The sequence below is a fragment of the Pseudomonas paraveronii genome (assembly GCF_963681955.1).
In the GTDB taxonomy this organism is placed as follows: Bacteria; Pseudomonadota; Gammaproteobacteria; order Pseudomonadales; family Pseudomonadaceae; genus Aquipseudomonas; species Aquipseudomonas paraveronii.
The window spans coordinates 3,648,462-3,706,132 of the sequence record NZ_OY817130.1 but is presented as its reverse complement, the minus strand read 5'-3'; the positions used below and the strand labels follow the sequence as shown (position 1 = coordinate 3,706,132).

General features: G+C 60.2%; 49 protein-coding genes and 4 pseudogenes (2 of these 53 cut by a window edge). 40 read left to right on the top strand and 13 right to left on the bottom strand.

Annotated elements, in window-relative coordinates; genetic code table 11:
- A protein-coding gene (locus U5A08_RS16980; protein WP_253396564.1) for a monovalent cation:proton antiporter-2 (CPA2) family protein crosses the window boundary here: on the bottom strand, positions 1-1,128 show its 5' portion. 681 nt of this gene lie to the left of the window's left edge; only the first 1,128 of its 1,809 coding nucleotides appear in the window; the start codon lies at positions 1,126-1,128; its stop codon lies off the left edge, out of view.
- A 143-nt stretch (positions 1,129-1,271) separates the two neighbouring features.
- Entirely contained in the window at positions 1,272-2,156 is an 885-nt protein-coding gene (locus U5A08_RS16975) for an EamA family transporter (RefSeq protein ID WP_321847578.1), read from the bottom strand.
- Between the two features lie 102 nt (positions 2,157-2,258).
- Between U5A08_RS16975 and U5A08_RS16970 the strand changes: the two genes are divergently transcribed.
- The 3 genes from U5A08_RS16970 to U5A08_RS16960 all read left to right on the top strand — a co-directional run bounded on the left by U5A08_RS16970 (position 2,259) and on the right by U5A08_RS16960 (position 6,051).
- Entirely contained in the window at positions 2,259-3,041 is a 783-nt protein-coding gene (locus U5A08_RS16970; protein WP_321847577.1) for an AraC family transcriptional regulator, read from the top strand.
- A 95-nt stretch (positions 3,042-3,136) separates the two neighbouring features.
- On the top strand, positions 3,137-4,690 hold the full coding sequence (locus tag U5A08_RS16965; protein ID WP_321847576.1) for a DUF726 domain-containing protein: 1,554 nt from the start codon (positions 3,137-3,139) through the stop codon (positions 4,688-4,690).
- Positions 4,691-4,731: 41 nt separating this feature from the next.
- Positions 4,732-6,051, top strand: coding sequence for an Nramp family divalent metal transporter (locus U5A08_RS16960; RefSeq protein ID WP_321847574.1), 1,320 nt, complete (start codon positions 4,732-4,734; stop codon positions 6,049-6,051).
- A gap of 26 nt (positions 6,052-6,077) precedes the next feature.
- On the opposite strand, the gene U5A08_RS16955 is transcribed toward U5A08_RS16960, so the two are convergent.
- From U5A08_RS16955 to U5A08_RS16945, 3 genes are all read right to left on the bottom strand, one after another.
- Positions 6,078-6,455, bottom strand: a complete 378-nt coding sequence (locus tag U5A08_RS16955; RefSeq protein ID WP_253396557.1) for a type II toxin-antitoxin system VapC family toxin — start codon at positions 6,453-6,455, stop codon at positions 6,078-6,080.
- Positions 6,452-6,811 (bottom strand): type II toxin-antitoxin system Phd/YefM family antitoxin, encoded by a 360-nt coding sequence (locus U5A08_RS16950; RefSeq protein WP_253396556.1) that lies wholly within the window; start codon positions 6,809-6,811, stop codon positions 6,452-6,454. The genes U5A08_RS16955 and U5A08_RS16950 overlap by 4 nt, the downstream gene beginning before the upstream one ends.
- A 142-nt stretch (positions 6,812-6,953) precedes the next feature.
- A complete protein-coding gene (locus tag U5A08_RS16945; RefSeq protein ID WP_253396555.1) occupies positions 6,954-7,886 on the bottom strand; it encodes a LysR family transcriptional regulator in 933 nt (310 codons plus the stop codon).
- A gap of 117 nt (positions 7,887-8,003) precedes the next feature.
- Between U5A08_RS16945 and U5A08_RS16940 the strand changes: the two genes are divergently transcribed.
- The 6 genes from U5A08_RS16940 (at position 8,004) to U5A08_RS16915 (ending at position 11,303) form a co-directional block, all read left to right on the top strand.
- Positions 8,004-8,492 carry a DMT family transporter gene (locus tag U5A08_RS16940; protein ID WP_321847571.1) on the top strand — a complete coding sequence of 163 codons (489 nt, stop codon included), beginning with the start codon at positions 8,004-8,006 and terminating at the stop codon, positions 8,490-8,492.
- Positions 8,493-8,496: 4 nt separating this feature from the next.
- A complete protein-coding gene (locus tag U5A08_RS16935) occupies positions 8,497-8,949 on the top strand; it encodes a DMT family transporter (protein ID WP_253396553.1) in 453 nt (150 codons plus the stop codon).
- 88 nt (positions 8,950-9,037) lie between these two features.
- Positions 9,038-9,208, top strand: a complete 171-nt coding sequence (locus U5A08_RS16930; RefSeq protein WP_247401727.1) for a metallothionein — start codon at positions 9,038-9,040, stop codon at positions 9,206-9,208.
- A 75-nt stretch (positions 9,209-9,283) separates the two neighbouring features.
- Entirely contained in the window at positions 9,284-10,048 is a 765-nt protein-coding gene (locus tag U5A08_RS16925; protein ID WP_321847568.1) for an AraC family transcriptional regulator, read from the top strand.
- Between the two features lie 91 nt (positions 10,049-10,139).
- Positions 10,140-10,313: a DUF1427 family protein gene (locus tag U5A08_RS16920; protein WP_010564275.1), complete on the top strand. Its 174-nt coding sequence runs from the start codon at positions 10,140-10,142 to the stop codon at positions 10,311-10,313.
- A 30-nt stretch (positions 10,314-10,343) separates the two neighbouring features.
- A complete protein-coding gene (locus U5A08_RS16915; RefSeq protein WP_321847565.1) occupies positions 10,344-11,303 on the top strand; it encodes a quinone oxidoreductase family protein in 960 nt (319 codons plus the stop codon).
- A gap of 48 nt (positions 11,304-11,351) precedes the next feature.
- On the opposite strand, the gene U5A08_RS16910 is transcribed toward U5A08_RS16915, so the two are convergent.
- The 3 genes and pseudogenes from U5A08_RS16910 to U5A08_RS16900 form a co-directional block, all read right to left on the bottom strand.
- Positions 11,352-12,380, bottom strand: coding sequence for a purine-nucleoside phosphorylase (locus U5A08_RS16910; protein ID WP_247408038.1), 1,029 nt, complete (start codon positions 12,378-12,380; stop codon positions 11,352-11,354).
- A gap of 14 nt (positions 12,381-12,394) precedes the next feature.
- Positions 12,395-13,342, bottom strand: a complete 948-nt coding sequence (locus U5A08_RS16905) for a nucleoside-specific channel-forming protein Tsx (RefSeq protein WP_247408040.1) — start codon at positions 13,340-13,342, stop codon at positions 12,395-12,397.
- A 172-nt stretch (positions 13,343-13,514) separates the two neighbouring features.
- Positions 13,515-14,436 (bottom strand): annotated as a pseudogene (locus U5A08_RS16900) (AraC family transcriptional regulator).
- Between the two features lie 278 nt (positions 14,437-14,714).
- Here U5A08_RS16900 and U5A08_RS16895 point away from each other — a divergent pair.
- Complete coding sequence (locus tag U5A08_RS16895; protein ID WP_321847561.1) at positions 14,715-15,488, top strand: L-iditol 2-dehydrogenase; 774 nt, start codon at positions 14,715-14,717, stop codon at positions 15,486-15,488.
- Positions 15,489-15,553: 65 nt separating this feature from the next.
- Here U5A08_RS16895 and U5A08_RS16890 read toward each other — a convergent pair whose 3' ends face one another.
- A complete protein-coding gene (locus U5A08_RS16890; protein WP_321847560.1) occupies positions 15,554-16,246 on the bottom strand; it encodes an NUDIX hydrolase in 693 nt (230 codons plus the stop codon).
- A 146-nt stretch (positions 16,247-16,392) separates the two neighbouring features.
- On the opposite strand from U5A08_RS16890, the gene U5A08_RS16885 reads away from it, so the two are divergent.
- From U5A08_RS16885 to nadE, 3 genes are read left to right on the top strand one after another with little or no spacing between them, the layout of a single operon-like run.
- A complete protein-coding gene (locus tag U5A08_RS16885; RefSeq protein ID WP_046488398.1) occupies positions 16,393-17,040 on the top strand; it encodes a nicotinamidase in 648 nt (215 codons plus the stop codon).
- An 11-nt stretch (positions 17,041-17,051) separates the two neighbouring features.
- Positions 17,052-18,269, top strand: a complete 1,218-nt coding sequence (pncB, locus tag U5A08_RS16880) for a nicotinate phosphoribosyltransferase (RefSeq protein ID WP_253396537.1) — start codon at positions 17,052-17,054, stop codon at positions 18,267-18,269.
- Position 18,270: 1 nt separating this feature from the next.
- The gene (gene nadE, locus U5A08_RS16875; protein ID WP_321847559.1) at positions 18,271-19,089 is read left to right on the top strand and encodes an NAD(+) synthase; all 819 of its coding nucleotides are present in this window, start codon (positions 18,271-18,273) and stop codon (positions 19,087-19,089) included.
- 233 nt (positions 19,090-19,322) lie between these two features.
- On the opposite strand, the pseudogene U5A08_RS16870 reads toward nadE, so the two are convergent.
- Positions 19,323-19,529, bottom strand: a pseudogene (locus U5A08_RS16870) (DUF393 domain-containing protein); the annotation flags it as partial.
- On the opposite strand from U5A08_RS16870, the pseudogene U5A08_RS16865 reads away from it, so the two are divergent.
- Positions 19,522-19,641: pseudogene (locus tag U5A08_RS16865) on the top strand (transposase domain-containing protein); the annotation flags it as partial. The pseudogenes U5A08_RS16870 and U5A08_RS16865 overlap by 8 nt on opposite strands.
- A 112-nt stretch (positions 19,642-19,753) precedes the next feature.
- Positions 19,754-20,665 carry a DMT family transporter gene (locus tag U5A08_RS16860; protein ID WP_321847558.1) on the top strand — a complete coding sequence of 304 codons (912 nt, stop codon included), beginning with the start codon at positions 19,754-19,756 and terminating at the stop codon, positions 20,663-20,665.
- 66 nt (positions 20,666-20,731) lie between these two features.
- Here U5A08_RS16860 and U5A08_RS16855 read toward each other — a convergent pair whose 3' ends face one another.
- Positions 20,732-21,610, bottom strand: a complete 879-nt coding sequence (locus U5A08_RS16855) for a diguanylate cyclase domain-containing protein (RefSeq protein ID WP_321847556.1) — start codon at positions 21,608-21,610, stop codon at positions 20,732-20,734.
- Between the two features lie 445 nt (positions 21,611-22,055).
- Between U5A08_RS16855 and U5A08_RS16850 the strand changes: the two genes are divergently transcribed.
- Both U5A08_RS16850 and U5A08_RS16845 read left to right on the top strand, forming a co-directional pair.
- Positions 22,056-24,914: an ATP-binding protein gene (locus tag U5A08_RS16850; RefSeq protein WP_321847555.1), complete on the top strand. Its 2,859-nt coding sequence runs from the start codon at positions 22,056-22,058 to the stop codon at positions 24,912-24,914.
- The gene (locus U5A08_RS16845; protein WP_321847554.1) at positions 24,907-26,019 is read left to right on the top strand and encodes an HD domain-containing phosphohydrolase; all 1,113 of its coding nucleotides are present in this window, start codon (positions 24,907-24,909) and stop codon (positions 26,017-26,019) included. The genes U5A08_RS16850 and U5A08_RS16845 overlap by 8 nt, the downstream gene beginning before the upstream one ends.
- On the opposite strand, the gene U5A08_RS16840 is transcribed toward U5A08_RS16845, so the two are convergent.
- Both U5A08_RS16840 and U5A08_RS16835 read right to left on the bottom strand, forming a co-directional pair.
- Complete coding sequence (locus U5A08_RS16840) at positions 26,016-26,714, bottom strand: response regulator (protein ID WP_321847553.1); 699 nt, start codon at positions 26,712-26,714, stop codon at positions 26,016-26,018. The two genes, U5A08_RS16845 and U5A08_RS16840, sit on opposite strands and share 4 nt — an antisense overlap.
- Positions 26,695-30,072, bottom strand: coding sequence for an ATP-binding protein (locus tag U5A08_RS16835; RefSeq protein WP_321847550.1), 3,378 nt, complete (start codon positions 30,070-30,072; stop codon positions 26,695-26,697). Before U5A08_RS16835 ends, U5A08_RS16840 begins: the two co-directional genes overlap by 20 nt.
- Before the next feature lie 312 nt (positions 30,073-30,384).
- Here U5A08_RS16835 and urtA point away from each other — a divergent pair, with 312 nt between their 5' ends.
- The 23 genes and pseudogenes from urtA to U5A08_RS16720 form a co-directional block, all read left to right on the top strand.
- Positions 30,385-31,593 carry an urea ABC transporter substrate-binding protein gene (gene urtA / locus U5A08_RS16830; RefSeq protein ID WP_253396523.1) on the top strand — a complete coding sequence of 403 codons (1,209 nt, stop codon included), beginning with the start codon at positions 30,385-30,387 and terminating at the stop codon, positions 31,591-31,593.
- Between the two features lie 186 nt (positions 31,594-31,779).
- Positions 31,780-32,697 carry an urea ABC transporter permease subunit UrtB gene (gene urtB / locus U5A08_RS16825; RefSeq protein WP_010564283.1) on the top strand — a complete coding sequence of 306 codons (918 nt, stop codon included), beginning with the start codon at positions 31,780-31,782 and terminating at the stop codon, positions 32,695-32,697.
- 10 nt (positions 32,698-32,707) lie between these two features.
- Positions 32,708-33,868 (top strand): urea ABC transporter permease subunit UrtC, encoded by a 1,161-nt coding sequence (urtC, locus tag U5A08_RS16820; RefSeq protein ID WP_321847544.1) that lies wholly within the window; start codon positions 32,708-32,710, stop codon positions 33,866-33,868.
- Entirely contained in the window at positions 33,865-34,623 is a 759-nt protein-coding gene (gene urtD, locus U5A08_RS16815; protein WP_247399797.1) for an urea ABC transporter ATP-binding protein UrtD, read from the top strand. Before urtC ends, urtD begins: the two co-directional genes overlap by 4 nt.
- Before the next feature lie 10 nt (positions 34,624-34,633).
- A complete protein-coding gene (urtE, locus tag U5A08_RS16810) occupies positions 34,634-35,323 on the top strand; it encodes an urea ABC transporter ATP-binding subunit UrtE (RefSeq protein ID WP_046383753.1) in 690 nt (229 codons plus the stop codon).
- Between the two features lie 601 nt (positions 35,324-35,924).
- The gene (fmdA, locus tag U5A08_RS16805) at positions 35,925-37,154 is read left to right on the top strand and encodes a formamidase (protein WP_253396521.1); all 1,230 of its coding nucleotides are present in this window, start codon (positions 35,925-35,927) and stop codon (positions 37,152-37,154) included.
- 2 nt (positions 37,155-37,156) lie between these two features.
- Complete coding sequence (locus U5A08_RS16800) at positions 37,157-37,504, top strand: FmdB family zinc ribbon protein (protein WP_253396519.1); 348 nt, start codon at positions 37,157-37,159, stop codon at positions 37,502-37,504.
- A 15-nt stretch (positions 37,505-37,519) separates the two neighbouring features.
- Positions 37,520-38,563: an aliphatic amidase gene (locus U5A08_RS16795; RefSeq protein ID WP_253396516.1), complete on the top strand. Its 1,044-nt coding sequence runs from the start codon at positions 37,520-37,522 to the stop codon at positions 38,561-38,563.
- A gap of 199 nt (positions 38,564-38,762) precedes the next feature.
- Positions 38,763-39,335, top strand: coding sequence for a DUF2239 family protein (locus tag U5A08_RS16790; RefSeq protein ID WP_253396514.1), 573 nt, complete (start codon positions 38,763-38,765; stop codon positions 39,333-39,335).
- Positions 39,336-39,360: 25 nt separating this feature from the next.
- Entirely contained in the window at positions 39,361-40,716 is a 1,356-nt protein-coding gene (locus U5A08_RS16785) for an MATE family efflux transporter (protein WP_253396513.1), read from the top strand.
- A gap of 40 nt (positions 40,717-40,756) precedes the next feature.
- Positions 40,757-41,929 (top strand): MFS transporter, encoded by a 1,173-nt coding sequence (locus tag U5A08_RS16780; protein WP_253396512.1) that lies wholly within the window; start codon positions 40,757-40,759, stop codon positions 41,927-41,929.
- A gap of 101 nt (positions 41,930-42,030) precedes the next feature.
- Positions 42,031-42,219: pseudogene (locus tag U5A08_RS29940) on the top strand (hypothetical protein); the annotation flags it as partial.
- Positions 42,220-42,859: 640 nt separating this feature from the next.
- A complete protein-coding gene (gene tssB, locus U5A08_RS16770; RefSeq protein WP_253396511.1) occupies positions 42,860-43,363 on the top strand; it encodes a type VI secretion system contractile sheath small subunit in 504 nt (167 codons plus the stop codon).
- Between the two features lie 32 nt (positions 43,364-43,395).
- Positions 43,396-44,934, top strand: a complete 1,539-nt coding sequence (gene tssC / locus U5A08_RS16765) for a type VI secretion system contractile sheath large subunit (RefSeq protein ID WP_321847534.1) — start codon at positions 43,396-43,398, stop codon at positions 44,932-44,934.
- Positions 44,935-44,957: 23 nt separating this feature from the next.
- A complete protein-coding gene (tssK, locus tag U5A08_RS16760) occupies positions 44,958-46,313 on the top strand; it encodes a type VI secretion system baseplate subunit TssK (RefSeq protein ID WP_321847533.1) in 1,356 nt (451 codons plus the stop codon).
- Positions 46,310-46,993 carry a type VI secretion system protein TssL, short form gene (tssL, locus tag U5A08_RS16755; RefSeq protein WP_321847532.1) on the top strand — a complete coding sequence of 228 codons (684 nt, stop codon included), beginning with the start codon at positions 46,310-46,312 and terminating at the stop codon, positions 46,991-46,993. Before tssK ends, tssL begins: the two co-directional genes overlap by 4 nt.
- Positions 46,994-47,000: 7 nt before the next feature.
- Entirely contained in the window at positions 47,001-48,719 is a 1,719-nt protein-coding gene (locus tag U5A08_RS16750) for an OmpA family protein (protein WP_321847530.1), read from the top strand.
- Positions 48,720-48,743: 24 nt separating this feature from the next.
- Positions 48,744-49,235, top strand: a complete 492-nt coding sequence (locus U5A08_RS16745) for an Hcp family type VI secretion system effector (RefSeq protein WP_253396507.1) — start codon at positions 48,744-48,746, stop codon at positions 49,233-49,235.
- Positions 49,236-49,390: 155 nt separating this feature from the next.
- Positions 49,391-52,033: a type VI secretion system ATPase TssH gene (gene tssH / locus U5A08_RS16740; RefSeq protein WP_321847526.1), complete on the top strand. Its 2,643-nt coding sequence runs from the start codon at positions 49,391-49,393 to the stop codon at positions 52,031-52,033.
- A gap of 2 nt (positions 52,034-52,035) precedes the next feature.
- Complete coding sequence (locus tag U5A08_RS16735) at positions 52,036-54,768, top strand: type VI secretion system Vgr family protein (RefSeq protein ID WP_321847524.1); 2,733 nt, start codon at positions 52,036-52,038, stop codon at positions 54,766-54,768.
- Positions 54,769-54,773: 5 nt separating this feature from the next.
- Positions 54,774-55,547 carry a hypothetical protein gene (locus tag U5A08_RS16730; RefSeq protein ID WP_253396504.1) on the top strand — a complete coding sequence of 258 codons (774 nt, stop codon included), beginning with the start codon at positions 54,774-54,776 and terminating at the stop codon, positions 55,545-55,547.
- Complete coding sequence (locus tag U5A08_RS16725) at positions 55,532-55,903, top strand: DUF7079 family protein (protein ID WP_253396502.1); 372 nt, start codon at positions 55,532-55,534, stop codon at positions 55,901-55,903. Before U5A08_RS16730 ends, U5A08_RS16725 begins: the two co-directional genes overlap by 16 nt.
- Positions 55,904-56,124: 221 nt before the next feature.
- Positions 56,125-57,671: the 5' portion of a lipase family protein gene (locus U5A08_RS16720; protein ID WP_321847521.1), read on the top strand. Its footprint extends 490 nt past the window's final position; only the first 1,547 of its 2,037 coding nucleotides appear in the window; its start codon is at positions 56,125-56,127; its stop codon lies off the right edge, out of view.

Here is a 57,671-nt window from a genome sequence, read left to right as displayed (position 1 = left end):
TGGCGTCACGGCCATCGACAGGGTGATGGTCAGCACCAGGATGTCGTACAGGTGCGGTTCGAACAGGCCCTGGTCGCGGCCGATCTTGAACACCACGAAGGCGAATTCACCGCCTGCCGCCAGCACCACGCCCAGGCGCAAGGCGCTTTCGCGGTTGAGATCGCCCACCAGTCGGCCGACGGCATACAGCAGCGGCAGTTTCAAGCCGATCAACAGCAGGGTCAGGCCGATCACCACCAGCGGCGAGCTGAGCAGCAGGCTGAGGTTGGCGCCCATGCCCACGCTGATAAAAAACAGGCCGAGCAGCAGGCCCTTGAACGGTTCGATCTGGGATTCCAGCTCGTGGCGGTATTCCGAATCGGCCAGCAGCAGGCCGGCGAGGAAGGCGCCCAGGGCCATGGACACGCCCACCAGCTCCATCAGCCAAGCGGTGCCGATCACCACCAGCAACGCGGTGGCCGTGGACACTTCGCGCAGGCCGGTCTTGGCGACGACGCGAAACACCGGGCGCAACATATAGCGCCCGCCGATGATCACCACGGCGATGCTGCCGAGGATCTGCAACACGTGCTGCAGGCCCTGGGCCTGCGAGCTCGGGTGATCACCCCCGGCCAGTAACGGCACCATGGCAATCAGCGGGATCGCCGCAATGTCCTGGAACAGCAAAATCGCAAAGGCCAGGCGCCCGTGGGGCTGGTTCAATTCCTTGCGCTCGGCCAGGCTTTGCAGGCCAAAGGCGGTGGACGACAGCGCCAGGCCCAGGCCGAGCACGATCGCGCTGTTCCACGACTGACCAAACAGCCACAGCGCCACTCCGCCCATCACCAGGCCGGTGAGCAGCACCTGGGCCAGGCCGACGCCGAACACCGCCTTGCGCATCACCCATAAACGTTTTGGCGACAATTCCAGGCCGATGATGAACAGCAGCAACACCACACCCAGCTCAGAGAACTGCGCGACGCTTTGCGGGTTACCGATCAACCCCAGCACCGACGGGCCGATGATGACACCGGCGAACAGATAGCCCAGCACCGCGCCCAATTGCAGGCGCTTGGCCAGGGGCACGGTCAGCACGGCGGCGAGCAGGAACACCACGGCTGCTTGTAACAGGTTGCCTTCATGGGGCATTGCGAACTCCAAAATCTTTAAAACCAGTCAACAGGCGGCTATTAGAGCGCTTTTTACCTGTCGATAATTGTGTTTTTGCAGTGCGTGATCGTGCAGGGCGCGGGATTTTCTGCTGGGCGACCGCGTTCTCGTGGGCGTGTCTTTCACTGGCTGAGTGTTTTGCCACGCGCACTTGCGGGCGTGCGGTACAACCCTACGGCCAGTCCCGTGATGATGAGCGCAATCGAGAGCAGGTTGGACATGGAAATACGCTCGCCGATGATCAACATCGAACTGGTCATGCCGAACACGGGAATCAGCAAGGACAGCGGCGCTACGGTGGATACGGGGTATGCCTTGAGCAGTGAGTTCCAGCCCCAGTAGGCAAAGTGCGTGGCCAGGTAGACCTGGAACAGGATGGAGCCCGCCGCCGTCAGGTCGAGGTTGGTGCTGACGTTGTCGAACGCTGCGCCGCCGCGCATCCACCAGGCCATGAGCCACAGTGGGATCGGTGGAAACAAACTGGCCCACACCATGAACGAGAAGATCTCTTTCACGCCCGATTGCTTGATGATGACGTTGCCGACACTCCAGGCCAGCGCGCTGAAGACGATCAACAGGATGCCCAGCAGCGCGTGCTCGCCGTGTTGGGTCGCGATAATCCCCGCCAGGCCGATCACGGCGAGTACGGCGCCGAGCACTTGGGCCTCGCGGATTTTTTCGTTGAAGAGTACATAGCCCCAGCCCATGGTGAAAAACACGCTGAGTTGGATGATCAGCGAGGCGATTCCCGGGCTGACACCGACCTGAATGCCATAGTTGATCACGCCCCACATCCCCAGCCCGAAGATGAGCCCATAAGCCGCCACATAGTGGAAGCGCACGGCGGGGCGCTTGATGAAAAACACCAGCGGCAGGGCGGCGAGGGCAAAGCGTATGCCAGTGAGGACAAAGGGGTCGATCGCGCGCAGGCCTAATTTTGTGAGGGGGAAGTTCACGCCCCAGACCAACGTAACCAGTACGGCAAGCGCCAGGTGTTTTTTCAGCATGGGTTTTCCTTTGGGCAGAGAGCAGCTTCAAAGGTGTCGATGTTAGGGGGTAGGGCGGTGGCCCACTTGCTATGTCAGGTCAATATTTGACAAGATCGGGCCATGATGCCGACTTTTGATTCCGACAGCCCCGACGCGCTGGTAACGCTGCGCGAATACCCTTGCGGCACTGTGTTTGCGCGGCACACGCACCCGAGAGGTCAGTTCGCCTACGCCTCCACCGGTGCGCTGAAAATGTTTACCGACCTGGGCAATTGGGTGGTGCCGCCGCAGCGGGCGATCTGGGTTCCCGGCGGTGTGCCCCATGAAATGCAGATGCGCGGCGATGTGGTGATGCTCAATACCTACCTGGACGCTGGCGCCGCCGCACGGGCCGGGTTGCAGGCGCGCTGCCAGGTGTTTGAAGTGTCGCCTCTGCTCAGGCATTTGTTGCAGGCGGCGCTGGCCATCGAGCCATCGACGTTGCCCAGCGCCAGGCAGGCCTGCGTGCTGACGCTGCTGGTCGATGAGATCGGGGCTATGCCCGAGCTGCCCCTCAGCGCGCCGTTGCCCCACGAGCCACGGTTGGCACACGCCTGCCAACGTTTTCTGGAGGCGCCTACGCAAAGCGTCTCCATTGACGAAATGGCCGCTTGGTCGAGCATGAGTCGACGCACCTTTACCCGGCATTTCCTTGAGAGCACGGGCATGACGTTCGTCTCCTGGCGCCAGCAAGTCTGCCTGCTGGAAGCCACCGCCCGGCTCAGCCACGGCGTGTCCATCACCGACGTGGCGTTTGAGTTGGGCTTCAGCAGTGCCAGCGCGTTCACTGCGCTGTTTCGGCGCAACCTGGGCGATGCCCCGGCGCGTTATCTGGCTAAATCAAAGGCGGCGGCGTTGTTCTGAGGCTGTTGTGCCGTCCACGCCCGTCAGGATTCATCTTCCTGTGGCACCACCCTTTGTTACTATCGCCGTCTCTCGTCACCAGGAGTCACCGGCCCATGCAGCACCAGTGGGATGAAATGCACCGTACCCGCAAGCCCACGTTCGTGCTGTGCGGCGAGCCTCAGGGGGACGTGCTCAATCTCTATGTGCACGGTTACTCGGCGTTCTTTGACCGGCAGCAACTGGGCAACTTCACGGCGCAACTGGCACGTATCGAAGGTTCGACCAACCTGATGCTGTTCTGGCCTGCCGGGCATTTTCTGGAAAACCTGTTTGCACCGTTCAAGGACGTGATCACCGCGATGCTCGGCGGTGGTGGCCTGGGCGCTGCGACGGTGGGGGTGGGCAAGGCGATTGCGTATTTTCTCGACCATTACAAAAGTGTCGAGGCCCGGGTGGATGAAGTGGCCCGCAGCCTGTTGCCGGAATTGGCCGAGTTCCTCCACGGCGAGTCGCTGCAGGTGCGGCGCATCAACTTGATCGGCCATTCCCTCGGCGCGCGCATCCTGGTCAAGAGCGTGTTGGCCAACCCCGACACCGCCCGCGAACTGCCGTTGAACAATTTGCTGTTGATGGGTGGGGCGATCTGTACGTCGAGCCCTTGGGATGAAGTGTGCGCACCGCTCTCGGGGCGGGTGATCAACTGTCATTCCAGCAAGGACTGGGCCCTGGCGATGAAACCGGATACCGAGCGTTGCATCGGCCGCTATGCCATCCCGATCACGCCCGCGCTCAAGGCCAAGGTGACCAACGTTCACCTGGCCAGCTTCGATCACGCGGCCTATTGGCCACAGTTGCAGACGGTGGTGCAGTACACCGACCTGCTGCAGGAGCGACGCGGCATGATCCGCGCCGACCAGCGCAGTCCCGAAGTGCGTTTTGCCGAAGAAGATGGCGAGCTGTTCCCGGCGTTGGTGCAGGCGCGCCCGGACGAGCTGAAATTCCTCGCCGAATTGATCGCGCAAAAGCGCAGCGCCTCGATTGATGCGGCGGTGCGTGAGCCACTGAAGTTGGCCATCGAGTTACAGCGCATGGGTGGTGACAGCTTCATGAACCTCGCCCGGGGGCACGGCGTGGGGTATCGCCAGATCGCCGAGGATGTGGCGCAGCGGCTGGGGATCAAGTTCGATGAGCCGATGGAGACCGTCGCGCTGGCGGACATCGAAGCGCAGGTCGCGGAAACACTGATCGAGCAATACAAGGACAAACTCAGCCACGCCGACCGCCAGGCGTTCGATGCCGAGCTTCAGGCGGCGGCGCAAAAGGAGCAGGGCTTGTTCCATCGCATCGATGTCGGCCGTTCGGCCGCCACGGCGTTGAGCGGTACGGCGTTGGCGGGGCTGACCGGGTTCATCCTGCGGCGCGGCGCGGCCACGGCGATTCCGCTGGTGGGCCAGGCGCTGGCGGCGGCGATGTTGCTGGTAAGCGGGGTGCGCGCGTTTTCCGGCCCGGCGTATTCGATCACAACCTTGGCGGTGCTGGTGATTGGGGTAATCCGCCAGCGCATGGAGCGCGAAGCGTTGAACCAGGAGATGGACCTGGTGGTGCAAGTGGTCGAAACGTTTGACCTGCCGCGGGACACGGTGATGCGCACGGTTACGTCCGACTGATAAGCTGCGGGCTTGCCTAACGTGTTTGCCTGGAATACTGCGTGAAATTCAGCCTGCCGAAAATCGCTACCGCTCCGTTCTGCCCGCCGGAAGTGGCCGGCTCTGTCATCGTCGATCCCAAGGCGTCGTTTTTCAAACGGATGCTAATGTTTGCCGGCCCCGGCTTGCTGATTTCCATCGGCTACATGGACCCGGGCAACTGGGCCACGGCCATCGAGGCCGGTTCGCGCTACGGTTACAATCTGCTGTTTGTGGTGCTGCTGGCCAGCCTGGCGGGCATGGTGGTGCAGTGCCTGTGCTCGCGCCTGGGCATCGCCACCGGCAAGGACCTGGCACAACTGTGCCGCGAACGCTACAGCCAGCGCTCGGCCCGCACCCAGTGGGTGTTGGCGGAAATTTCCATCATCGCCACCGACCTCGCCGAAGTGCTTGGCTGCGCTCTGGCGTTTCACTTGCTGCTGGGTGTTTCGTTGACCACCGGTATTGTCATCACCGCGTTTGACACGCTCTTGGTCCTGGCCCTGCAAAATCGTGGTTTCCGCCGCCTGGAAGCGATCATGCTGGCGCTGGTCGCGACCATCGGCGTGTGCTTCTTCATCGAACTGATGCTGATCAAACCTTACTGGCCGGACGTGTTCAGCGGCTTCGCGCCGTCGCTGTCGGCCATCAGTGATGCCGCGCCGTTGTACCTGGCGATTGGTATCCTCGGCGCCACGGTAATGCCGCATAACCTCTACCTGCACAGCTCGATCGTGCAAACCCGGCTGATCGGCAAAGACCTCGCCAGCAAGCAGGACGCGGTCAAGCTGGCGCGTATCGACACCATCGGCTCCCTGGCCCTGGCGTTGCTGGTCAACGCCGCGATCCTGGTACTGGCCGCCGCCGCGTTCCATAAAACCGGGCATACCGATGTGGTCGAGATCCAGGACGCCTATCATTTGCTCGATCCCCTGGTCGGCGGCGCCTTCGCCAGCATCCTGTTCGGCGTCGCCTTGCTGGCCTCCGGGCAGAGTTCCACCTTCACCGGCACCATCGCCGGGCAAGTGATCATGGAGGGCTACCTCAACCTGCGTATTCCCTGCTGGCAGCGCCGCCTGATCACCCGTGGGCTGGCGCTGATCCCGGCGTTTGTGGGGGTGTGGCTGATGGGCGACGATGCCATTGGCAAGCTGCTGATTCTCAGCCAGGTGGTGCTCAGCCTGCAGTTGCCGTTTGCGCTGTATCCGCTGATCCGCATGACCGGCGACGCGCAACTGATGGGCCCGTTCGTCAATCGCCTGCCGACGCGGTTGCTGGCGTGGTTTCTGTTTGCGCTGATCAGTGGGGCGAACGCGTGGTTGATCGGGAAGTGGTTGTTTTGATCCAAGGCTCGCGGCGCTGGGGCGATCTACACCAGGATCACCAGCGATGTGTATTGGGCAATCTGCGGATCGGCCGTCAATAGCTTCATTGGTTCGCTCATGGCGGTTGCAACGATGAGCCGATCGAAAGGGTCTTTGTGATGAGGCTCAAGATCCTTTACGGCAATGGCGTGTTCTGACGTGATGGGGAGTTCGACGAAACCGCTTTGCAGGCAGTACTCACGGATGTCATCCAGATCGACAGTGAGTTTCCCCAAGCCTACCTTGATCGCCAGTTCCCAGAATGTGGCGGCACTGATGTAGATCTCTGCCGCATGTTCAATCAGCTTTCGGGCTTTGCTGGATAGCTTGGGGTCATCATTCAACGCCCACAGCAGGATGTGGGTATCCAGCAGCACTCTCATGAATGAGTGCCCTGGAACGCATCGAGGAGGTCGTCAGACAAAGGCGCGTCAAAGTCATCCGGGATCACCAGCTTGCCTTTCATGGCACCAATCCGCCGGCCTTTGGATTTTCCGACAGGGACAAGCTGTGCCATCGCCCGTCCATGCTTGGAGATGGTGATGATGTTGCCAGCCGCGGCCTCATCAACCAGTTTTGACAACGTGTTTTTTGCTTCACCCAGCGGGACGGTCATCATGTGGTTCTCCGCATATTTTGGCCAAATATAGCCAAAACTGCTGGCGCTATCAAAGACGGCCTGACCGCTGGTTGACGCCAACCGTTTTGAGTGCGACGGGTAGCGGTACATGACATCCATGGCATTTCTCCGAACAAGGAATTCGCCAAAGTCTGTCGCAGCGTGGGGGGCTTAGGAATAGTGGCCCGAAAAAACGGAACGGACCTACATTTAGCCGCGAGGCGTTTTCCTTATGAGCGTGGTTGTGGTGGATCTCGCTCGCTCATCGGTCCCAGTACGGCACCGCCCCAAAACACTCCACAAAATAATCAATCACCGTGCGCACCTTCAACGACAACCGCCGGCTCCCGGGCCACAACGCTGCAATCTGCTGCGGCTCCAGGGTGGTTGCCACGTCGTATTCCGTCAGCACCGCCTGCAAGGTGCCGGCGCGCAGGCTTTCACCGATCAGCCACGAGGGAAACACCACCAGCCCCAGGCCCTGTTCGGCGGCGTGGGTCAGGGTGTCGGCGTGGTTGCCGGTGATGGGGCCTTTGACGCTGTAGGGCGTCCAGTCGCCCTGGTCGCGGCGAAAGAACCAGCGCTGCTGGCCGGTGATGCCTTTGTAGGCCAGGCACTGGTGGTTGACCAGTTCGTCGGGGTGGCTGGGGCTGCCATGTTCTGCCAGGTACGCCGGGCTGGCGGCGATGCGAAAGCGCTGGGGAGCGAAGATGCGTGCCTGCATGCCCGAGTCGTTGAGTACGCCGATGCGAAACAGCAGATCGGTGCCGTCCTGCAGTGGGTCGACGTAGGTGTCGGTCTGCTGGATATCCAACTGCAGCTTCGGATAGCGCCGGCACAATTCCCCCAGCCACGGTGCAAGGTGGCGTTGACCGAACACCATCGGTGCGTTGATCCGCACCAGGCCGCTGGGTTCGCTTTCCTGTTCCTGCAGGGCCTGGCCGGCGGCTTCCAGTTGTTCCAGCATCAAGCGTGCATGCCGCCCGAGCAGGCGCCCGGCTTCGGTGGGGCTGACCGCGCGGGTGTGGCGATAGAGCAACTGTTGCCCGAGCGCCTGTTCCATCAGTTGGATCTGCCGGGAAATGGAAGAGGGCGCCAGGCCCTCACGGCGCGCGACTTCGGAAAAACTGCCATGGTCCAGCACCGCGACGAACAGGCGGAGTGCCTTGAAACTCAATTCATTCAAGCCCTGCATCATGCCTCCAGGCTGTGCGTATTACGCAAAGGTGTTGTAGGCATGCTCCCATTTATCGCACAGCGCGGCCACTGGATAATGCGCGCCAGGTTTCCTTTTTTGACACGCAGGTGATGTATGCAAGCCAGTTCTATCGAGGGTGCGGCGCAGGCCCGGCCGAAAAAAAACCTTCTGCGGTTGCTGTTGTTGCCCCTGGTGATCTTCGCCGGCATGGGCTTGTCGGTGGAGGCCGGTTTGCTCGGCCCGCTGGGCGTGCAGGTGGGCCATTTGTGGGCGACCTTGAGCATTTTTGGCGTCGGCTCGGCGATTTTGTATCTGCTGTTGTTGTTCAGCGGCCCGCAAAAGGGCCCGGCGTTGACCGATCTGCCGCGCTGGCAGTTGATCGGCGGGTTCCTGGGGCCGATGTACGTGGTGGTGCTGACCCTGGCCACGCCGCATATCGGCATCGCGATGACGATGATCGCGATTCTCTCGGGGCAGGTTGGCAAGAGCGTGCTGATCGACCATTTCGGCTGGTTCGGCACCGCGCGCAAGCGGGTCAACGGCGAGCGCTGGATTGCGTTGGCGTTGATTGTGGCGGCGCTTGTTTTGATTGCACGAGGCTAAGGCGATGAATCTGACTTTGTTGTTGGTACTGGTGATCGCCGCGGGCGCGGTGTTGAGTGTGCAGGCGGCGATCAATGGCCGTTTAGGCCAGACGGTGGGCGTGTTGCGCAGCAGCTTGCTGACCTTTGCGGTGGGCGCGCTGACGACCGCGCTGTTGATTTTCTTCTTCGAACCGGCCCAGGCCGTGAGCCTGCTGGACGTGCCGAAGTGGCAACTGACCGGCGCCCTGTTCGGGGTGGTGTACATGATGGTGATGGTCGGCGCGGTGCCGGTGGTCGGTGCGGCAGTCGCCACCGTGGCGGTGATCGTCGGGCAATTGGGCATGGGCATGCTGATCGATAACTTCGGCTGGCTGGGCAACCCGGCCATCGAGCTGTCGGCCAGCCGGATCGTGGCGATGGCCTGCCTGGCACTGGCGCTGGTGTTCATGTACCGCAGCAATACCCGCACCGACTGATGGTTGGAACCCCTGCGTCGGCCCGCAGTCACTGCTAAAGGTGTCGGCGTTCGCCACACCGGGACGACCATGAAGAAGGAGTCTGACCATGCCAGATACAACCTGTGCCTGCCCACACTGCAAATGTGTGCTGGGAGTGGATGCGGTGATGAAAGACGGTAAGGGCTATTGCTGCCAGGGCTGCGCCGAACACCATGCGCATGGTGAGCCGTGTGCGGCGGCGACAGGCTGCGAATGCGCCAAGTCGGCTGAAGGCTGAACGCGGTAAAAATTCACTCGGTTTGTCGGGCGGTGGTCATTACCATGACCGCTCACCTTTGCCGGATGTGTACCCATGGTCCTGGCCGCGCCCCCCGACCTCAGTGATCACGCCGTTCCCGTGCAGCCGCTGGCGCGTACCTACCCGCGTGGTTTGTATGTGGAACCCCATCGCCATGATTGGGGCCAGTTGCTCTACGCCATGAGCGGCGTGATGTGGGTCGAGACGCCACGCGAAGCGCTGGTGGTGCCGCCCCAACGTGCCGTCTGGCTGCCGCCGGGTGTGGAACATGGGATACGTGTGGTTTCGGATTTGCAGATGCGCAATATCTACCTGCGCCCGGCATTGGCGGCGACGCTGGACAGCCAGGTGCAGGTGATTGAAGTCGGCGGGCTGCTGCGCGAGTTGATCGTCACGCTGGTGGAGCAGGGCGACAGTGGTGATGCCGTCTATTACGACGCAGTGGTCGGCCTGGCCTTGCTGGAACTGCAGCGCGCACGCCGCGCCTCAATCCGCATCGCCATGCCGCTGGAGGCCGACCGCCGCCTGATCAGCGCCTGCCAGGCGGTGATGGCTGCGCCGTCCCTGGCGATTCCCTTCGAACATCATGCCGAGGCCGCCGGTGCCAGCGTGCGTACTTTGGCGCGGTTGTTCCAGAACCACCTGGGGATGGGCTTCGCGCAATGGCGCCGCCAGGTGCAACTGGCCACGGCGGTGGCCGAGTTGATCCAAGGCCAGTCAGTCAGCGCTATTGCGCGATCTCTGGGTTACTCGCCCAGCAGTTTCAGCGACATGTTCCGTCGGGAACTCGGCGTGGCACCGTCGCAGTACGGCGGTTGAGGGTTTGGCCGAAATCCTGAAGCACTTGGCCGACGAGGTGGGCGGCGGCTTCCTAGACTAAGCGCCATCCAACCACCAGGCGCTGCTCCCCATGAATTACCTGATCTCCCTTGCCATTGGCCTCTTCGTCGGCGTGATCTACGGTGCGCTGGACTTCCGCTCGCCCGCGCCGCCGGCCATCGCGCTGGTCGGCCTGATGGGCATGTTGCTCGGCGAAAAACTGTGGCCCATGGGGCGCCAGTTGGTCAGTGGTTGGTTGTCCTGAGTTTCCTTTCCCTTTTGATGGATGCCGCTCATGAAAGCGCTGCAATTTACCGCCACCGGCGACCTCTCCACCCTGAGTTTCGTCGACGTTGCCACCCCGGTACCTGCCGCCGGTGAAGTGCTGGTACAGATCAAGGCCGCCGGTCTTAACCCCAGCGACGCGAAGAATGTGCTCGGGCGCTTTCCCTACACCACGCTGCCGCGCATTCCCGGTCGCGACTTTGCCGGCGTGGTGGTCGAAGGCCCGCAGGAGTGGCTGGGACAGGCGGTCTGGGGCACTGGGCGTGACCTTGGTTTCTTCGCCGACGGTTCTCACGCCCGGTACCTCAGCGTGTCCGCCAAGGGCGTGGCCCACAAACCCACGCACTTGAGTTTTGCCCAGGCCGCCAGCCTCGGCGTGCCGTACACCACCGCCTGGGACGCCCTGGAGCGCAGCGGTGTCGGCGAGGGTACGCGGGTGCTGGTCATCGGTGCGAACGGTGCTGTCGGCAGTGCGGCGTTGGCCTTGGCGAAAATTCGCGGGGCACAGGTCCTCGCGGCGGTGCGGCGCCCTGAGCAGGTCGGGGTGTTGCTGGCGCAGGGTTTCGAGGCGATTGCCCTGAGCCAGCCGGAGGACTTGGGCGCGCAGGTCAATGCCCTCTTCAAGGGCGGCGCGGATGTGATCTTCGACACCACCGGTTTCTGGTTACCCGCTGCCGTGGCCGGGCTGGCACCGTTCGGGCGCATCGCAATCATCGCAGCGCCAGTCGACGGCCATGTGCAACTGCCGGCCCTGGCCCTGTACCGCAAGGGCGGTTCGGTGGTGGGGATCAATTCGTTGCTCTACACCTGCGAACAGTGTGCGGTGATGCTGGAGCAGTTCGGGCGCTTCTTTGATGAAGGGCTGCTGCCGCTGCCGACCGGCCTGCGCGAAGTAGCGTTGGCTGATGGGGTGAAATGCTACGAAGAAGTGAATGCGGGCAGTGCCGATAAGATCGTCTTCCTGCCCTGACGCGGTTAAAAATGTGGGAGCAAAGCCGCTCCCACATCGGGGTTTTTATTAGGCTTCGGGCACGCCTTTTTCCCACGCCGACCAGTTCTTCAGGATCGCCTGGACCAACGGGTTACCCGTGCGGTACAGGTTCTCCAGTGCCGGGACGAACCCGCCCTGGTCGGCATATTTCAGCAGGTTATCGACCTCGCTGTAGCCCGGATAAGGCCGGTCGAAATCCGACCCGGCGCGTACCACCGCCAGGCGCTGGATGTCCACCAGCCCCTCGCGACTGGCGCGCAGCAGGGCTTCATAAGTGGAGTTGTCTTCCTGCTGGGTGGTGCAGTATTCGCCTTTGTTGTCCGTGAGCAAGCGCGTCCAGACTTCGGCGCGCTCGCTCAGGCGCGTGCCGGAGAACCAGGTGTTGCCCGCCAGTGTGTCGCATCGGGTGACTTGCGGCGGCTGATTGGCCGGTGCGGCAGGGTAATGCTTACGCCAGGCGGCGGATTCCTGGCTTTCCGTCAGCTCCACCTTCTGCGACAGGGCAAACGCCTTGGCCTGCAGTTTCGGGTTCAGTTCGAACACTTCGGTCTTGTAGTCCAGCGGCGGTTTTTCGTTGGGACCCTTGGTGTTGATACCGATGTAGCCGGTCGGCCAATCCTTGGGCGCATCCCGTGAATCCAGCTCCCATTGGGTGCCGAACTCCACCAGGTAATGAGCCCAGGCCGCCGTGCCGATGGTGCCGTGTTTGGGGCTGATGCCGGCGATCCCGGCGATCAGAAAGTAGCTCTGGCGCAGGTCGAACTTGGGCGATAACGCCAGGGCCAGGGTGGACGCGGCGGCGTTGGTCTGGCCCATGCCGGTCACCAGCAGGCACACCTCTTCGGTATTGCAACGAATCACCGGGTATTCGGCGGACAAGCCCGGCACGCGGACTTCCTGCTTGAGCGCCAGGCGATCGATCCAGGTTTGCGCCTCGGGGGCGAACATGGTGATCAGCATCACTTTCGGTTTGATCGGCGCAGGCGCTTGCGCCAGCACCACGAGGGGCAGCAGGGCCAGGCCGACGGCCAGCGAGAGACGGTTAAACGCTTTCATCTAAGACTCCTTGATCAGAATTGGTAGCCCACGCCGGCGTAATAACCCCAGCCGTTGGAGCGGGCGCGGAAGTTGCCGTCGCCGAAATTCAACTCGCTGCCATCTTCCCAGTTACCGCCGTTATGAAAGTAACGACCGACCAGGGTGAAGCGCAGGTGGGTGAACGAATACAGCAGCACATTGGTTGCTACCAGCGCGTTGGCGGTGCGTGCCGGGTTGTCCTTGTGCAGGTCCGAGCCGAAATCGTAGTTGGTGAAGCCGATGTAGGTCAGCGAGGCGCCGTTGTCGAACGTGTCGATGGGCACGATGTACTTCATCTGCGCACGGTAACCGTCCCACGAGTATTCATTGCTGGCGCCATAGTTTTCCCACTGGTAACGCCCATAGAAGTTCGCGGACAGGTTGACCCGCGAGTGCGTATCGATGTCGGTGCCGAGGCCGCTGTACAAGGTGTTGGCGCGGTTGGCGGTGTTGCTGCCGTGGTCGTAGATCCAGTCAAAGGCCACATACCATTCCTTGAACGGGCCGATCGCCAGGCTGCGCCCGGCCAGGTAGTCGATGGAGATCCGCGGTTCGTGCTCCATGAACAGCGGCGAGCCATGATCCCACGCACCTTTGTCATTACTGTTACCGATGCCGAGGATCTTCGGCACGTCGATGTAGCCATACAGTTCGAACGGGCCCTTGCGGCCGAAGTACTCGTATTCCAGGTAAACGTCATCGGCCGGCTTGGGGCCGAAGCTGATGTCTTTGCTGCCGATCAATGTCAGGTCCTGGTTGAACCAGTCCGACAGGTACGCGCCTTTTTTCGTCGGGCTGGCTTCAGGGCTCAGGGTTTCGCCCTGTGCTGAGTCATCGACGGGTTGTTCCTGCGCCAGAATGGACGGGCTGAGTACTCCCGTAACGGCGCTCAGTAGCAGGGAGACACCAAAGGAAGCGGAACGCCTTGAGGTGGAGTGCATTGAAAATCCCTATTCATTCGCGGTTTAGACCCGATTCTTCGGGTTGGGGTGAACTTGGCGGTCAAGTTCGTTCCGCAAACGTTTGCACAGGCTGTACCAACTTTACTCAATGGCTTGAATCGCTTTGAAAAAACTGGAATTAATCGACCTTTTGGTCAGCATTGACGCGGTGTCATTTTTCGCTGCGGTTGAACAGGTGCATGGCGCGTTTCGCGCCGATACTCGCTGGGCGTCTGGTGCATCTCGATGCGAAAGTGCCGGTTGAAATTGGACAGGTTGGCGTAGCCCACTTCAAAGCAGATAGCCGCCACTGACAGCTCGCTTTGCAGCAACAGCCGGCACGCGCGCTGTATGCGGAACTTGCGCATCAGGTCGATAAAGCCATGGCCGGTGTTGCGCTTGAAGAAGCGTGAGAAGCCCGGCTCGCTCATTTCCAGTTGCCGGGCGATCACCGACAGGCGCAAATCCCCGGTCAGTTCACGCATCAGGTAGTCGAACGCCTTGTTGATACGCTCGGCGCTGCGTGCGTCCAGGGTCGGCGCATAGCACGCGCTGGCCAGGGCCTGGACCTGCCGCGGCGGGGCGTTGTTGAGGGTGTCGAGCAGTTGCAGGAACAGGATCAGGCGTTGCAGGCCGTGGGCGCGGCCGATGTCTTCCATCAGTTGGGCCGCCTGCACAGCAGTCTCGCCGCTGAACGCCAGGCCGCGCCGGGCCTGTTCGAACAACGCCTGCAAATCGCCGAGTTCCGGCAGGGTCTTGCGCAGGGCGAGGAGGGCGGCGCCGTCGAATTGCAGCACCACATCGCGGCCGGTCAGGTACTCACCGGGGGCCAGGTCGCCGATCCAGTCGTGGGGCAGGTCCGGGCCGATCAGCACGACATGCCCGGCACTGAATGCGCCGATGTAGTCGCCCGCCACCAACTTGCCGCTGCCTTGGCGAATCAGGTGGATCTCGAATTCGGGGTGGTGATTCCAGCGCGCCAACGCGTAGGGATAGTCATGTTCTAACCAGCGAAAGCCGTGCTCCGGTTCGGGCAGGATCACTTCGAGTTCGGCGGGGCGGTGCTCGAACAGCTCGGCGCGACTGACGGGCATGGTGATGCCTCTTGTATTTGGGGAATTCCCTCAAAATACGCGGGTTGGCGACAGTGGCGCTACCCAAGGTTTTGCCCGGTACTGATACTTTTTTGCGCTCGGGCCTAGGGTCAAAAAAGTATCAGCCGAGCATTCGCCATGGGTTTGTGAGGGCCTGGCCAAGCTGCTGTAATCGGCCCTCACCCATAACAACAACCGGTTCCAGGCTCAGTCCACCATCGAGCGCGAGATGAACCGCGCCGGTTATCCCAAATAAATGCCCAAGGGACACGCACCCCATGAAACGACTGGAAGGTAAGAGCGCGCTGATCACCGGATCGGCGCGTGGCATCGGCCGCGCCTTTGCCCAGGCCTATATCGGTGAAGGCGCCACGGTTGCCATCGCCGATATCGACCTGCAACGGGCCCAGGCCACGGCGGCCGAACTGGGCCCGCAGGCCTATGCGGTGGCGATGGACGTCACCGACCAGGCCTCCATCGACGCCGCGATTGCCGCCGTGGTGGCCCATGCGGGCCGGCTGGATATCCTGATCAACAACGCCGCGCTGTTCGACCTGGCGCCGATTGTCGAGATCACCCGCGAGCGCTTCGAGCGGCTGTTCTCGATCAACGTCGCCGGCGCGCTGTTCACCCTGCAGGCCGCAGCCCGGCAGATGATCCGCCAGGGCCACGGCGGCAAGATCATCAACATGGCCAGCCAGGCCGGGCGGCGTGGCGAGCCGCTGGTCGCGGTGTACTGCGCGAGCAAGGCGGCGGTGATCAGCCTCACGCAATCGGCGGGGCTGAACCTGATCAAGCAGGGTATCAACGTCAACGCCATCTCCCCGGGCGTGGTCGACGGCGAGCATTGGGACGGGGTGGACGCGCTGTTCGCCAAGCATGAAGGCCTGGCGCCGGGCGAAAAAAAGAAGCGGGTAGGCGACGAGGTGCCGTTCGGGCGCATGGGCACGGCTGAAGACCTCACCGGTATGGCGATCTTCCTCGCGTCGAAGGACGCCGACTATGTCGTCGCCCAGACTTACAACGTCGATGGCGGTAACTGGATGAGTTAGGCCATACACCGGGGAGCGAGCAAGCCCCGGCCCACATTGGATCGTGGTTGTTCTTGAATACCGGGCTAGTCGGCAAAACTGCGATCGAAGAAATAAATCTTCCCCGGCTTCAAGTTCTCCATCGTCGCCTGGGGCCTGCCGCCTTCGCCTGGTTTCTTGCGCCCCGTTTCCCGCAAATACCCCACCTCGGTCAGCTTCAGCAAGCGCTGGCGAATACTGCTCTTCAACACCGGCCGCGCGAGCACCAGCGAGAAGATCGCCGTCGCTTGCGGTGCGCTGAATTCCTCGCCCAGGAACATCAGCGGCAAGCTGCTGTACAGCGACTTGGACAGTAACCGCTCCTGCACGGCGGCCACGATGGTGTTGTGATCGAACGGCAACTTGATGCGGCCGTCGGCTACCGCATCCAGCGAAAACCAGGCTTGATGCTCGCTCAGCGTCACCTCATCCGCGATGATCGCCAGGTAGAACGTGGACGACGACCAGCAACGCGGGTCGCGGAACGCGTCGCCCACCGTACCCACTTGCTCGCTCCACACCAGGTCGAGGCCGACTTTGTCACTCGCGCGCAGGCGCTCCACGGCATCCGTGAGGCTCAGGTCCTGCACGTCGCCATTCACCACCACACCCGGCAGTGCCCAATGCCCGGCGAAGGGTTCGGCGTCGCGCTTGTTCAGCAGCAGCTTCAGTTCTCCTGCCGCGCGGCAGTAGAACAGCACGCACAGGTCGACGGTGTGGAGGTAGGCGCTAAGTGGCATGTGCAGTCCTTCTAAACAGCGGTGGCGCACAGTCTAACGGATCGAACAAATATGTCATGTACTGACTAAAGCCTCGATAAATAAATCTTTCTTGCAATGAAAGTACATGACGTGTACTTTTGTTTTCAGGCCACAGGAGACCCGCCATGACCCTCTCGAAACATGCCATCGCTTCATTCGACGTCGACGCCCAGAAGAGCTTTACGCCGCTGTGCCCCAACGAATTGCCAGTGGCCGAAGGGGACCTCATCGGTGCCGAACTCAACTACATGGCCAGCCTCGCGGGCTACCGTGTCGGCAGCAAGGATGCGCACACTCCGCATGCGCCGTGGGTGGTCAAGCAACACAGCGAGATGCTGCAACCCACCGGCCTGGCCCACGCCGATGTCACCTGGGTCAGCCACTGCGTGCCGGGCACCGAGGGCTTCACTCTGCTCGACGAACTGCCCACCCCGTATGACTACGATTACTTCATCTGGAAAGGCGTCGAACCCGACCTGCACCCCTACGGCGCCTGCTATCACGACCTGCACGACAAGCTGTCCACGGGCGTGATCGAGTACCTCAAAGCCCAGGGCGTAAGCCGCGTGATCGTCGGCGGCCTGGCCCTCGACTACTGCGTCAAGACCACCGCGTTGCAACTGCTCAAGGCCGGCCTGGAAGTGGTCCTGCACCTGCCGGCGTGCCGGGGAATTACGCAGGAGGGCGGCGTACAGGCCGTCAATGAGTTGCTCAAGGCCGGTGCCGGCATCAGCCGCACCCGCGAAGAACTGGCCGCGATGGCCACGCGTTAAGGAGACACACCATGGAAAGTGCCTACGACTACGAAGCCCCGGTGATCCAGGGTCTGCTCGATACCGACTACTACACCTTCACCATGATGCAGGCCGTGTTGCACCAGTATCCGAATGTCGACGTCGAGTACAACTTCATCGTCCGGTCCAAGGAAAAACTGGGCCACTTGATCCCACAACTGCGCGAAGAACTGGAAAAACTCGCCGGCCTGCAGATGCGCGAAGGTGAGCTGCGCTTTCTGTTCAACCCACGTTTTCGCGAATACCTCACGCCGGATTACGAGCGCTTCCTCGGCCTGTTCCGCTTCAACCTGCGCTATATCCACGTCAGCGAAGTCGACGGCCAACTGAACATCCGCGTCGTCGGCCCGATGCTGCACTGCATCATGTTCGAACAGCCGGTATTGGCGCTGGTCAGCGAGTTGCGCAACCGTGACAAGTATCCCGACGTGACCCTGGAAGACGTCACTCGCAAGCTCTACCAGAAATTCGACTGGCTGAAGAAAAACCTCAGCCGCGAGGAACTGGCCGACCTGCGCGTCTCCGACTTTTCCACACGCCGGCGCCTGTCGTTCAAGGCCCAGCGCGAAGTGGTCGACATCATGCGCCGCGACTTCCCCGGCCAGTTCGTCGGCACCAGCAACGCGCACCTGGCCTACGAATTCGACCTGCCGCTGATCGGCACCATGGCCCACCAATGGTTGATGGTGCACCAGCAATTGGGCCGCCTGCGCGAAAGCCAGAACGCCGCCCTGGAACACTGGGTGCGTGAATACCGCGGCCGCCTGGGCATCGCGCTGACCGACTGCATCAGCACTGACTTCTTCCTGAAGGACTTCGATCTGTACTTCGCCAAGCTCTACGACGGCCTGCGCCAGGACTCCGGCGACCCCATCGTCTGGGCCGACAAAGTCCTGGCGCGCTACAAGCAACTGGGCATCGACCCGATGACCAAGGACCTGATGTTCTCTGACGGCCTGAACTTCGAGAAATGCCTGCCGATCCTGCGCCACGTGCGCGGCAAGGCCAAGTTCGGCTTCGGCATGGGCACCAGCCTGGCCTGCGATGTGGAAGGCGTCGAGCCGCTGAGCATCGTGATGAAACTGGTGCGGGTGCACGGTGAGCCGGTGGTGAAATTCTCGGATGACCCGATCAAGAATGTCTGCGAAGACCCCTCGTTTTTGCAGTACGCAGCACACGTGTTCAATGTCGGCAGCGTGGAGGTGTGACATGCAAACCCAGGACCGTATTGCCCTGGAACTGAATATCAACCGCGCGTTGGTCAAGGGGGGAGAGCCCCGGGAGATCCAGCGGCGTATCGATTTCATCAAAACCACCCTGCGCCATTCCGGTTGCAAGGCCCTGGTGCTGGGCATCAGCGGCGGCGTCGATTCGCTGACGGCCGGGCGCCTCTGCCAACTGGCGGTAGAGCAACTGCGCAGCGAAGACTACGCCGCGCGCTTTATCGCGATGCGCCTGCCCTACAAAAAACAAGCCGACGAAAGCGACGCCCAGGCTTCCCTGGACTTCATCAGCCCGGACCACATCGACACCCTCAACATCGCCGCCAGCGTCGACGGCCTGATGGTCAGCCTGACCGCCACCGAAGCCAGCGCCGCACAGGTCGACTTCATCAAAGGCAACGTCAAGGCGCGCACCCGCATGATTGCGCAATACGCCGTGGCCAACCTGCACAATGGCCTGGTGGTCGGCACCGATCATGGCGCCGAAGCATTGATGGGGTTTTTCACCAAGTTCGGTGACGGCGCCTGCGACCTGGCCCCGCTGTCGGGCCTGACCAAGACCCAGGTGCGCCTGCTGGCCACCGCCCTTGGCGCACCAACGAACCTGGTACACAAACACCCCACCGCCGACCTTGAAGAGCTGGCGCCGGGCAAATTGGATGAACATGCCTATGGCTGTTCTTATGCAGAGATCGACGCGTACCTGATGGGCGAGCGGGTGAGTGAGCGGGTGAGGGCGATTGTGGAAGGGGCGTACAACACGACAGCGCACAAGCGTGCGCTGCCCATCGTTCCTCTAGCTTGATGTTTTCGCGAATGCCTCGGTCGAACAGGTTGGGTTCTACTCGACACTTAGCGCCATCGAGAGGTGCGAGAGAAACGCGACGAGATTCGCGCCCACGCTAACGCCTGGGCGCGAGCCGTCAGTGCGTTCTACCGCTCAATCGACCGACTCCACCGCGCATTCCACTCCGGTCGCGCCTGGGCTTCAGCCTGCTCTGTCCACCTGCGTCATCGAGTAGCTGAACGCCGAGGGCGTCAGCCGTTCGATCGTCGCTTGCCTGGAGCAGGGTTGGTTTGCGACGTTGTACAGCTGTCATCACGGCAGCGGCGGCTGCCATCAGGATGGGGCAGCCATGCCAGATATGGGCGCCAGCGGCAAAAAAGCCGATAGCCAATGATGAGCAGCGGCCTGGTTAACCGCCAGGATAGCGGTGCGGCCCAGATACCAAGACCCGCTGCACGCCTCAATGGTCATGATCCGTATGCTTATTTGAAGGACGTTCTCACACGGCTGCCGACGCAGCGTGCGAGTGAAATCGATCAGTTGCTGCCGCATAAGTGGCAACCGGTCTGATCACGCAAGGCGTGATGCCCAAACGCACATCCGTTTTCGGCAGCAAGAATCGGAGTGCGGGCACATGTCGAACAGCTTTACGGTGAGACTCCAAACTTAGAGGCGTCCACCATTGAAATTATCCGATTATGTTCGACTATTTGTTCTGGCGGCGATCTGGGGCGCGAGTTTTCTCTTCATGCGCATCTCGGCTCCTGTTCTGGGCGCATTGCCGACTGCATTTTTCCGCGTGTTGTTGGGCACCATTGGCTTGGCCGTTATTCTTGCCATTTTAAAAATCAAAGTCGACTTCAACGGCAAGTTGCAGCAGATCATGGTGTTGGGTGTTATCAATTCGGGCATCCCATTTTTGATGTATAGCGTGGCGGCACTGCTGTTACCTGCCGGCTATTCAGCAATTTTCAATGCGACCACACCGATGATGGGCGTCTTGATCGGTTGGATGTGTTTCAACGATTCGTTGACACTGAAAAAAGGTGCCGGCGTGTTGATCGGGCTTATGGGCATTACGTTGCTGACCAGCACCGGCCCCGTCACGCTTTCAATGAGCGTGGTCATGGGCGCGCTGGCGTGTTTAGTCGCCACCAGTTGCTACGGTGCAGCAGGATTTCTGACTAAACGATGGGTCGCCGGCAAGGGTGGGCTGGACGCGAAACTCGTAGCTTTTGGCAGTCAGATTGGCGCGACGCTGTTTCTCGTGCCGTTCTTTGGCATCTCAACCGCAATAAACCCACCGGCGACCTGGGGTAACCCGCAGGTGTGGATAGCACTGGTTGCGCTGGGTTTCATCTGCACCGCGTGTGCGTACATTCTGTATTTCCGCTTGATCGCGGATATCGGGCCGGTGCGTTCGCTGACCGTGACCTTCCTTATCCCTCCCTTCGGCGTGCTGTGGGGTGTGATGTTCCTGGATGAACGTCTTTCGGCCGCACATTTGTACGGCGGTGGGCTTATTTGTTTAGCGGTGTGGTTCGTTCTCAGCAAGAGCAAGCCGAAGCAAGAACGCTCATCAGCCTCGGATTGATCCAACAACTTAACGGCCCTCAACGATTTATGACTTGGCCGGACCGATACACTTCTTAAGTTTCACTTATGCGCCGGGCTTTTTATTGTCCAAAATACGCTGCTTTTTCATCCGGTACATTTCATCATCCGAGTAGGTGAGTAGTGTGTCGGCGTCCTTTCCGTCCTTGGGATAATAGGCCGCGCCGATACTGCACGACGGCATCTTGAGTGTGCCGAATTCAGGCGGTAGTGGCTCGGCCATGACGGTGTGAATCTGTTCTAACTTCTTGGCAACGGCGTCTCGCGACTGGATATCTGTCAACAGCACCGTAAATTCATCGCCGCCCATTCGGGCCACGGTGTCCGTCTCACGCGTGCAGCTTTCTAAACGTCGGGCAATCATGCAGAGAATACGATCCCCTACTGCGTGGCCATGAATATCATTGATACTCTTGAAGTCATTGATATCCAGAAATAGCAAAGCCAACTGACTATTTTGACGGTGCGCCACGTGCAGGGCAGATTTCAGTCGGTCACTGAAAATCGACCGGTTGGTTAATTTTGTCAGCGGATCATGATGGGCGAGGAAACGTAATTCCTCCTCGGCTTGAGCTAAAGCCGTCACGTTGCGCGCGACTCCAATCCTTGCCCCAACTTCTTCCGACCAGAATGCAGCCCACAGGATGTATACGACTCCTCCATCCTTACGGATGTAACGGTTGCGGAAGTCGACGTGAGAATGACCATTCATGACGCGGGTAATCGAAGCCCGTGTGGCAGTCAGGTCTTCAGGATGCATATAGTTACTGATAGGGGTGCCGTTCAGCTCGTCAGGACGGTAACCCAGCAGTGCCTCACAGGCATCGCTCACAAAAACAATCTGGTCGTTTCTATCAACCACAAACACCGTATCCAGCATCAGATGGATCAGTTTGGGGTAGAGCGCTTGGAGGTCAACGGCCATAAGTCGTGGGGATCTGATTCATTGGGCTCGATCATATATCGATCGAGGGGGCGGGCGGCGAGTAATCGTGCAGGCATTATGTAGGCACGGGCAAGCGTATGCCAGGCGATGACGCCCCGCCGACCAACCTGCTGGCGCTCAGCGTCCATTGAAGCGGAACGTGCGGAAAGCAAGGCCTGGCACCGCTTCCAGGCCTGACCAAAACCCAGGTGAGCCTGCCGGCTCGCATATTTTGGCAAGTTATTTTCCACAAACTTTAGTCGGATATGCCCGTCGGGCAGTCTTTCAGCGCTCTACAACAAGGGTTTGCGCTACGGCAAACGTCATCTTAAAAATTTCCCACATAAAAAGCATGGAAACGCTTCACCGGATGAGCTATCGTTTTTTAACATCGTATTGCCACCATTCAAATAACAGGCTGATGCCATTTGCAGGAGTGCTCGTAGTGAATGAAGGCTCTTCTCAAATAGGCTTGCGTCAGTGGATTTGGCGGGCATTTATGCACAGTGCATTAATCCCGTTGGTCTTGGTGGAGACGATTCTGATTGCTTGTTACTTGCTGACCAATCAGGCGATCCGTGAATCCCAAATTGATTACTTGGAACACAGTGCAATTGAAAGCCTCGGCGCAACTGCCGACCAGCACGCTAGAATCATTCAGGATCAATTAACCCATATCGCCGATGTTACTCAGATATTTGCGGATATGACGGCTAACGCACTTCGTGCCGCTTCAACACCCTTGAGTGAAACATTAAGTACCTCGGTTGATGGGGCTCTGTTCAGTGGACAAGACCTGGGAGGAGCGGCGTCTTTCTATTCGGCGGTCACACCTGTCGCGCAACAAAACCTGAGTAAAGTGCAGAAGTTATCCAGTCTCGACCCATTGATGCGTGCGATAAACGATCATGAGTCGATGGTGGCCAGTATTTATTTCAATGCATGGGATAGTTACAACCGGATTTATCCGTGGATTCGTGCGGATGAACAATATCCGCATGATATGCAGATACCCAGTTATAACTTTTATTATCTGGCCGATGCCGAACATAACCCGCAGCGCGGGGTTCGCTGGACTGATGTGTACCTCGATCCGGCGGGTCATGGCTTGATGATGTCTGCGATCGCGCCGGTTTATGAGCGCAACTTTCTCGAAGGCGTGGTCGGGCTGGATATCACCGTGGGCGACCTGCTCAAAGAAATTTCCACGCTTAAGGTGCCGTGGGGCGGGTACTTGATGCTCGTCGGCGCGGATATGAAGATCATGGTGTTACCGCCCGAAGCCGAACATGATTTTGATAAAGGCGACTGGGGTCGTTCGCGATCGAATGCCGCGAATGAAGGTGCGGTCAACCCTACGGGTCAAGATTTAACCGACGCAGTGACCCCCCGGGAGTTGCTCGCCGCTGTCGCCCTGCATAGCCGTGGCAACGCCGAAGTCGTACTCAACGGGCGCACACACTTTGTCGCGTGGGCCGAAGTACAACCCGCGGGTTGGCGATTGCTGGCGGTCGCTGATGAAGAGGACGTCATGGCGGCCACGAACAGCCTGGCACTTCATTACCGCAACATCGGCTATTTGATGATTGCCGGCCTGGTGATGTTTTACCTCGCGTTCTTCAGTTACATGTGGATTCGTGCGCGTAAATTGAGCCATAGCCTGCGGCGGCCGATCCACGATATCAGAGAGATGCTGCAGCAAATTGGTAACGGCCAGTGGCTCCCGCAGCGCGCACGATCGACCATTTGTGAGCTGGATGAGATGGCAGGCAACGTGCTTTCAATGGGCGCTCAACTGTCATCCAGTGAAGCACGGCGCAACGCCGCTCAGAATCGCCTCAATCTGGTCGTTGAAAGCGTCACCGCCGGGCTCTGGGAATACCGCCTGGATACTGACTGCCTGTCGTTGAGCGAAGCGTTCTGCAAGCGTTTCGGCGTACCGGCGTCTCAACTGGAACGTGTCCGGTTTTACGATTACGTCGACGCCGAGGATGTGCAGGCCCTTGATCAGGCACTTAGCGCGTTGCGGTCAGGCACGGCGTCGGTGATCGACCTGGAGTTACGTTTATTGCGGCCCGATGGCTCGCCGATCTGGTTTTTGTGTCGTGGCCGCCTGATCGAGTCCGCCGACACGCGCATGCCTTTGTCCGCAGGTACGTTCGTCGATATCGATACGCTTAAACAGGTTGAAGAGGATCTGCGCCGACGCACCCTTGAAGCGCAAGGGGCGAGCAAGGCGAAGTCGCGTTTTATCTCCAGCATGAGCCACGAATTACGCACACCGCTGAATTCGATTCATGGATTTGCCCAGCTATTGCGCCTGAACGTGGCCGATGGGCAGGAGGAGGCCAAATCCCTTGATGAGATCCTGGGCGCCAGCCAGCACCTGGCCCACCTGGTCGACGATTTGCTCGATTGGTCGAGCCTGCAGGCGGAGGCGCCTCGCTTGCAGATGCGTGTCTTGGAGGTCAACGGACTGATGCGCGAATGTGCCGAAATGGTCCGTTCCCAGGCCAAGGCTGCGGGTCTTGATCTTGAGTTGCAGTCGACGATCCCGGCGCTGAGTGTTCTGGCCGATGCGAGGCGTCTGCGCCAGATCCTGCTGAATCTGCTGTCCAATGCCATCAAGTACAACCGCCCTCACGGTCGTTTGTTCATGGGGGCTGAACTCCATGGCAATGGACGCGTGAGGGTGTTTGTCGAAGATGGCGGCGCCGGCATTTCCCCGGCCTTGCAGGGCGCGCTGTTCGAGCCCTTCCAGCGTTTGGGCCAGGAAAACACCGCGATCCAAGGCACCGGTATCGGCCTTGCGTTGTGCCGAGAGCTCGCCACGTTGATGCACGGCAGCATGGGGCTCATCAGCGAAACCGGCGTCGGCAGTCGCTTTTGGGTCGATCTGCCCCAAGGCACTGCGGCACCCAAGGTGCGCAAGCGTTTGCTGTCGTTGTGCTTCGTGGGGCAGGACGGCGAGACGCTGCGCTGTCTTGAAGACACGTTGAAGGGCATGGTGCAGTTGAGCCACGGAACGCTTTCGGAATGTCTGGAGCATGTCCGGCGCGACACGGCGCCGGACGTTATGCTGATTGACTGCGACTTACTCGGAAATGACGTGATCGACGCGTTGTCTCGGTTACGACGTTTGCCCGGTGGAGACCAAATCCCCTTTATTCTGCTGAGTACATCGCCACGCATGCTCGCGACGCTGGGGTGCGAATTTCAAGCAGTGCTAAAACAACCGCTGGAGCCCAATGAACTACGCGAACTCATACGCGCGATGATGCAAGTGGAGAGACCGAATGTTTAGTGATATTCCCGCAGATGTCCGAATCGTGATTATCGATGATGTTGCTGCGAACCTGCGCTTGCTGGAGTCAAGCTTGAAAGCCTTCGGTTTGCACCAAGTTGTAAGTTTTACCGATTCGGCCAGCGGTCTGGTTTGGCTCAAGGAGCAACCCTGGGATTTGCTGCTATTGGATCTGGATATGCCCGCGCCCGATGGGTTCGAGATTCTGCGCCAACTCAGCGGGCGCGATCGCTCAAGGTCTCCCGTGATTATCTTGACGGCATTGAGCGAGCCGCAAAACCGCCGTCTTGGCCTTGAACTGGGGGCCAACGATTATCTGACCAAGCCGTTGGATTTGCCCGAGCTGCTATTGCGCATACGCAACGCCCTGCGCTTGTCCCATGCCACCCGCCAACTGCAAGACCTGAACGGTGAGCTGGAGCAAAGAGTGCTTGAGCGCACCGTTCAGCTGCAGGACAGTTATTGCGCAATGATCAGGGCATTGAGTCGCGCTGCCTGCTACCGCGATGATGAAACGGGCGCCCATGTATTACGTATTGGCGAAACCTCAGCCGTGATGGCCGAGGCAATCGGTATGCCGCAGCCGTGGTGTGACCTTATTCGATTGGCGGCGCCGATGCATGACTTGGGGAAAATCGGCATTCCTGATCGGATCTTGCATAAGGAAGGCCCATTAACTGCGCAGGAACGCCAGCAGATGATGGATCATCCGAGCATAGGGCATGCAATCCTGCAGGATGCTCACTCCACGGCGCTGACCGAGATGGCTGCGGACATTGCCTATGGTCACCATGAAAAATGGGACGGCAGCGGCTATCCGCAAGGGCTTGCCGGTAAGGACATTCCGCTTTCGGCACGGATTGTTGCGCTGTGTGATGTCTATGATGCGTTACGTATGGAGCGGCCCTATAAGCGTGCCTGGAGCCCTGAACGGGCACAGGCCTATATTCTTGAACAGTCGGGCGTGCATTTTGATCCGGAGCTGGTGACGGTGATGTGCCGTTGTTTTGGTCAGGTGGAAAAACTCATTGAGGATGATGCCAAACCGGCTGACGCGCATACGCAACGACAATCCAATGGGGACGCTGGCCAGCCCCCACATTAAGGCGTCGCCAGCACGGGCGCCCGGCTTGGGCTCATTGCGGCCAATGCCACCGACGTTGCCGCCGTGCGCGTCTCCACCCCCAACTTCACGTACACATGTTCCAGGTGCTTGTTCACCGTCCGCGGGCTCAACCCCAAGATATCGCCGATGTCCCGATTGGTCTTGCCGCACGCGACCCAGCGCAGCACCTCGACCTCACGCTCGGTCAACTGAAACCGCGCCGACAACAGCTTGTGCGCCGGTTCGTCCTCCAGGGTCAACACACTCGGCTGCGTCGCCGCCCGCGCTGACAGCAGGATGCGCGAGGTGCGCAAATGTGCCGCCACCCGCGCCAAGACTTCATCGGTCTGGATCGGTTTGGTCACATAGTCGCTGCCGCCCACCTCGAAGCCCTGCACCACATGCTTGCTGTCGGTCAGCCCGGTCATGAACACCACCGGGATGTCCGCGCTGGCCGGTAGCGCCTTGAGCCGGCGGCAGGTTTCGAAACCGTCCAGGCCCGGCATCATCGCGTCCAGCAGGATCAGGTCCGGGCGCCGGCGTTGCACGCGGTTCAGCGCGCTGAGCCCGTCGAGCGCCACCAGCACCATGTAGCCGGCATCGTCGAGGGCGTCGGAGAGCATGGCCAGGTTGTCCGGGGTATCGTCGACGATCAGTACCACGCCGGGTTCGGTGCTACGAGTGAGTACATTCATCTTCGGCCTCCTTGAGGGTTCGGTTGAGTTCATCCAGGCGGAAACCCTTGAGCAACCCGCGCACTTTGCTGATGAACGGTGCGGCGTCCGGGCGGTGTTCGAGGATCGTGTCGAGTTTTTCGTGCAGGCCCCGCACATAGCCGATCGCGCTGAGTTCGGCGAGCGCGGCGAGGTCATCGGCGCTCGGCAGCACGCTGAGCGGTGGTGGCGCGACGAAGGTTTTGGTACGCCGCAGCCATTGCAGGCCGAGGTGTTGTTGCAGGCGCCCGAGCAGTTCCGGGGTACGCACCGGCTTGGCCAGGTAGTCGTTGCAGGCGGCGGCGATGCTGCGTTCGCGGTCGTCGGTAAAGGCGTTGGCCGAGATCACGATGATCGGCGCGGTGGACAGCGCATTGCGCCGGATCAACCGGCTGGTTTCCAGGCCATCCAGGGTCGGCATCGACAGGTCCATCAGGATCAGGTCCGGCGCCAGCAGCGCGACCTGGCGAATCGCATCCTGGCCATTACTCGCCTGGATCACCTCAAAGCCCAACGGCGTGAGCATGCCGCTGAGCACCTTGCGGTGGTCCACATGGTCGTCCACCACCAGAATGCGTCGGCGTGCGCCCTGGTAGCCGATGATGTCGTGTTCCACATGCACCACCGCCTGCGGTGCGCGCACCTGGGACAGGAACAAGCGCACCTGGAAGCAGGTGCCCTTGTCCAGCTCGCTGGTGACGCGCAACTCGCCGCCCATCAGCGCGGTGAGCATGCGCGTGATGGTCAGCCCCAGGCCGACGCCCTTGTCCTGGCGCATCAGGTCACCGCGTTCGAACGGCTGGAAGATTCGCTCGATCTGCCCGGGGTCGATGCCGATGCCAGTGTCGATGATTTCAAAGTTGGCGGTCTCGCGCATGTAGCTGACCCGCAGGCACACCTCGCCGCTGTCGGTGAAGTTCACCGCATTGCCGAGCAGGTTGATCAGGATCTGGCGCACGCGTTTTTCATCACCGCGCACCACCGCGGGGATCTTGCCGACACAGTCCAGGCGAAAGCGCAGGCCCTTGTCCTGGGCCTGGGGCGTGAACATCTGCTCCAGGTCGTGGATCAGTTCGGGGAAGGGGATTTCGGTGAGTTCCAGGCGCAACTTGCCGGCCTCGATCTTGGCCACGTCGAGCAGGCCGTCGATCAGTGACAGCAGGTGCGAGCCGCTGCGCAGGATGGTCGCCAGCGCGTCCTGGTGCTGCTCGGGCATGGCGCTGTCGCGCTGCAGAATCTGGGTGAAACCGAGGATGCTGTTCAGCGGTGTGCGCAGTTCATGGGACAGCCCAGTGACGTAGCGGCTCTTGGCGGCGTTGGCGGCTTCGGAGGCTTCCTTGGCCTGTTGCAGGGCCTGGTCGGTGAGACTGTGGGCGTCGATTTCCTGCATCAACAGCAGGGTCTGGCGGTCGGATTCTTGCTGGGCCACGCGGCGGCTTTCACGCGTCAGCACCACCCACCAAGCGAGCACGGCGGCCAGCACCGACAGGGTAAGGAAGGCTTTGAAGAATGCTTGGTACAGGGTTTGCGAATGCGGCAAACCCTGGGCCGCTTGCACGTAGATCAAGGCCAGCGCGCCGGCGAGCAGCAGCACCAGGACCAGTAACAGCCCCAGGTAATGGGCCAGCCGCGTATGCAGGCGCGGCATCAGGCTGTTGGGGAGCAACCGGCGCAGTACGCCTTCGAACTGGCTGACCAGTCGCGCATGGGGTTTGCAGCGGTCGCCGCAGCGCGCATCCAACGAACAACACAACGAGCAAATGGGCGTGCTGTAGGCCGGGCAGAACGCCATGTCCGCCGTCTCGAACGGGTTGCTGCACAGCCCGCAGACCGCATGGGTGGCCGGTGCCACCGGGTGAATCAGTTGTGCGTCGCTGGTGCGCGCGATGTAGTACTTGCCCTGGGTCAGCCAGGCCAACAGCGGCGCCATCACCAGCGCTGTGCCGAGTGCGACAAAGGGCGGCGCGGCCTGGGCTAGGGCGCCAAACAGGCCGAAGTGGGCGAGGATCGACAGCAACGACGCAATCAGCATCGAGCCGACGCCCACCGGATTGATGTCGTAGAGGTGCGCGCGTTTGAACTCGATGTGTTTGGGCGACAGGCCCAGGGGCTTGTTGATCACCAGGTCGGCGACCAACGTGCCAATCCAGGCAATCGCAATATTGGCGTACAGCCCCAGCACCTGGTCGATCACATCGAACACGCCCAGTTCCATCAGCATCAACGCAATGGCCACGTTGAATACCAGCCACACCACGCGCCCGGGGTGGCTGTGGGTGACGCGGGCAAAGAAGTTCGACCAGGCCAGGGAACCGGCATAGGCGTTGGTCAGGTTGATTTTCATCTGTGAGATGAACACAAACAGCACCATGGCGCCGAGGGCCCATTCCGGCGAGCTGAACACATAACGGAAGGCGACCAGGTACATCTGGGTCGGCTCGGCGGCGCGCTCCATGGGGATTTCATGTTGCAGGGCAAGGAACGCCAGGAACGCGCCGCCAAACATCTTCAACGCGCCGGGGATAATCCAGCCCGGGCCGGAGCAGAGCAGGGCGGCCCACCAGCGCTTGCGGTTGGCGGCGGTCTTTTCCGGGAGAAAGCGCAGGTAGTCCACTTGCTCGCCGATCTGTGTCACCAGCGACAGCGCCACGGTACAGGCGGCGCAGAACGCCAGCAGGTTGAAGCCGCCGCCGTCGCCGCTGCGTCCGACAAAGCTGGTCCAGTCGCTGAAGGCGTCAGGGTTTTTCCACCACACGAAGGCGTAGGGCAGCACCAGCAACAGCAGCCACAGCGGTTGGGTCCACAGTTGCAGGCGACTGATCAGCGTGACGCCGTAGGCCACCAGCGGAATCACCAGCAGCGAGCAGATCACATAGGCAAAGGCCAGCGGGATATGGAAATACAACTCCAGCGCCAACGCCATGATCGCCGCTTCCAGGGCGAAGAACAGGAAGGTGAAGCTGGCGTAGATCAGCGAAGTGATGGTCGAGCCGATATAGCCAAAACCGGCGCCACGGGTCAGCAAGTCCATGTCCACGCCATAGCGGGCGGCGTAATAGCTGATGGGCAGACCGGTAAGGAAGATCACCAGGCTGATGGCCAGGATCGCCCAAAAGGTATTGGTGAAGCCGTAACTCAGCGCCAACACGCCGCCAATCGCCTCCAGCGCCAGGAACGACACCGCGCCCAGGGCCGTGTTGGCGATGCGCAGCTCCGACCATTTGCGAAAGGATTTTGGGGTGTAGCGCAGGGCGTAGTCCTCCATGGTCTCGTCGGCGACCCAGGAGTTGTAGTCGCGGCGGATCTTGACGATGCGCTGGGTGCCGGGTGGGGATTGCACGGTGGTGAGGCTCCGCAGGGTGGACGAAGGGAGTGAGCAAGTTCCATGCCCTCGACTGCGCTGAGATCCAAATGTGGGAGGGCGCTTGCTCCCGATGGCGGTGTGTCAGTCAACGGATGAGCAACTGACCCACCGCCATCGGGAGCAAGCGCCCTCCCACAGGGGATCGCAGTGGCGAGGGGAGCGCGATCCTGCCCTGCATTGGTGCGCAACGGCATACGTCAAATGACGTACTGCGTTACGTCAGGCTGCGTATACCCGCGCTGGCCTGCCGCCGCCATGCTGGAGCCCTCATTGCACAGGAGTCGCCCCATGGAACCACGATTGATCCGCTCCACACCGCTGTTGGCTCTGTCGCTGCTGGCGGCCAGCCTGTTCAGCCAGGGCGTGCTGGCCGATAACGAAGGCTTGGCCGTGACGCCCACCGAAGTCACCGTCGGCCAGTTGCACTCGGCCACCGGCACCATGGCGATTTCCGAGACCGGCTCGATCCAGGCCGAACGCCTGGCTATCGAGCAAATCAACGCTTCGGGCGGGATTCTGGGACGCCAGATCAAAGTGATCCAGGAGGACGGCGCCTCTGACTGGCCAACCTTCGCCGAAAAGGCCAAGAAGCTGCTGGTCAACGACAAAGTCGCCGCCGTGTTCGGGTGCTGGACCTCGGCCTCGCGTAAAGCCGTGCTGCCGATCTTCGAGAAAGAAAACGGCCTGCTCTACTACCCGACCTTCTACGAAGGCCTGGAACAGTCGAAAAACGTGATCTACACCGGGCAGGAAGCCACCCAGCAGATCCTCGCCAGCCTGGACTGGATCGCCAAGACCAAAGGCGCCAAGACCTTCTACCTGGTCGGCTCCGATTACATCTGGCCGCGCACGTCGATGAAGATCGCGCGCAAGCACATTGAAAACGTACTGCACGGCACCGTGGTCGGCGAAGACTACTACCCACTGGGCAACACCCAGTTCGGCTCGCTGATCAACAAGGTCAAGCTGAAAAAGCCTGACGTGGTGTTCGCCGCGGTGGTGGGCGGTTCTAACGTGGCGTTCTACAAACAACTCAACGCGGCGGGCGTGAACGCGTCCAAGCAAACCCTGCTGACCCTGTCGGTCACCGAAGACGAGTTGCTCGGCATCGGCGGCGAAAACATGGCCGGCTTCTATGCCTCGATGAAGTACTTCCAGAGCCTGGACAACCCGAACAACAAAGCCTTCGTCGAAGCCTTCAAGGCCAAGTACGGCAAGGACGCAGTGATCGGCGACGTGACCCAGGCGGCCTACCTCGGCCCGTGGCTGTGGAAAGCGGCGGTGGAGAAGGCTGGCAGTTTCGACGTGGATAAAGTCGTCGCCGCCTCCCCGGGCATCGAGCTGAAAACCGCGCCGGAAGGCTACGTGAAGATTCACGAGAACCACCACCTGTGGAGCAAGTCGCGCATCGGTGAAGTGCAGCCCAACGGCCAGTTCAAGGTGATCTACGAGTCGGATCTGATCGAACCGAATCCGTTTCCAAAGGGTTACCAATAACCCTCAGGCATAAAGAGATCTAAATGTGGGAGGGGCGGTGCGACGATTCGACTTGCCCCCGATGGCGGAGTGTCAGTCGACATTTCTATAACTGAACCACCGCTATCGGGGGCAAGCCCCCTCCCACATAGAGCAAAAGCACATCGCATTCCAACTATCACCTCCCGCTCTCAGGAGACCATCATCATGGAATGGCTATCGGAATTTGGAGCCATCGCGGCGATGCAGGGGTTCAACGGCTTGTCCGTGTTCTGCGTGCTGTTGCTGATGGCGTTGGGACTGGCAATCATCTTCGGCCAGATGGGCGTGATCAACATGGCCCACGGAGAATTCCTGACCATCGGCGCCTACACCACTTATGTGTGTTCCAGCCTCACCGCGCACTTTGCGCCGAGCTTTCAACCCTATTACTTCTTCTTCGCCATCGCCTTGTCGTTCCTCGTTGCCGGCGCCGTCGGCTGGTTGGTCGAGTGGGCGATGATCAGTCGCTTGTACAAGCGGCCGCTGGACACGTTGCTGGCGACCTGGGGCCTGTCTTTGGTCATGCAGCAAACCTTCCGTTCGGTGTTCGGCGCCCGCGAAGTCAGCGCCGAGCCACCGGCCTGGTTGATGGGCTCGGTGAACTTCACCGATGCGATTGAAATCCCGCGCAACGGCCTGTTCATGATGGCGCTGACCGTGCTGCTGACGGCGGCGATCTTTCTGATGCTGTACCGCTCGCGTTGGGGCCTGCAGGTGCGCGCCACGGTGCAGAACCGCCTGATGAGCCGCGCGGTCGGGATCAATACGCGCAAGGTCGACCGCATGACCTTCGCCCTCGGTTGCGGCGTCGCCGGGGTGGCCGGTGCGGCGTTCACCACCATCGGTTCCACCGGGCCGACGGCGGGCTCGCAGTACATCGTCGACACCTTTCTGGTCGTGGTGTTCGGCGGCGCGCAAAGCCTGTTCGGCACCATCGCCTCGGCGTTCGTGATCGCCCAGACGCAATCGCTGTCGGAGTTTTTCCTCAGTGGCTCGATGGCCAAGGTACTCACCTTGTCTTCGGTGATTCTGATCCTGATGCTGCGCCCGCAAGGGTTGTTCTCCATCAAAGTGCGCAAGTAGAGGCGAGCAGATGAAGGCTTTAGACAAGCTGCTGGGCGGCCAGCAAAACCTGATCGGCATCGTGCTGCTGGCGCTGCTGATTCTTGTGGTGTTCCCCCTGACGTTGGATGCGTTCCGGCTGAACATGGTCGGCAAGTACCTGACCTACGCGTTTGTCGCGGTGGGGCTGGTGTTGTGCTGGGGCTATGGCGGCATTCTCAGCCTGGGGCAGGGTGTGTTCTTTGGGGTGGGCGGCTACTGCATGGCGATGTTCCTCAAGCTGGAGGCGTCCGACCCGCAAAGCACCAAGATCCAGTCCACGCCGGGCATCCCGGACTTCATGGATTGGAACCAGATCACCGAGTTGCCCTGGCTGTGGCAGCCGTTTCACAGTTTCAGCTTTACCCTGGTGGCGGTGATTGCGGTGCCGGTGCTGCTCGCGTTCATTATCGGCATGGCCTTGTTCAAGCGGCGCGTGGGCGATGTGTATTTCTCCATCGTGACCCAGGCGATTGCGCTGATCCTCACAGTGCTGATTGTCGGCCAGCAAGGGCTGACCGGCGGCGTCAACGGCATCACCGACCTCAAGACCTTGCTCGGTTGGGACCTGCGCACCGACAGCGCGAAGCTGATCCTGTACTTCATCAACGCCGGCTTGCTGTTTGGCTGCATTTTTATCGGCCGCTTCATTCTCGCGTCCAAACTCGGCCGCCTGCTGATGGCCATGCGCGACAAGGAAGAGCGCGTGCGCTTTTCCGGGTATGACGTGGCCAGCTTCAAGATCTTCGTGTTCTGCGTGGCTGCGGCGTTTTCGGCGATTGGCGGGGCGATGTTCGCCTTGCAGGTGGGCTTTATGTCGCCGTCGTTCGTCGGCATCGTGCCGTCGATCGAGATGGTGATCTTTGCCGCCGTGGGCGGGCGCATGTCGCTGCTCGGCGCGGTGTATGGCGCGCTGTTGGTGAACTACGGCAAGACCTACTTTTCCGAGTCCTTTCCCGAGCTGTGGCTGTACTTGATGGGCGGGTTGTTTATCGCGGTGGTGATGTACTTCCCCAATGGCCTGGCCGGGTTGTGGGACAGCCATGGTCGGCAGGCATTGGCCCGGCTGCTGCGTCGTCAACCGCCGGTGAAAGCCGTGGCGCCGGTGGTCAAGCCCAAGACTGAAAGCAAAATCCTGGAGACCCAACCATGACCGCCGTCGGCTTTGAAATGAACAAACCGGTCTTGGCCATCGAGGGCCTGACCGTGTCATTCGACGGCTTCAAGGCGGTCGACAACCTCAACCTGTATATCGACCGCAACGAAGTGCGCGTGGTCATCGGCCCCAACGGTGCCGGCAAGACCACAGTGCTCGACCTGATCTGCGGCAAGACCCGCGCCACCAGCGGCAGCATCCAGTTCGACGGCCAGGAGCTGACCAAAATGCGCGAGTACAACATCGTGCGCGCGGGCGTCGGGCGCAAGTTCCAGAACCCGTCGATCTACGAAAACCTCACGGTGTTCGAGAACCTCGAAATGTCCTATCCGGCGGGTCGCAAGGTCTGGGGTGCGCTGTTTTTCAAGCGCAATGCCCAGGTGATCGCACGGGTGGAAGAGGTGGCGCGGGAGATCTTCCTTGGCGAGTTGCTGCAACAACAGGCGGACTTGCTGTCCCATGGGCAAAAGCAATGGCTGGAGATTGGCATGCTGCTGATGCAGGACCCCGAGCTGTTGATGCTCGACGAGCCCGTGGCCGGTATGAGCGTCAACGAGCGCGCGCAAACGGCGGAACTGCTCAAGCGCATCAGCCAGGGCCGCTCGGTGCTGGTGATCGAGCACGACATGGAGTTCGTCAAAAGCATCGCGCACAAAGTCACGGTGCTGCACCAGGGCAAGGTGCTCGCTGAGGGCAGCATGGAGTCGGTGCAAAGCAATCCGAAAGTCATCGAAGTGTATTTGGGCCACTGAGGAGTCCGGCATGTTCAAGATCGACCAGCTGTCATGCGGCTACGGGCAGAGCCAGATCCTCCACGACCTGGACCTGAACGTGGCCAAGCGCGAGATCGTCGCGGTGATGGGCCGCAATGGCATGGGCAAGACCACGTTGTTCAAGAGCTTGATGGGCATCCTGCCGCAGTGGAAAGGCCAGGTCAGCGTGGACGGGCACGACGTGTCGGCGCTGGAAACCCATGAACGGGTCGAACGCGGGATTGCCTACGTCCCCCAGGGCCGCATGATTTTTCCGAGCATGACGGTGCTGGAAAACATCCAGACCGGCCTGCCGGCGTCGGCGCGGGGCAAGGTGCCGGAGGATTTGTACGCGCTGTTTCCGGTGTTGTACGACATGCAATCGCGCAAAGGCGGCAACCTGTCCGGCGGGCAACAGCAACAGTTGGCGATTGCGCGGGCGCTGGCGACCAACCCCAAGGTGCTGCTGCTGGATGAACCGACGGAGGGCATTCAGCCGTCGATCATCAAGGACATCGCACGCACGCTGAAGGAAATTCGCAACCTGCGCGATCTGACTATCGTGGTCTCGGAGCAGGTGCTGTCGTTCACCCTGGAAATCGCCGACCGCTTTTTGGTGATCGAAAAGGGCCGCTTCGTGATCGAAGAGACGCGGGATCGGGTGGACGAGGCAACCATCAGCCGCTACCTGTCCGTCTAGCCGCGACCGATTGTAGGAGCCGGCTTGCCGGCGAAAAACGTCCAGGCGCCGCGTTCATCCTGGCACCGCGCGTCATCGTTAACGACCTTCGCTGGCAAGCCAGCTCCTACAGAAACGCAGGGCTGCGAACCCACTTGTAGGAGCCGGCTTGCCGGCGAAAAACGTCCAGGCACCGCGTTCATCCTGGCGCCGCGCGTCATCGTTAGCGACCTTCGCTGGCAAGCCAGCTCCTACAGAAACGCAGGGCTGCGAACCCACTTGTAGGAGCCGGCTTGCCGGCGAAAAAACGTCCAGGCGCCGCGTTCATCCTGGCGCCGCGCGTCATCGTTAACGACCTTCGCTGGCAAGCCAGCTCCTACAGAAACGCAGGGCTGCGAACCCACTTGTAGGAGCCGGCTTGCCGGCGAAAAACGTCCAGGCGCCGCGTTCATCCTGGCACCGCGCGTCATCGTTAACGACCTTCGCTGGCAAGCCAGCTCCTACATTCTTGTTTGGGTTTCACTCTCTGGCAGAGCCATACGTCATCCAACGTATTCCCCGTTTTACCCCGCTCCCCGAGACTGGTTTCAACGCCACAAGCCATCCGTCCAGGAGCCAGTCCATGACCGAAACGCTGATCAAAGTCGACCTCAACCAACCCGTCACCGAAAACGAGCAGATCCACAACCGTTGGCACCCGGACATCCCGATGGCCTGCTGGGTCAAGCCGGGCGATGACTTCATCCTCGAAACCTACGACTGGACCGCCGGCGCGATCAAGAACAACGACGACGCCAGCGACGTGCGCGATGTGGACCTGTCCACCGTGCATTACCTGTCCGGCCCGGTGGGTGTGCACGGCGCCGAGCCTGGCGACTTGCTGGTGGTGGACTTGCTCGACATCGGCGCCAAGGCCGACTCCCAGTGGGGCTTCAACGGCTTCTTCTCGCGGCAGAACGGCGGTGGCTTTCTCACCGATCACTTCCCCAGTGCGCAAAAGGCGATCTGGGATTTCAAGGGTATGTTCACCAGCTCGCGGCACATTCCGGGAGTGAACTTCGCCGGGCTGATCCACCCTGGCCTGATCGGCTGCCTGCCGGACCCGGTGATGCTCGCCGACTGGAACCGCCGCGAACAGGAACTGATCGACACCAACCCGACCCGTGTACCGCCGCTGGCCAACGCACCGCTGGCCGCCACCGCGCACATGGGCAAGCTCAAGGGCCAGGCCCGCGACGATGCCGCCGCCACGGGCGCGCGCACCGTGCCGCCGCGTGAGCATGGCGGTAACTGCGATATCAAAGACTTGTCGCGCGGCTCGAAGATCTTCTTCCCGGTCTACGTCAACGGCGCCGGGCTGTCGGTGGGCGACTTGCACTTCAGCCAGGGCGACGGCGAAATCACCTTTTGCGGCGCCATCGAAATGGCCGGCTGGGTGCACATGAAGGTCGAGCTGATCAAGGGCGGCATGGCCAAGTACGGGATCAAGAACCCGGTGTTCAAGCCGAGCCCGATCACCCCGAACTACAAGAATTACCTGATCTTCGAGGGCATTTCGGTAGACGAACAGGGCCAGCAGCATTACCTGGACGTCAACGTCGCCTACCGCCAGGCGTGCCTGAATGCGATCAACTACCTGACCAAGTTCGGCTACTCACCGGCCCAGGGCTATGCGTTGCTCGGCTCGGCACCGGTGCAGGGGCATATCAGCGGCGTGGTGGATATTCCGAATGCATGCGCAACCTTGTGGCTGCCTACGGAAATCTTCGAGTTCGATATCAACCCCAACGCCAACGGCCCGACCCGGTTCCTCGACGGCAGCGTCGACCTGCCCATCGCCCCGGACCTGTAGCCATGCCGACCTACGAATACGCCTGCGAGGCGTGCGGCACCTTCACGATGTTGCGGCCGATCGCCCAGCGCAACGAACCCAGCCAGTGCCCGTACTGCGCGGGACCGGGGGGCCAGTTGCGGGTGTCGGCCCCGGCCTTGCAAACGCTGTCGGCCAACCAGCGCAAGGCCATCGCCGGCAACGAGCGCAGCGCCCACGCGCCGCAAACGCTCGGCGAGTACCAGGAAAACCGCCGACATCCAGCCGGCTGCGGCTGCTGCGGCGCCAGTAAAAAGGTTGAACCGAGCAAGGCCAACCCGCTGGGCCTCAAGACCAAAACCGGGCCACGGCCGTGGATGATCAGTCACTAGACCAGGAGCGTTGCAATGCGTCATGGCGATATTTCCAGCAGCCCGGACACCGTCGGTGTCGCGGTGGTGAACTACAAGATGCCGCGCCTGCACAGCAAGGCCGAGGTCATCGAGAACGCGAAGAAGATTGCCGAGATTATCCTCGGCATGAAGCAGGGCCTGCCGGGCATGGACCTGGTGGTGTTCCCGGAATACAGCACCATGGGCATCATGTACGACCACGACGAGATGATGGCGACCGCCGCGAGCATTCCCGGTGAAGAAACCGCGATCTTCTCGGCCGCCTGTCGCCAGGCTAATACCTGGGGCGTGTTTTCGCTGACCGGGGAGCGCCATGAAGAACATCCGCACAAGGTGCCCTATAACACCCTGGTGCTGATCAATAACCTTGGCGAGATTGTGCAGCGTTATCGCAAATGCATTCCCTGGTGCCCCATCGAGGGCTGGTATCCGGGCGATCGCACCTACGTCTGCGATGGGCCCAAAGGTATGCAGATCAGCCTGATCATCTGCGATGACGGCAACTATCCGGAGATCTGGCGCGACTGTGCGATGAAGGGCGCCGAGTTGATCGTGCGCTGCCAGGGCTATATGTACCCGGCCAAGGAGCAGCAGGTGCAGATGTCCAAGAGCATGGCCTGGGCCAATAATTGCTACGTGGCGGTGGCCAACGCCGCTGGGTTCGATGGCGTGTATTCGTACTTCGGTCATTCGGCGATCATTGGTTTTGACGGGCGCACGCTCGGCGAGTGCGGTGAAGAGGAGATGGGCATTCAGTACGCTCAATTGTCGGTGTCACAGATCCGCGATGCGCGCGCCAACGACCAGTCGCAGAACCATCTGTTCAAGCTGCTGCACCGTGGCTACAGCGGCGTACATGCCTCGGGCGATGGCGACAAGGGCGTGGCCGACTGCCCGTTCGAGTTCTATCGCACCTGGGTGCTGGATGCGCAAAAGGCCCAGGCGAACGTCGAGAACATCACCCGCAGCACCGTGGGCGTCGCCGAATGCCCTGTGGGGCAACTGCCCCATGGCGGTCACGAAAAAACCGTGGGGTAGGGCATGCGCTTGACCTTTCCCTGCTGGGCAGCCGTATCGTCGGTCAGGACGCTGCGCTGGCGCAGATGGAGGCTTGATCCGGGATCGGACCTGGCGCCGCCGGATGACCAGTGGGTGGTTTCTGCACAATAGGCTTGCAGTCTGAACATTTCTGGCTAATATAAACCGGGTAAAACAAATACTACCCGGGTATAAAAGCATGGATTCGCAAACCCCCCCTCGTTGCACCGCTTTCGTTCACCACCAACGTGTGGTGGACGGTCCCTATGCCCACGTTGCCCAGGCGTTGGCGGACCTTGACCTGCCCTCCGGCAGCTTTCTGGTATTCGACGATGCCAGCGGCACCCAGGTCGATTACCCTTGGCCCGTAGGTTATGCACCCGCGCTACCCGCGCCCACAGAGGCGCAGGATGAGCCGCCCGCAGCCCCTGCGGTCGGGCGCCCCAAGCTGGGCGTGGTCGCCCGCGAAGTCACTTTGCTACCGCGCCACTGGGAGTGGTTGGGTCAGCAGCGTGGCGGTGCGTCGGCCGCGTTGCGGCGGTTGGTGGATGAAGCGCGCAATGCCCATGCCTGCCGTGATCAAATGCGCCAGGCCAAGGAGGCCAGCTATCGTTTCATGAGCGCCATCGGCGGTGACCTGCCGGGGTTCGAAGAAGCCTCGCGGGCGCTGTTTGCCCAGGACGCCGCAGACTTTTCGAATAAGATCTCGCTCTGGCCGGTGGACGTGCAGACGTACCTGGCCTGGCTGTCGCGCAACGCTTTTACTGCCTGATTATCATCCAGGGACCCGAATTACCATGGAAGTCACCCAACAACGCCCGCTGTGGCAGATCTACCTGATCTTCCTTGCACCGATGGTGCTGTCCAACTTTCTGCAGGGCTTTTCCGGCACGCTCAATGGCATCTATATCGGGCAAATGCTCGGTACCCAGGCGCTGGCGGCGGTGTCGGGGATGTTCCCCATCGTGTTTTTCTTTATCGCTCTGGTGATCGGCCTGGGGGCGGGGGCCTCGGTGTTGATCGGTCAGGCCTGGGGGGCCAAGGAAACCTCTATGGTCAAGGCGATCACCGGCGCCACCCTGACCCTGGGCGCGCTGGTGGGCCTGGTTGCGGCGGTGCTCGGCAGTCTGTTTGCGCGTCCGGCGCTCCAGGCCCTGGGCACGCCGGGGGACGTGCTGGACGACGCGGTAGGCTATGCCCAGGTGATGATGCTGATCATGCCGCTGCTGCTGGTGTTTATCCTCTACACCCAGTTGCTGCGCGGTGTCAGTGACACGGTTTCGCCGTTGCTGGCGTTGATGGTCTCGACGTTCGTCGGCCTGCTGCTGACGCCGGCGCTGATCCGCGGCTGGATCGGCCTGCCGCCCATGGGTATCCAGAGTGCGGTGTATGCCGGCCTGGTGGGGAACGCAGCGGCCATGCTGTATCTGATCCTGCGCCTGCGGCATAAAAACCATGTGATGGCGCCGGACCGCGAATTGCTCGCGGCCTTGCGGTTGGACCGCGTGATTCTTGGCAAAGTCTTGCGCATTGGACTGCCTACCGGACTACAGATGGTGGTGCTGTCGCTGTCGGAGCTGGTCATCCTGGCCCTGGTCAACAGCCACGGTTCCCAGGCCACGGCGGCCTATGGCGCGGTGACGCAGATCGTCAACTATGTGCAGTTTCCGGCGCTGTCGATTGCTATTACTGCGTCGATCCTCGGTGCGCAGGCGATTGGTGCCGGGCGCCTGGAACGTATCGGGCCGATCCTGCGCACCGGGCTGCTGATCAATACCTGCCTGACCGGAGGCCTGATCCTGCTCGGCTACCTGCTGTCGCACTGGTTACTCGGCCTGTTCATCACCGACGACGCTGCGCGGATCAAGGCCGAACACCTGCTGCATATCATGCTGTGGAGCGTTCTGGTGTTCGGCTTCCAGGCCGTGATAGGCGGGATCATGCGCGCCAGCGGCGTCGTGCTGATGCCGGTGGCGATTTCGATCTTCTGTGTGCTCGGCGTGGAATTGCCGGTGGCTTACCTGCTCGATGCACAGTTCGGCCTGGAAGGGGTGTGGATGGCGTTTCCGCTGACGTACCTGGCGATGCTCGGTTTGCAGACCGCGTATTACCGGTTGGTGTGGCGGCATAAACAGATCACCCGGTTGGTGTGATAAAAGGTTGCGCAAATCAAGGAAAGAAGGCGTTTCAGTCATGGCAAATCCCTACGCCGAATTGTTCCAGGCGCCTGGTGCGCGGGCTTTTGTACTGGCGGGCATGCTCGCGCGCATGCCCATCTCCATGACCGGTATCGGCCTGATTACCATGCTCTCGCAGGTGCATGGCGGCTACGGCCTGGCTGGCTCGGTGGCGGCGGTGTTCGCCCTGGCCACGGCATTTTGCGCGCCGCAGGTGTCACGGCTGGTCGACCGCTACGGCCAGGGGCGGGTGTTGCCGATCGCTGCGCTGCTCGGTGGTGGGGCGTTGTTGTTGCTGTTGCTGAGTACCCGTTTGCAGGCGCCGAACTGGGTGTTGTTTGTGTTCGCCGCGCTGGCCGGTTGCATGCCCAACATGTCGGCGATGGTGCGGGCACGCTGGACCGAGTTGTACCGGGGCCAGCCCAAGCTGCAGACCGCGTTTGCCCTGGAGTCGGTGCTCGACGAGGTGTGCTTTATCATCGGCCCGCCGATTTCGGTGGGGTTGAGCGTGGTGCTGTTTCCGGAGGCCGGGCCTTTGGTGGCGGCGTTGCTGTTGGCGGTCGGCGTCACTGCGTTCGTGATGCAACGCCAGAGCGAGCCGCCCGTGCATGAACACCATGATCATCACGACCGCTGGCTGATCGCTTCGCCTTCGGTGTTGATCCTGATGATCCTGTTGCTGGCCATGGGGGTGATTGTCGGTGTGGTGGACGTAGTCAGCGTCGCTTTCGCCCAGCACCAGGGCCAACCGGCGGCGGCAAGTATTGTGCTGTCGGTGTATGCCATCGGCTCGTGTCTGGCCGGTTTGGCCTTTGGCACCCTCAAGCTCAAAGCAGCGTTGCCTCGCCAGTTCCTGTGCTGCGGGGTGGCCACGGCGTTGACGACCTTGCCGTTGTTGCTGGTGACCAATATCCCCGGCCTCGCCGTGGCAATCTTCATCTCCGGGCTGTTCTTCGCCCCAACCCTGATCGTGTCCATGGCTCTGGTGGAGCGGATCGTGCCGCCGAGCCGCCTGACCGAAGGCATGACCTGGCTGATCACCGGCCTGAGCATCGGCGTGGCGATCGGCGCCGCCAGCTCCGGCTGGATGATCGACCACTTCGGCGCGGCCAGCGGCTTCTGGGTGGCGCTGGCGGCGGGAGCGGTGGTGCTTGGCGCAGCCGTGTTGGGGAGTCGGCGGTTGGGCTAGTCAGCCAAGCGCCGGGGCAGGTTCGGCGCAGTGATGTAGCAGAAACTCACTCAGCGCCTGGTGCGTCAGGTCGTTGAGCGTGACGTTCCGGACTCCAAGAAATGAATGCTGAAGACTCCTTGAAACGCGCTCGCCGGTTTATCGGGTTGCCCCTGGAAAAACGCCAACTGTTCCTGCAGGCGCTGCAGAAGGAAGGGATGGATTTTTCCCGGTTCCCGATTCCGGCCGGGGGGGAGGCGCAGGATCGCCAGGCGTTGTCCTACGCGCAGCAGCGCATGTGGTTCCTTTGGCTGCAGCACCACGCCGGGCTTGCAGAGGGGCGGTAGATGGGGATGGACCTAGAGACCATGAAATTACGTTTGCTGCGCAAGACGACGCGCCGCAAGGCTTGTTCAAGTGGGTGCCGAAGCGGCCGTGGTATGCGCGGCATTTGAAGGTGAAGGCGCGGGAGGTTTAGGCGTTTTTTACAGGGGTTCAATGTTTATGATGTAAAACCGCGGCGGGGGGGGCATCTCCTGGTCCCTGAGCGTTGGTTTGCTTATAAGTTTTAGTACTGGGGGCATAGGAAAAAATCGAAATGGATTTATATAAAACCCCATATGTCTACTGTTCTTTTATTGTGTGCCTATGGTGTTAAGAAATATCTGACGGTTAAATCCCGGTTTGAGGTTTAAATCTTAAATATTCTTAGCAATAAAGATAGTCTGCGTGGTTTGTGGGAAATATCTCCGATGCGCAATGGAAAGTTCCTGTCCGTGATTCGGGGGGTGGTAAATTCTCGCAGTGATACTTCATTCTAGTGAGCAAGGGGATGCCATGTGCCATGTAGCTCATTGGTGTTCCAGAGTGGGGATTTAACTTCATTAAGTTCCCGTCTTACTTTTCTCTAATGGCTGATCAGCGCTGTTGGAAAACTCACGGAATGAAGCGATGACGCTAAGCAGCTTTCAAAATGAAGTGCCAAAAGCCAGGGTTAATATCAAGCTCGACCTGCATACCGGCGGTGCGCAGAAAAAGGTTGAGTTGCCTTTGAAACTGATGGTGATGGGTGACTACAGTAACGGCAAGGAGCAGCGTCCGCTCTCCGAGCGCAGCAAGGTAGATATCAATAAAAACAACTTTGACAGCGTCCTGGGCGAGTTCTCGCCGGGTCTGAAGCTCGCCGTCAACAACACCTTGGACGACGATGAGTCCGACACCGCTGTCGAACTGAGTTTCCGGCGCATGAAGGACTTCGAGCCCGAACAGGTGGCGCGGCAGATTCCACAATTGCGTGCCTTATTGGCGATGCGCAACCTGTTGCGTGATCTCAAATCGAATCTGCTGGATAACGTGACCTTCCGCCATGAATTGGAACGCATCCTCAAGGATGATGCGCTCAGTGACGAACTGCGCGCTGAGTTGGCGGCCTTGGCGCCTGAAGAAGAACGTTAATTCATTGCGGTAGTTTAAAGGGAAGTTAAATCATGTCTTTAGAAAATTCCAACGTGCAATCGCGCGGCGCCACAGTGTTGTCTGAAGAGTCCTGTGGTGTTTATGCTGCGCTGTTTAATAAAATCAATTTAAGTCCTGTTTCTGAGTTGGCAGGCATTGATATCTTTCAAAACTCGGACGCGCTGTCGGAGGTGTCCGCCGATGAGCGGGTGACGGCGGCGGTTAGTGTGTTTTTAAACTTGCTTAAGCAAACGCCGCAAAAAATCGAGCGTTTGGATAAAGTCCTGCTGGATGAACATATCGCTTCGCTGGACAGGCAGATTGGCCGTCAGCTCGATGCGGTCATGCACCATCCGGACTTCCAGCGCGTCGAATCAACCTGGCGCGGTGTGAAGTCGCTGATTGATCAGACGGATTTCCGCCAGAACGTTCGCATAGAACTATTGGATGTCAGCAAGGACCACTTGGTACAAGACTTCGAGGATGCGCCAGAAATTGCCCAGAGTGGCTTGTACCTGCATACCTACACGCAGGAGTACGACACCCCGGGTGGCGAGCCGATTGCGGCGGCTATCTCAAACTACGAATTCGATCGTAGGCCTCAGGACATCGCGCTGCTGCGCAATATTTCCAAAGTCGCCGCCGCCGCCCACATGCCGTTCGTGGGGGCCGTCGGCCCAGCCTTTTTCGGCAAAGAGACCATGGAGGAGGTGGCCGCGATCAAAGACATCGGCAACTACTTTGATCGTGCCGAATACATCAAGTGGAAGTCATTTCGTGACAGTGATGATGCGCGTTACATCGGCCTGACGATGCCACGTGTCCTGGGGCGCTTGCCCTATGGGCCCGACACTGTTCCGGTGCGCAGTTTCAATTACATCGAGAGTGTCAAAGGGCCGGATCACAACAAGTACCTGTGGACCAACGCATCGTTTGCCTTTGCCGCGAACATGGTCAAGAGCTTCATCACCAACGGTTGGTGCGTGCAGATTCGTGGGCCGCAATCGGGTGGTGCGGTCACTGAACTGCCGATCCATTTGTACGACCTGGGCACCGGCAATCAGGTCAAGATCCCTTCCGAAGTGATGATTCCGGAAACCCGTGAATTCGAGTTCGCCAACCTCGGGTTCATTCCGCTTTCGTACTACAAGAACCGCGACTATGCGTGTTTCTTCTCGGCCAACTCCGCGCAAAAGCCGGCGCTGTACGACACGGCCGATGCCACGGCGAACAGTCGAATCAACGCACGCCTGCCTTACATTTTTCTGCTCTCACGCATTGCTCATTATCTGAAGCTGATCCAGCGCGAAAACATTGGCACCACCAAGGACCGGCGTTTGCTGGAACTGGAACTGAACAAGTGGATCGGCGGGCTGGTCACCGAGATGACTGATCCGGGCGATGACTTGCAGGCCTCACACCCGCTGCGGGATGCGAAGGTCACGGTGGAAGACATCGAGGACAACCCCGGTTTCTTCCGCGTCAAGTTGTATGCCGTGCCGCACTTTCAGGTCGAGGGTATGGACGTGAACTTGTCGCTGGTTTCGCAGATGCCCAAGGCCAAAGCCTGATTCAGTCGCAGGGAAACGATGCCATGAATATCGATCGCCCTCTGTGGGCCGCCGGGGCGTTGCTGTCGCCGCAGCAATTCCAGCAACAGGCACGCTGGGAGGCTTGGACCAACGAACAGCTCGCGCACCTGGCTCTGGCACACCCTTGGGGTGTCCAGGCGGTGGGGTTCGACCTCGACGCATTGCGGCTGGGAAAGCTCAAGGCGACTCAACTGCGTGTGCGCATGCCTGATGGCACCTGGATCGACACTGAGCAGGTGGACCGCCTGCCTGCCGCCTTGGAGCTGGCACAGTTGCTGGCTGACGACGATCAGGCCGTGTTATTGCACGTGGCCTTGCCGCTGGAGCAGGCCAATGGCAACAACTGCCTGTTCGAGGGCGGCCGGGACGATCGACCGATGCGCTATCGCCAGTCTTGGCGCGAAGTACAAGACATTTACGCCGATGAGGTGCAGTCGATTGGCGTGCTGGAGCATGCGCTGAGCCTGCGTCTGCAGCGCGACGACAATGCGGATTACATGACGTGCCCGGTCGCACGCCTGGTGCGCGACGGGCAGGGGGCCTGGAGCCTCGACCCGGCCTATGTGCCGCCGTTGCTGAGTTTCGCCGCGCACCCGGGGCTGCTGAACCAGTTGGACAACCTGTTGACGCAGTTGTCCGCCAAGCGGCAAAGGCTCATGGGGATGCGGCGGGAAAGCAATCAGCGCATGGCCGACTTTGCCGTTGCCGACGTGTCGCTGTTCTGGCTGCTCAATGCCTTGAATACCTATCAGCCGGTATTGGCCGATCTTTTGGAGTTCCCCGCACGCCATCCTGAGCAGGTCTACCAGCAGTTGATCAAGCTGGCCGGCAGCCTGCTCACGTTTTCGCTGGAACACGATGTCGACAAGATCCCCGCATACCGGCACACGGCGTTGGAAGCGGTGTTCCCGCCGCTGATGCACTCCCTCTCCTTGTTGTTGGAGGCCAGTCTACCGTCGCGGGTCATTGCTCTGGTGCTGGAAGTGCAGGGGGCCAACCGTTGGCAGGTCACGCTGAATGACCCGCGCTTGCGCGAGCGTGAGGGGGCCGATTTCTATCTGTCGGTGCGCAGCCGGCTGCCGGCGGCGCAGGTGCAGGATCAGTTCCCGCGCCTGTGCAAGATCGGTACGCCGGATGATGTCGATTATTTGATCAACGCGGCGCTCGACGGGGTGCCGTTGCAGTCCCTCAGCCATGTGCCGGCGGCGATTCCGTTGCGTCTGGAAAATCAATACTTCGCGCTGGATCTGGGTCATTCCAAGGGGCAGGCGGTGCTGGACGAAGGGGTCTGCGCTTTCTACGTTCCAAGCAGCTTGGTCGACGTCAAGCTGGAACTGTTTGCGGTGCTGCGCTCATGAAACCGACGCCTTCCAACGCACAAACTGCAGCGGCGGTGGATATTGACGCGCTGTTACAGGACACCTACCTGTTGGTGGTCGAGTTGCGTCAGGGCGCCTCGGTGCTACCTGGCCGGGAGCTGGGCGAACTTTGTGTCGAGCAGGTTGAGCAGACTCGGCAGCGCCTTGAGCGGGCGGGCCTGAGTCAGCGCAGTATCGACCACATCAGTCATGCTCAATGCGCGCTGCTCGACGAAGCCGTGCTGACCTGCTCCGAAGTCGATGCCCGTGCCGATTGGGCCAGCGCACCGTTGCAGGCCAAGTTTTTCAATCGCCATCAGGCCGGTGAGTTCCTGTACGAGGCCATGCGTGACGTATTGAGCGAACCCGCGCCTGACCGGCATGTGCTGACGGTATTTCAGCGCGTATTGATGTTGGGTTTTCGCGGGCGCTATCGTGATTTGAGCGACCCCGAACGCGAGCAATTGCTGGTGGCTCTCGACGCACAGGTGGCGCCGTTCAAGGTCAGTCAGCGCGTGCCGACGCAGGTGGGCGGTGGCGAACTGAGCGCGGGCTTTGGTTGGCTGCGTTCACCTTTGATTCATCTGCTGACAGTGGTTCTGTTGCTCGTTGCGACGTGGTGGGGATTGGATCATCTGTTGAACGATGCGATTGCCTCGCTTTTGCCTGATCAGGGGTGAGTGCCAGATGACCTTCAATCTGCATCGCATCCTTTACCTGTGGGCGGGTGTCCTCGTGCTCGCGTTGCTGCTCATCATTCCGCTCGCGCTGTGGGTGCGTGTACTCGGCGGGTTGATCGCGGTGTGCTGTGTGGCGTGGGCCTGGGTATCACTGCGTCTGCGCGCCGAGCGGCAGCGTGGGTCGCTGAGGTTGGCCGAGGGCAATGTGCTGCCCGCTGCGGGGTTTTGTCATCCGGTGGTGCTGGTCTGCGGTGATGGCCTGGATGGGCTGTTCGGCAGGGTTGCCGCCGAGCAGTTGGCCCTGCGCGTGACTGAGCAAGGGTGCTACGTGCGCGTACCGAGCCTGGAGCAACTGCTGGTTGTCACTGATCAGGTTCTGGCCGTGCGTCCGGGCTGGGCCGGGCAACTGGGCGTGATGTTCAGCGTCAGCCCGGGTGCGCAAAGTGATGGGGCCGTACTCGCCGGTCAGGTGCGCGCCTTCAGTCATCAGATGGCCTTGGCCCGCAAGCGCGGCGTTGCGCTGCCGCTGTTGTTGGTGAGCTACCTGCAAACCTTGCGGGACGAGGCGCCTTGGTTCTGTTGGGGCAACGGGCAGGCCGAGGTCCGTGTGTGTGATGCGGGTGCTTGCGTCAGCCTGGATGACTGGCAACAGCAACCCGCTGACTCGCCCAGGCAGGCTGCCCGGATGCACGCAAGTGTTCAGTTGAACAGCACCGTAGCCTGGCTTCATGACGCGGTACTGCCGCACCTTGTCAGTCGCAACGCTTCTGGCTTGGCGGCGACCTGCGCAGTCACGTGGGTGCCGGCATTGCCGCATGCCGTGAAGGGGAACCTGTGGCAGCAATGGTTACGCAGCAAAGTGGCGCTGGCGGATCACAGAGAGACCGTGACGGATGCGGTGTTGCCGTTCCCGGACCCTTTACTCAACCTGCTGCCGCTCGGCCCGCTGCGTTCCCCGGTGCAATGTGCAAGCGTTATTGCGCTGTGGTTGTTCGCCGTGGCGGCTGTTGTCGCACTCGCCAGTTCGGCGTGGCAGAACGCCCTGTTGCTACGCCAAGTCAGCGATGACTTGCGACGTTATTCGGCTATCCCGCAACCGACCCAGCGTAACCAGCGCGAGTTTCTTTGGCGTGAAAATGCCGTGACCGTGCTGCGCCAGGACGGCCAACGACTGGACGCGTACTACCGGCACGGTGCGCCCCTGGCATTCGGCTTGGGCCTGTATCGCGGCGAACGTATGCGCGCTGCGCTGCAGGCGGTACTGGCCGCTCACGTTGAACCGCCACCGGCCGCATCGCCGGCGCCGGCTGCCCGCCCGGTGCGGCTGGACAGCCTGTCGCTGTTCGCCAGCGGCAGTGCCCTGCTTAAGCCGGATTCGGCCAAGACGCTGATCAATGCGCTGGTCGATATCAAGGCCCAGCCCGGCTGGCTGATCGTTATCTCGGGGCATACCGATGCCACTGGCGACCACGAAAACAATCTTCGACTGTCCCGCGCCCGCGCCGCTGCCGTGCATGACTGGATGCAGCGCATGGGCGGCATTCCCGACAGCTGCTTTGCCGTGCAGGGCTTTGGCGCCAGCCAGCCGATTGCCGGCAACGACACCGAGGCGGGGCGTGCAGCCAACCGCCGCGTTGATATCCGTCTGGTGCCTGAGGCGGGGGCCTGCGTGCTTCCCGTCGCACACCCGGACAGGCAACCCCCGGTCGCATTCCGCGACATTTAAATCTACGAGAAAAAGGAGCTTCACATGGCAATTCCCGTTTACCTCTGGCTGCAAGACGACGGCGGCGCAAATATCAAGGGTTCGGTGAACGTGCAACAACGCGAGGGCAGCATCGAGGTGGTTGCCCAGGATCACAGTCTGTACATCCCCACCGACAATAACACCGGGAAATTGACCGGGACGCGGGTTCACACCCCGTTTCTGTTTTCCAAGGAAATCGATGCGTCCAGCCCCTATCTCTACAAGGCGGTCACCACCGGGCAAACCCTCAAGAGCGCCGAGTTCAAGTGGTACCGCATCGACGATGCGGGGCAGGAAGTCGAGTACTTCATCACCAAACTCGAAGAGGTCAAAGTCGTGAAGGTCGCGCCGAAAATGCACGACGTCAAAGACCCCAGCAAAGAGAAGCACAACCACCTCGAGCAGGTGGAGTTGCGTTACGAGAAGGTCACCTGGACCTACAAGGACGGCAACATCATCCACTCCGATTCATGGAATGAACGCCAAAGCGCTTGATATGCGTGGAGCAGCAGGTGGGCCTTTGCCTGCTGGCTCCCGGTGTGCTGGGTTGAGCGTCCGTTCGCGGGCGTTCAGCCAAACACATCGAGTTTCCAACCCGCGGCTGGCGTTAACGATGACACACCACCATCACCGAACAAGGATGTAACCGTATGGCCCAACATTCCACGCGCTTGCTTCGCCGTCTCAATCCTTATTGCACCCAGGCGTTGAGTGCAGCGGCAACTTTGTGCCAAAGCCGTGCCCACGCGCAGGTCACCATTGAACACTGGCTGCTCAAGTTGCTGGAGCAAGGCGAGGGCGACCTGACCCTTATCGCCCGTCGTTACGAATGGGATATGGATGCACTCTGGCGCGGCCTGATCGACCACCTCGACACCCTGCCGCGCAGCGTGCAAAACAAGCCACAGCTGTGCGGCAAGCTGCAACAACTGATCAAGAATGCTTGGCTGCTGGCATCCCTGGATGGCAATAACGAGATCCTGCGCTCGGCCCATTTGCTCGGTGCGCTGCTGGAAACTCCGAGCCTGCTGGTGTGCGACGCCACTTGGCCGCTGCTTAGTATCAGCGATGCCCAGTTACAGCGGTTATTGGTGTTGCTCGACCAGCATTCCGAAGAACGTGCGCAAGTGCAGCAAGAAGCGACACGGGACCACACTGAGCTGCCGGCTTTATCCGGCACCGATGAACCGGATGCCCTGAAAGTCATCTTGGACAAATTCACCCACGACGTTACTGCCAAGGCGCGGGCGGGACAGATCGACCCGGTGTTTGGCCGTGACGATGAGATCCGTCAGGTGATCGATATTCTCAGCCGTCGGCGCAAGAACAACCCGATCCTGGTGGGGGAGCCCGGTGTAGGCAAAACCGCTCTGGTTGAAGGTCTTGCGTTACGTATCGTAGAGGGCAATGTCCCCGACAGCCTCAAGCAGGTCGCCTTACGCACCCTTGACCTGGGTTTGTTGCAAGCGGGCGCCGGGGTCAAAGGCGAATTCGAACAACGCCTGAAAAACGTCATCGAGGCCGTGCAACTGTCGCCGCACCCGGTGCTGCTGTTTATCGATGAAGCCCACACTCTGATTGGCGCTGGTAACCAGGCGGGTGGTGCGGACGCCGCCAACTTGCTCAAGCCGGCCCTGGCGCGTGGCGAGTTGCGCACTGTCGCCGCCACGACTTGGGGTGAATACAAACAGTATTTTGAACGCGATGCCGCCTTGGAACGACGCTTCCAGATGGTCAAGGTCGACGAGCCGGACGACGCCAACGCCTGCCTGATGCTGCGCGGTCTCAAGGCGCGCTACGCCAGCCATCACGGCGTGCACATCCAGGACGCGGCGGTACAAGCCGCGGTGACTCTTTCACGACGCTACCTGACCGGCCGCGAACTCCCCGACAAAGCCATCGACCTGCTCGACACCGCCAGTGCACGGGCACGCATGAGCGTGGACTGCGAGCCGCAAGCACTGGTGCGCCTTAAGGCCCAGCAGACGGCCCTGGAGCTGGAGCGCCAGGCCCTGGAAGAAGACCAGCAACTGAGCGGCAGCCCCGCCAGCGAGCGCCTGGCGATCATCGACGCGCAGCACGCCGAGTTGCACCGCCAGCTAGTCGGGCTTGAGGCGCAATACCGCAACGAACTCGAGCTTACCCAGCAATTGCGCGATGCCCGTCAGGCAGAACCCGCACAAAGGGCCGTCTGCCTGCAATTGCAACAACAACTGAGCAACGCCCAGGGCAACCAGCCACTGCTGTCCCTCGACGTCGATGCGCGCAGTGTGGCCGAAGTCGTCGCTGACTGGACCGGCGTACCGCTGGGCAGCTTACTCAAGGACGAACAAGCCTGCCTGCTTGAGCTGGAATACCAACTGGGTGAGCAAGTGATCGGCCAGGACCTTGCGCTCAGGGCTTTGGCCCAGCGCCTACGCGCAGCTAGGACCGGCCTGACAGACGAAAAAGCGCCGCTGGGCGTATTTTTGCTGGTCGGCACTAGCGGCGTCGGCAAAACCGAAACGGCCCTGGCCGACACGCTGTTCGGCGGCGAAAAATCGCTGATCACCATTAACCTCTCGGAATATCAGGAAGCCCATACCGTCAGCCAGCTCAAAGGCTCACCTCCCGGCTACGTCGGTTACGGTCAGGGCGGCGTGCTCACCGAAGCCGTGCGTCAACGCCCCTACAGCGTGGTGCTGCTCGATGAAGTCGAGAAGGCACACCGCGACGTTCTCAATATTTTTTACCAGGTCTTTGATCGGGGCTGCATGCGCGATGGCGAAGGTCGGGAAATCGACTTTCGCAACACCGTCATCCTCATGACTTCCAATCTTGGCAGCGATGAACTTCAAACTGGCCTGCAAGAGTTCCCCGACGCATCCGACAGTACCTTGCACGCGTTGCTGCGCCCGATCCTGCGCGAACACTTCCAGCCAGCCTTATTGGCTCGTTTCCAAACCCTGATTTACCGCCCGCTTCAAGCCGATGCCCTCCAACGTATCGTCGCCATCAAACTTGCCCACGTTGCCAAGCGCTTGCAGCGTCATTACGGATTGGATTGTCAGGTCGACACTGCCCTCAACGAGGCGCTGGTTGCGGCGTGCCTGCTGCCCGACACAGGCGCGCGCAACATCGACAGCCTGCTCAATCAGCAGATTCTGCCGGTCCTCAGTCAGCAGTTGCTGCAACGCCAAGCCGCCCGGCAGAAAACCTTTGGCGTGACCTTGGGCTACAGCATTGAGGAAGGGATTGTCCTGCATTTTATCGACGCCCAAGACGCTGTTTCGCCCGTTGCGATGGAGGCCTGAACATGCTCAACCAACTGCGCAGCTTCTACGACCACAGCCGGCACACACTCAGCGTGCGTGACGTCGATGCACTGCTTGACGTCCTGGCCTTTGAGGGCAAAGAGGGACTGAGCCAACCGTTCACCTATCGCATAGAGTTCACCAGCACCGACGGCGATATCGCTGTCGAAAAGATGCTCGGTCAAAACGCCAGTTTTAGTTTGCATGGCGCCCCACAAAACGCGTCCATGCGTGGCTTTAACCTTCCTGCGAGCGGCCCATTGCGCACGCTTCACGGGGTAGTCACCGGTTTCAAACGCCTGTCCGGCTCCGCTGATGAAGCCCGCTACGAAATCACCCTGCAACCGCACCTGGCTCTACTCGGCCAAGGCAGACAATTTCGCATCTACCAGCATCAATCAGTGCCGCAGATCGTCGAAAGCATCCTGCGCAGCCGCCACGATTTTGAAGGCCAGGACTTCCTTTTCAGCCTGGTGCGTGAATACCCCAAACGCGAACAGGTCATGCAGTATGGCGAAAGCGATCTGGCCTTCATCTCGCGCCTGCTGGCCGACGTCGGCATCTGGTACCGCTTCACCAGCGACGAACGCCTGAACATCGACGTGGTGGAATTTCACGATGACCAGCGTCACTACCAGTTTGACGTGGCGTTGGCCTACCGCCCGCAATCCGGGCTCAGCAGCAGTGGGCAGGACGGTGTGTGGGCCCTGCAATCGAGCCACCAAGTGGTGGAACAGCACGTCAATATCCGCACCTACCAGCATCGCGTGGCCAACGCTCACCTGAACGGTGATATCGACCAAACCCGTGGCGCCAACGGCACCTATGGCGAGGCGTATCACTACGCCGAACCCTACACCGTCATGGGCGACCGCTACGCCCATGACGAGGACCTGCAAAGCGAAAGCGGATATTTTTACGCGCGCCTGCGTCACGAGCGTTACCTCAACGGCCAAACGCGACTCAACGGCGTCAGCAGTAGCGCCACCCTGGAGCCCGGCCAGGTCCTGAACATCTCTGGCGGCGCCCCACAGGCTTTCGCCCCCGGTGCGGTGATCACCCAACTGATCAGCCGCGCCGCTCGCGACGCCAGTTACGAAGTGACGTTTGAGGCCATTCCCTACTCGGAAACCGTGTGCTTTCGCCCGGAGCTGCAAGACAAACCGCAAATCGCCGGCACCGTCCCGGCCCGCGTCACCAGCCCGCAGGCCAACGACCCCTACGGGCACATCGACATCGAAGGGCGCTACAAGGTCAACTTCCTGTTCGACCGCGACACCTGGAAACCCGGCGAAGAAAGCCTCTGGCTACGCCTGGCCCGACCCTACGCCGGGGATACCCACGGCCTGCACTTGCCGTTGATCCCCGGCACTGAAGTCGCCATCGCCTTTGAGCAGGGCGACCCGGATCGGCCTTACATCGCCCACGCGTTGCATGACAGCCAGCACGTTGATCATGTGACTTTGCGCAATTACAAACGCAACGTGCTGCGTACTCCGGCGAATAACAAGCTTCGGATGGATGACACGCGGGGGCAGGAGCACGTGAAGCTGAGTACGGAGTATGGCGGTAAGAGTCAGCTGAATCTGGGGCATCTGGTGGATGCCCAGCGTAAAAAGCGTGGGGAAGGGTTTGAGTTGCGTACTGATGGGTGGGGGGCGATCCGTGGGGGGAAAGGTTTGTTTATCAGTGCGGACGAACAGGATCAAGTCCGAGGTAAACAACTGGATATGGCTGCCGCTATCGCGCAACTGGAGGGTGCGTTGTCATTGGCTCGCTCAATGGCACAAGCGGCCAGCAGTGGCCAAGTGAATCCCGGTGACACCGATAGCCAACTTGGCCTTCAGCAACGGCTCCAAGGGTTAGCGCAGCCCTGTATTCTGCTCCATGCCCCGGCGGGTATTGGCGTGCTCAGTCCAAGGGCCATATGCCTGTCTTCCGGAGGGGAGAGCGTGGGCATTATGGCCGCACGTAACACGGACATTAGCGCCGGGCACGACATCACCGCAACCGCTGAAGGTGGTGTGAGCGTATTTGCGCAACGTGCCGAGCTGCTACTCAAGGCGGCTCAAGGCAAAGTTGAACTGCACGCTCAGGGCAGTAACCTCCATGCGTTGGCAAAGACCGACGTTAAGATCGAAAGCATCGAAGGCCGTATAGAAATCAAGGCCCCGCAAGAACTGGTGCTCAACTGTGGCGGTGCCTATATCCGTTTAAAGGACGGCGATATAGAGCTGGGAGCACCTGGCAACATCTACCTAAAAGCTACCGATGTAAAAAAGTTTGGCAGCACCAGTCTCAATACTCCAGCGTCAGCGTTGCCGACGGGTTACGCGGCTAGCTACACCGTGAAAGACGCGGCCCAGGCAGCGTTGCGATTCAGCCGCTACCGGATAACCACTCAGCAAGGTGAAGTATTCAATGGAGTAACCGACAAGCATGGCAAGACGATGAGCGTTCATACCGCGTTGCCGGGGAACTTGAAAATCGAGCTGCCAGAGACTGAAAAGTGGATCAGCTTTTCTGCCCCGTCGAAATCAAATTATCAAGGCATAAAATGCACCGCGACCATGGATGATGGCGAGGTGTTGGAGGGCGAGTTTGATGGTGAAAACAAAGCAAGTTTTTATTCTTTTACGGGTAATGCTTGCGTCAAGTTCGAGGTGCAATGCCCGAAGCATCAAGAAGACTTACCTAGCACTGCAGACGAACTGCTACGAGAGCTAGGGGAGTAAATAATATGGATGCTTTTTACCAGAACTATATGGCTCGACAAGATCATCAGGTTGACGATGATACTTTGGAACGCGCTCTTGAAAGTTTTGAGGGGGCAGCGCTCAAGTTTTCTTCAGGCTTTATAAATGATGCGAAGCAGCGTGATAACTACAACAGCAATGTCAAGCGAGTCAAGGCGCAGGTGTTGGCGCAAGTCAATGCGGGGGAAGTGTCAATAAAGGAGGCTGCGGAATTCTGCTACGAAGCACGAAATAAAATCATGGCGGAAACCAGGCAGAAAACCTCAGTGCCCGGACGGGCTATTGCAGAGAAAAGGAAGGTTGTTTCTCCGGATTTAGAAAAGCTATTGGACGAAAAAGCCGGCAAAAAATTTGGTAAAAGCTTTGCGGCGCTCAATGCTGAGCAAAAAAATGCCATGTATTACGAAATCGTAGAGTCTTCGGCGAGGCCTAACACGGGATTTAATACTTTAAATCGAGTGTTAAAAATCTCTGGTAAGGTTTTGATTGTCGTGACGGTCGCTTATGCAACCTACGAGATCGCGAATGCAGAGAATAAGCAGAAAGAGTTGATCAAGCAGGGTATTGCGATAAGCGGTGGTTTTGCAGGAACTACCTTGGCGAGTTTTGCCGTCTCTACCGTATGCGGGCCCGGCGCGCCGTTTTGTGCGATCGGTTTAATGCTGGCGGGCGGGATTGCCTCTGGCTGGGCGGCCTCGAAACTAGCGGACTCCCTCGACGATGAAATAGAAGAGTTTACTAAATGGAAAGTCAATTAGATCAGCATCAACTCTGGTCTGCACTCTCTGATTTGTTTGTAGATACCAATGTTGACTACAAGCACATTGCAGGGGTGGCAAAGAATTACTCCGTTGAGGAGATTGAGTTTGCTTTGTTTGAGAGAGTGGCTCCTGTATGCGTCAGTAATATGCTGGCGCCAGTGCCACCTGTTTGCTGGTATTTCGATAAGGAGCAGTTGGTGGCTGATATTGAATCCTTGGTCAAGAAGAGGGGCGAGCAGGGGAGGGTCGGTAAATGTCTATCTGGTGTGATGGGGCGATTAATACGGATTGTTAGTGCGAAAGTGTGGGCCGAGCTAAAGGCTGAAATCGAAAGGGTCAAAAGTGAGGCGTGATGCGAATTTGAGAGCTTTAAGTGTTGTCGGGTATAAGTCGCGACCAGGTATTGTTTTGGTTGGGCAGTCGGAGTGGCGGTTTTTTTGTTATTCGGGATATTAATTTTTATTAATGGGTTTTTAGGCCGAAGTGGTGTGTTGTGAAGTTTGGGGTTGATTACCCCGATTGACTCAATTGACCGGGTGATTGCTCAGGAAACATTAATTTTTTAAGGGGTTATATGAACGATCCAATGCACCGCACGGATACCCTCAATCCGAGCAAGGATTTCATCGGAGGGAAACAGAAACAGCATTGGATAGAACTCCAGTTGCTGGACGAGCAGGGTGACCCCCTGGCGAATCTGCCCTATCGTGTACGTAATGAGGCCACACGCGAGGGCTTTATGCCTGAGTTCGTGGGGCGTAGTGATGCCGAGGGTGTGATTCGCATCGACGGCCTGCACCCGTTGCCCATTACCCTGCTGATGGGTGCCGATTCTTTAGCCGAGCAACTGCAAACCCGGCGCTTGCGCGCCGAACGTGCGGAGCCGCCCCGACCGGGTGTTGGGGAGCGCACACCGATGTATGGCCCGCAACGCTCGGGTTTCTCGCCTATCGAGAAGCAGGCGCTCGCTGCCGGGCATGGCTATCACTATCTGCGTGTCGGCCAGTTATGCGACAAATTGCCGACCCTTCACCCACCCGTGTCGGACCCAAAGCGGCCACCTACCTTTCACTTTCCAGACCCGAATTATCGTGGCTTCACCGTCAGTGGCGATGAACTGGACCGTCGTCATGTGCTGGAAGTCTGCCCATTTCGCGCCTGGTCTCTGATGTTGCATCACCAGTCTGGGTACAGCCTGGTCAATGCCTACAACCTGGGGTTGATGAGTATTCTGGCGTATAGCACGCGGGATGAACGCGAACTGGGTTCCGTCAACGAGTTTTTCGAGCAGCAATGCCTGGATTTGTCACGTACACCTCGGGTTTGGGATAACGGCCAGGCATGGCCATGTGTGGTGGTTGATGTGCCTTTCAGTGATCGTTATTTGACGATCAAAGCCTTGGATACCGCTAAGGCAGACGTGCCGGAAGGTCATACCCAGTTGTTTTACGCTATCAGTGTTTCCCAAGTGTTGGTGGCTTGGCGTGGCACTGAGATGGAAGGGCTTGCTGACCTCATCACCGATGCGACCTTTCGTCCTGTGAAACCGGAGATCGCTGCGGTTTGCGAGCCTAAGGTTCCTTGCCCTGACCTTACTGCTGTGGGCAGTGTGCACCTTGGCTTTCGCGATGCATTTGAGGTAGCGAGAAGAGTTTTTGATACTGATTTTGGCAAGACGATTCTTGGTGGTGTTCGCGATAAAAAATTGTTCATCTGCGGCCATAGCCTGGGCGGCGCCCTCGGCCTCATCCACGCGGCCTCGCTGAAAAACCATAACCCCCTGCTCTACACCTACGGCATGCCCCGCACCTTCACCCTCCACGCCGTACAGTTTTTGGGCGACTTATGGCACTTTCGCCATGTCAATGACATGGACGCCATTCCTCGCGTCCCCCCCGAGGCCGCGTTGGACAATTACCTATATGACGCCTATGGCCCTGTCGGCCTGCTCGCCGGGTTTAGTTGGTCGCTACGTCAAGCCGTCTCCAGCGCAGTATTCAAACATGAAGACCCGTTCAGCCATCACGGTGAGATCGCCATGTTTTTCCGGGCCGAGCAACACCAGCAACAGGAGATCACACCATACCCCGCTTACCGCAAACCCGATGGCACGCCTTATCG

Bases quoted from the DNA above. Each gene is read 5' to 3' on its own strand.
- U5A08_RS16780 (WP_253396512.1), top strand. From the start codon at position 40,757: ATGGCAAATCCCTACGCCGAATTGTTCCAGGCGCCTGGTGCGCGGGCT.
- U5A08_RS16965 (WP_321847576.1), top strand. From the start codon at position 3,137: ATGCAGCACCAGTGGGATGAAATGCACCGTACCCGCAAGCCCACGTTC.
- U5A08_RS16930 (WP_247401727.1), top strand. From the start codon at position 9,038: ATGCCAGATACAACCTGTGCCTGCCCACACTGCAAATGTGTGCTGGGA.
- tssK (WP_321847533.1), top strand. From the start codon at position 44,958: ATGAATATCGATCGCCCTCTGTGGGCCGCCGGGGCGTTGCTGTCGCCG.
- U5A08_RS16790 (WP_253396514.1), top strand. From the start codon at position 38,763: ATGGATTCGCAAACCCCCCCTCGTTGCACCGCTTTCGTTCACCACCAA.
- U5A08_RS16855 (WP_321847556.1), bottom strand. From the start codon at position 21,610: ATGGCCGTTGACCTCCAAGCGCTCTACCCCAAACTGATCCATCTGATG.
- U5A08_RS16795 (WP_253396516.1), top strand. From the start codon at position 37,520: ATGCGTCATGGCGATATTTCCAGCAGCCCGGACACCGTCGGTGTCGCG.
- urtD (WP_247399797.1), top strand. From the start codon at position 33,865: ATGACCGCCGTCGGCTTTGAAATGAACAAACCGGTCTTGGCCATCGAG.
- urtC (WP_321847544.1), top strand. From the start codon at position 32,708: ATGAAGGCTTTAGACAAGCTGCTGGGCGGCCAGCAAAACCTGATCGGC.
- urtE (WP_046383753.1), top strand. From the start codon at position 34,634: ATGTTCAAGATCGACCAGCTGTCATGCGGCTACGGGCAGAGCCAGATC.
- tssH (WP_321847526.1), top strand. From the start codon at position 49,391: ATGGCCCAACATTCCACGCGCTTGCTTCGCCGTCTCAATCCTTATTGC.
- U5A08_RS16945 (WP_253396555.1), bottom strand. From the start codon at position 7,886: ATGCAGGGCTTGAATGAATTGAGTTTCAAGGCACTCCGCCTGTTCGTC.
- U5A08_RS16845 (WP_321847554.1), top strand. From the start codon at position 24,907: ATGTTTAGTGATATTCCCGCAGATGTCCGAATCGTGATTATCGATGAT.
- U5A08_RS16885 (WP_046488398.1), top strand. From the start codon at position 16,393: ATGACCCTCTCGAAACATGCCATCGCTTCATTCGACGTCGACGCCCAG.
- U5A08_RS16925 (WP_321847568.1), top strand. From the start codon at position 9,284: ATGGTCCTGGCCGCGCCCCCCGACCTCAGTGATCACGCCGTTCCCGTG.
- U5A08_RS16895 (WP_321847561.1), top strand. From the start codon at position 14,715: ATGAAACGACTGGAAGGTAAGAGCGCGCTGATCACCGGATCGGCGCGT.
- nadE (WP_321847559.1), top strand. From the start codon at position 18,271: ATGCAAACCCAGGACCGTATTGCCCTGGAACTGAATATCAACCGCGCG.
- pncB (WP_253396537.1), top strand. From the start codon at position 17,052: ATGGAAAGTGCCTACGACTACGAAGCCCCGGTGATCCAGGGTCTGCTC.
- U5A08_RS16940 (WP_321847571.1), top strand. From the start codon at position 8,004: ATGCAAGCCAGTTCTATCGAGGGTGCGGCGCAGGCCCGGCCGAAAAAA.
- tssB (WP_253396511.1), top strand. From the start codon at position 42,860: ATGACGCTAAGCAGCTTTCAAAATGAAGTGCCAAAAGCCAGGGTTAAT.
- tssL (WP_321847532.1), top strand. From the start codon at position 46,310: ATGAAACCGACGCCTTCCAACGCACAAACTGCAGCGGCGGTGGATATT.
- U5A08_RS16950 (WP_253396556.1), bottom strand. From the start codon at position 6,811: ATGGATGTCATGTACCGCTACCCGTCGCACTCAAAACGGTTGGCGTCA.
- U5A08_RS16920 (WP_010564275.1), top strand. From the start codon at position 10,140: ATGAATTACCTGATCTCCCTTGCCATTGGCCTCTTCGTCGGCGTGATC.
- U5A08_RS16970 (WP_321847577.1), top strand. From the start codon at position 2,259: ATGATGCCGACTTTTGATTCCGACAGCCCCGACGCGCTGGTAACGCTG.
- U5A08_RS16735 (WP_321847524.1), top strand. From the start codon at position 52,036: ATGCTCAACCAACTGCGCAGCTTCTACGACCACAGCCGGCACACACTC.
- urtA (WP_253396523.1), top strand. From the start codon at position 30,385: ATGGAACCACGATTGATCCGCTCCACACCGCTGTTGGCTCTGTCGCTG.
- tssC (WP_321847534.1), top strand. From the start codon at position 43,396: ATGTCTTTAGAAAATTCCAACGTGCAATCGCGCGGCGCCACAGTGTTG.
- U5A08_RS16750 (WP_321847530.1), top strand. From the start codon at position 47,001: ATGACCTTCAATCTGCATCGCATCCTTTACCTGTGGGCGGGTGTCCTC.
- U5A08_RS16890 (WP_321847560.1), bottom strand. From the start codon at position 16,246: ATGCCACTTAGCGCCTACCTCCACACCGTCGACCTGTGCGTGCTGTTC.
- U5A08_RS16915 (WP_321847565.1), top strand. From the start codon at position 10,344: ATGAAAGCGCTGCAATTTACCGCCACCGGCGACCTCTCCACCCTGAGT.
- urtB (WP_010564283.1), top strand. From the start codon at position 31,780: ATGGAATGGCTATCGGAATTTGGAGCCATCGCGGCGATGCAGGGGTTC.
- fmdA (WP_253396521.1), top strand. From the start codon at position 35,925: ATGACCGAAACGCTGATCAAAGTCGACCTCAACCAACCCGTCACCGAA.
- U5A08_RS16730 (WP_253396504.1), top strand. From the start codon at position 54,774: ATGGATGCTTTTTACCAGAACTATATGGCTCGACAAGATCATCAGGTT.
- U5A08_RS16840 (WP_321847553.1), bottom strand. From the start codon at position 26,714: ATGAATGTACTCACTCGTAGCACCGAACCCGGCGTGGTACTGATCGTC.
- U5A08_RS16935 (WP_253396553.1), top strand. From the start codon at position 8,497: ATGAATCTGACTTTGTTGTTGGTACTGGTGATCGCCGCGGGCGCGGTG.
- U5A08_RS16910 (WP_247408038.1), bottom strand. From the start codon at position 12,380: ATGAAAGCGTTTAACCGTCTCTCGCTGGCCGTCGGCCTGGCCCTGCTG.
- U5A08_RS16785 (WP_253396513.1), top strand. From the start codon at position 39,361: ATGGAAGTCACCCAACAACGCCCGCTGTGGCAGATCTACCTGATCTTC.
- U5A08_RS16905 (WP_247408040.1), bottom strand. From the start codon at position 13,342: ATGCACTCCACCTCAAGGCGTTCCGCTTCCTTTGGTGTCTCCCTGCTA.
- U5A08_RS16800 (WP_253396519.1), top strand. From the start codon at position 37,157: ATGCCGACCTACGAATACGCCTGCGAGGCGTGCGGCACCTTCACGATG.
- U5A08_RS16955 (WP_253396557.1), bottom strand. From the start codon at position 6,455: ATGAGAGTGCTGCTGGATACCCACATCCTGCTGTGGGCGTTGAATGAT.
- U5A08_RS16975 (WP_321847578.1), bottom strand. From the start codon at position 2,156: ATGCTGAAAAAACACCTGGCGCTTGCCGTACTGGTTACGTTGGTCTGG.
- U5A08_RS16745 (WP_253396507.1), top strand. From the start codon at position 48,744: ATGGCAATTCCCGTTTACCTCTGGCTGCAAGACGACGGCGGCGCAAAT.
- U5A08_RS16725 (WP_253396502.1), top strand. From the start codon at position 55,532: ATGGAAAGTCAATTAGATCAGCATCAACTCTGGTCTGCACTCTCTGAT.